Source organism: Streptomyces sp. MUSC 14 (genome assembly GCF_001866675.1).
In the GTDB taxonomy this organism is placed as follows: Bacteria; Actinomycetota; Actinomycetes; order Streptomycetales; family Streptomycetaceae; genus Streptomyces.
On the sequence record NZ_MLYN01000082.1, the window covers coordinates 53,549 to 102,045 of the forward strand.

54 protein-coding genes and 1 pseudogene (1 of these 55 cut by a window edge) are annotated in these 48,497 nt (G+C 71.6%); 36 read left to right on the forward strand and 19 right to left on the reverse strand.

All coding sequences use genetic code 11. The features are described 5' to 3' along the window. Positions 1–803, forward strand: the 3' portion of a protein-coding gene (locus BIV25_RS40965; RefSeq protein WP_071377650.1) for a hypothetical protein. It extends 382 nt beyond the left edge of the window; 803 of the gene's 1,185 nt are visible here — the last part of the coding sequence; its start codon lies beyond the left edge, outside the window; it ends in the stop codon at positions 801–803. A 172-nt stretch (positions 804–975) separates the two neighbouring features. Here BIV25_RS40965 and BIV25_RS40970 read toward each other — a convergent pair whose 3' ends face one another. The 4 genes from BIV25_RS40970 to BIV25_RS40980 all read right to left on the reverse strand — a co-directional run bounded on the left by BIV25_RS40970 (position 976) and on the right by BIV25_RS40980 (position 3,306). Then, positions 976–1,266, reverse strand: coding sequence for a DUF1416 domain-containing protein (locus tag BIV25_RS40970; protein ID WP_069780090.1), 291 nt, complete (start codon positions 1,264–1,266; stop codon positions 976–978). Positions 1,267–1,294: 28 nt separating this feature from the next. Beyond that, positions 1,295–2,140, reverse strand: a complete 846-nt coding sequence (locus tag BIV25_RS40975) for a sulfurtransferase (RefSeq protein ID WP_071377651.1) — start codon at positions 2,138–2,140, stop codon at positions 1,295–1,297. A gap of 134 nt (positions 2,141–2,274) precedes the next feature. Then, a complete protein-coding gene (locus tag BIV25_RS54805) occupies positions 2,275–2,355 on the reverse strand; it encodes an Ms5788A family Cys-rich leader peptide (RefSeq protein ID WP_350751515.1) in 81 nt (26 codons plus the stop codon). 207 nt (positions 2,356–2,562) lie between these two features. Further along, positions 2,563–3,306: a DUF2993 domain-containing protein gene (locus tag BIV25_RS40980; protein ID WP_071377652.1), complete on the reverse strand. Its 744-nt coding sequence runs from the start codon at positions 3,304–3,306 to the stop codon at positions 2,563–2,565. A 145-nt stretch (positions 3,307–3,451) separates the two neighbouring features. Here BIV25_RS40980 and BIV25_RS40985 point away from each other — a divergent pair, with 145 nt between their 5' ends. Further along, entirely contained in the window at positions 3,452–3,715 is a 264-nt protein-coding gene (locus BIV25_RS40985; protein ID WP_071377653.1) for a DUF3099 domain-containing protein, read from the forward strand. Between the two features lie 15 nt (positions 3,716–3,730). On the opposite strand, the gene BIV25_RS40990 is transcribed toward BIV25_RS40985, so the two are convergent. The 3 genes from BIV25_RS40990 to BIV25_RS41000 are packed head-to-tail and all read right to left on the reverse strand — an operon-like array spanning position 3,731 to position 4,499. Then, on the reverse strand, positions 3,731–4,093 hold the full coding sequence (locus BIV25_RS40990) for a DsrE family protein (RefSeq protein WP_071377654.1): 363 nt from the start codon (positions 4,091–4,093) through the stop codon (positions 3,731–3,733). After that, positions 4,090–4,341, reverse strand: a complete 252-nt coding sequence (locus BIV25_RS40995; RefSeq protein ID WP_071377655.1) for a hypothetical protein — start codon at positions 4,339–4,341, stop codon at positions 4,090–4,092. Before BIV25_RS40995 ends, BIV25_RS40990 begins: the two co-directional genes overlap by 4 nt. Continuing rightward, a complete protein-coding gene (locus BIV25_RS41000; RefSeq protein WP_177235603.1) occupies positions 4,338–4,499 on the reverse strand; it encodes a hypothetical protein in 162 nt (53 codons plus the stop codon). Before BIV25_RS41000 ends, BIV25_RS40995 begins: the two co-directional genes overlap by 4 nt. 170 nt (positions 4,500–4,669) lie before the next feature. On the opposite strand from BIV25_RS41000, the pseudogene BIV25_RS41005 reads away from it, so the two are divergent. The 3 genes and pseudogenes from BIV25_RS41005 (at position 4,670) to BIV25_RS41015 (ending at position 6,651) form a co-directional block, all read left to right on the forward strand. Further along, positions 4,670–5,506: pseudogene (locus BIV25_RS41005) on the forward strand (helix-turn-helix domain-containing protein). Continuing rightward, on the forward strand, positions 5,494–5,853 hold the full coding sequence (locus BIV25_RS41010; protein ID WP_071377657.1) for a DUF397 domain-containing protein: 360 nt from the start codon (positions 5,494–5,496) through the stop codon (positions 5,851–5,853). The pseudogene BIV25_RS41005 and the gene BIV25_RS41010 overlap by 13 nt, the downstream one beginning before the upstream one ends. Before the next feature lie 222 nt (positions 5,854–6,075). Beyond that, positions 6,076–6,651: an FABP family protein gene (locus tag BIV25_RS41015; RefSeq protein WP_071377658.1), complete on the forward strand. Its 576-nt coding sequence runs from the start codon at positions 6,076–6,078 to the stop codon at positions 6,649–6,651. Positions 6,652–6,690: 39 nt separating this feature from the next. Here the strand turns inward: BIV25_RS41015 and BIV25_RS41020 are convergent, their stop codons facing one another. Continuing rightward, positions 6,691–6,945 (reverse strand): hypothetical protein, encoded by a 255-nt coding sequence (locus BIV25_RS41020; RefSeq protein WP_071377659.1) that lies wholly within the window; start codon positions 6,943–6,945, stop codon positions 6,691–6,693. Between the two features lie 153 nt (positions 6,946–7,098). Between BIV25_RS41020 and BIV25_RS41025 the strand changes: the two genes are divergently transcribed. Then, positions 7,099–7,536 carry a Fur family transcriptional regulator gene (locus tag BIV25_RS41025; protein ID WP_071377660.1) on the forward strand — a complete coding sequence of 146 codons (438 nt, stop codon included), beginning with the start codon at positions 7,099–7,101 and terminating at the stop codon, positions 7,534–7,536. A 9-nt stretch (positions 7,537–7,545) separates the two neighbouring features. Further along, positions 7,546–8,511 carry a folate-binding protein YgfZ gene (locus tag BIV25_RS41030; protein ID WP_071377661.1) on the forward strand — a complete coding sequence of 322 codons (966 nt, stop codon included), beginning with the start codon at positions 7,546–7,548 and terminating at the stop codon, positions 8,509–8,511. A gap of 18 nt (positions 8,512–8,529) precedes the next feature. On the opposite strand, the gene dtd is transcribed toward BIV25_RS41030, so the two are convergent. Next, the gene (gene dtd / locus BIV25_RS41035) at positions 8,530–8,955 is read right to left on the reverse strand and encodes a D-aminoacyl-tRNA deacylase (RefSeq protein ID WP_071377662.1); all 426 of its coding nucleotides are present in this window, start codon (positions 8,953–8,955) and stop codon (positions 8,530–8,532) included. A 161-nt stretch (positions 8,956–9,116) separates the two neighbouring features. Between dtd and BIV25_RS41040 the strand changes: the two genes are divergently transcribed. The 10 genes from BIV25_RS41040 (at position 9,117) to BIV25_RS41085 (ending at position 21,220) form a co-directional block, all read left to right on the forward strand. After that, entirely contained in the window at positions 9,117–9,776 is a 660-nt protein-coding gene (locus BIV25_RS41040; RefSeq protein WP_071377663.1) for an aerial mycelium formation protein, read from the forward strand. 43 nt (positions 9,777–9,819) lie between these two features. Then, positions 9,820–11,073: a GNAT family N-acetyltransferase gene (locus BIV25_RS41045; protein WP_071377664.1), complete on the forward strand. Its 1,254-nt coding sequence runs from the start codon at positions 9,820–9,822 to the stop codon at positions 11,071–11,073. Positions 11,074–11,396: 323 nt separating this feature from the next. Then, positions 11,397–12,311 (forward strand): GntR family transcriptional regulator, encoded by a 915-nt coding sequence (locus BIV25_RS41050; protein ID WP_071377665.1) that lies wholly within the window; start codon positions 11,397–11,399, stop codon positions 12,309–12,311. 109 nt (positions 12,312–12,420) lie between these two features. Beyond that, complete coding sequence (locus tag BIV25_RS41055) at positions 12,421–13,305, forward strand: FadR/GntR family transcriptional regulator (RefSeq protein ID WP_177235604.1); 885 nt, start codon at positions 12,421–12,423, stop codon at positions 13,303–13,305. Next, entirely contained in the window at positions 13,305–14,030 is a 726-nt protein-coding gene (locus BIV25_RS41060; RefSeq protein WP_256257128.1) for an HAD family hydrolase, read from the forward strand. The genes BIV25_RS41055 and BIV25_RS41060 overlap by 1 nt, the downstream gene beginning before the upstream one ends. A gap of 340 nt (positions 14,031–14,370) precedes the next feature. Further along, a complete protein-coding gene (locus BIV25_RS41065) occupies positions 14,371–15,333 on the forward strand; it encodes a GntR family transcriptional regulator (RefSeq protein ID WP_071377668.1) in 963 nt (320 codons plus the stop codon). Between the two features lie 223 nt (positions 15,334–15,556). After that, positions 15,557–17,863, forward strand: coding sequence for a phosphotransferase family protein (locus BIV25_RS41070; protein WP_071377669.1), 2,307 nt, complete (start codon positions 15,557–15,559; stop codon positions 17,861–17,863). Positions 17,864–17,873: 10 nt separating this feature from the next. Then, positions 17,874–18,476: a TetR family transcriptional regulator gene (locus BIV25_RS41075; protein WP_071377670.1), complete on the forward strand. Its 603-nt coding sequence runs from the start codon at positions 17,874–17,876 to the stop codon at positions 18,474–18,476. Positions 18,477–18,529: 53 nt separating this feature from the next. Next, on the forward strand, positions 18,530–20,584 hold the full coding sequence (locus BIV25_RS41080) for an AAA family ATPase (protein WP_071377671.1): 2,055 nt from the start codon (positions 18,530–18,532) through the stop codon (positions 20,582–20,584). An 18-nt stretch (positions 20,585–20,602) separates the two neighbouring features. Continuing rightward, on the forward strand, positions 20,603–21,220 hold the full coding sequence (locus BIV25_RS41085) for an RraA family protein (RefSeq protein WP_071377672.1): 618 nt from the start codon (positions 20,603–20,605) through the stop codon (positions 21,218–21,220). A 4-nt stretch (positions 21,221–21,224) separates the two neighbouring features. Here BIV25_RS41085 and BIV25_RS41090 read toward each other — a convergent pair whose 3' ends face one another. Beyond that, complete coding sequence (locus BIV25_RS41090; RefSeq protein WP_071377673.1) at positions 21,225–23,600, reverse strand: excinuclease ABC subunit UvrA; 2,376 nt, start codon at positions 23,598–23,600, stop codon at positions 21,225–21,227. Between the two features lie 64 nt (positions 23,601–23,664). Beyond that, entirely contained in the window at positions 23,665–24,303 is a 639-nt protein-coding gene (locus tag BIV25_RS41095; protein WP_071377674.1) for a LysE family translocator, read from the reverse strand. 81 nt (positions 24,304–24,384) lie between these two features. Here BIV25_RS41095 and BIV25_RS41100 point away from each other — a divergent pair, with 81 nt between their 5' ends. The 7 genes from BIV25_RS41100 to BIV25_RS41130 all read left to right on the forward strand — a co-directional run bounded on the left by BIV25_RS41100 (position 24,385) and on the right by BIV25_RS41130 (position 29,582). Beyond that, on the forward strand, positions 24,385–25,722 hold the full coding sequence (locus BIV25_RS41100) for a PLP-dependent aminotransferase family protein (protein ID WP_071377675.1): 1,338 nt from the start codon (positions 24,385–24,387) through the stop codon (positions 25,720–25,722). Between the two features lie 84 nt (positions 25,723–25,806). Then, positions 25,807–26,385 carry a carboxymuconolactone decarboxylase family protein gene (locus BIV25_RS41105; protein WP_071377676.1) on the forward strand — a complete coding sequence of 193 codons (579 nt, stop codon included), beginning with the start codon at positions 25,807–25,809 and terminating at the stop codon, positions 26,383–26,385. Continuing rightward, positions 26,382–27,245 carry an RNA polymerase sigma factor SigJ gene (gene sigJ, locus BIV25_RS41110; RefSeq protein WP_071377677.1) on the forward strand — a complete coding sequence of 288 codons (864 nt, stop codon included), beginning with the start codon at positions 26,382–26,384 and terminating at the stop codon, positions 27,243–27,245. The genes BIV25_RS41105 and sigJ overlap by 4 nt, the downstream gene beginning before the upstream one ends. 176 nt (positions 27,246–27,421) lie before the next feature. Next, positions 27,422–28,000 (forward strand): DUF3291 domain-containing protein, encoded by a 579-nt coding sequence (locus BIV25_RS41115; RefSeq protein WP_071377678.1) that lies wholly within the window; start codon positions 27,422–27,424, stop codon positions 27,998–28,000. Between the two features lie 23 nt (positions 28,001–28,023). Next, entirely contained in the window at positions 28,024–28,449 is a 426-nt protein-coding gene (locus BIV25_RS41120) for a helix-turn-helix domain-containing protein (RefSeq protein WP_071377679.1), read from the forward strand. Between the two features lie 79 nt (positions 28,450–28,528). Next, on the forward strand, positions 28,529–29,125 hold the full coding sequence (locus BIV25_RS41125; RefSeq protein ID WP_071377680.1) for a hypothetical protein: 597 nt from the start codon (positions 28,529–28,531) through the stop codon (positions 29,123–29,125). Positions 29,126–29,255: 130 nt separating this feature from the next. After that, the gene (locus BIV25_RS41130; RefSeq protein WP_071377681.1) at positions 29,256–29,582 is read left to right on the forward strand and encodes a DUF2516 family protein; all 327 of its coding nucleotides are present in this window, start codon (positions 29,256–29,258) and stop codon (positions 29,580–29,582) included. A gap of 81 nt (positions 29,583–29,663) precedes the next feature. On the opposite strand, the gene BIV25_RS41135 is transcribed toward BIV25_RS41130, so the two are convergent. The 3 genes from BIV25_RS41135 to BIV25_RS41145 form a co-directional block, all read right to left on the reverse strand. Further along, positions 29,664–30,962 carry a PP2C family protein-serine/threonine phosphatase gene (locus BIV25_RS41135; RefSeq protein WP_071377682.1) on the reverse strand — a complete coding sequence of 433 codons (1,299 nt, stop codon included), beginning with the start codon at positions 30,960–30,962 and terminating at the stop codon, positions 29,664–29,666. Positions 30,963–31,295: 333 nt separating this feature from the next. Continuing rightward, on the reverse strand, positions 31,296–32,381 hold the full coding sequence (locus tag BIV25_RS41140; protein WP_071377683.1) for a C40 family peptidase: 1,086 nt from the start codon (positions 32,379–32,381) through the stop codon (positions 31,296–31,298). Positions 32,382–32,740: 359 nt separating this feature from the next. Continuing rightward, positions 32,741–33,553 (reverse strand): class I SAM-dependent methyltransferase, encoded by an 813-nt coding sequence (locus tag BIV25_RS41145; protein ID WP_177235606.1) that lies wholly within the window; start codon positions 33,551–33,553, stop codon positions 32,741–32,743. Between the two features lie 225 nt (positions 33,554–33,778). Here BIV25_RS41145 and mshA point away from each other — a divergent pair, with 225 nt between their 5' ends. Further along, positions 33,779–35,116, forward strand: coding sequence for a D-inositol-3-phosphate glycosyltransferase (mshA, locus tag BIV25_RS41150; protein ID WP_071377705.1), 1,338 nt, complete (start codon positions 33,779–33,781; stop codon positions 35,114–35,116). Beyond that, positions 35,109–35,630 carry a YbjN domain-containing protein gene (locus tag BIV25_RS41155; protein WP_071377684.1) on the forward strand — a complete coding sequence of 174 codons (522 nt, stop codon included), beginning with the start codon at positions 35,109–35,111 and terminating at the stop codon, positions 35,628–35,630. Before mshA ends, BIV25_RS41155 begins: the two co-directional genes overlap by 8 nt. 36 nt (positions 35,631–35,666) lie before the next feature. On the opposite strand, the gene BIV25_RS41160 is transcribed toward BIV25_RS41155, so the two are convergent. After that, on the reverse strand, positions 35,667–36,464 hold the full coding sequence (locus BIV25_RS41160) for an AraC family transcriptional regulator (RefSeq protein WP_071377685.1): 798 nt from the start codon (positions 36,462–36,464) through the stop codon (positions 35,667–35,669). Between the two features lie 49 nt (positions 36,465–36,513). On the opposite strand from BIV25_RS41160, the gene BIV25_RS41165 reads away from it, so the two are divergent. After that, on the forward strand, positions 36,514–36,954 hold the full coding sequence (locus tag BIV25_RS41165) for a DUF2000 domain-containing protein (protein ID WP_071377686.1): 441 nt from the start codon (positions 36,514–36,516) through the stop codon (positions 36,952–36,954). 69 nt (positions 36,955–37,023) lie between these two features. Here BIV25_RS41165 and BIV25_RS41170 read toward each other — a convergent pair whose 3' ends face one another. Beyond that, the gene (locus BIV25_RS41170; protein ID WP_071377687.1) at positions 37,024–37,497 is read right to left on the reverse strand and encodes a carboxymuconolactone decarboxylase family protein; all 474 of its coding nucleotides are present in this window, start codon (positions 37,495–37,497) and stop codon (positions 37,024–37,026) included. A gap of 488 nt (positions 37,498–37,985) precedes the next feature. Between BIV25_RS41170 and BIV25_RS41175 the strand changes: the two genes are divergently transcribed. Beyond that, positions 37,986–38,195 (forward strand): hypothetical protein, encoded by a 210-nt coding sequence (locus tag BIV25_RS41175; protein WP_071377688.1) that lies wholly within the window; start codon positions 37,986–37,988, stop codon positions 38,193–38,195. Between the two features lie 426 nt (positions 38,196–38,621). On the opposite strand, the gene BIV25_RS41180 is transcribed toward BIV25_RS41175, so the two are convergent. After that, positions 38,622–39,971 carry an MFS transporter gene (locus BIV25_RS41180; RefSeq protein ID WP_256257129.1) on the reverse strand — a complete coding sequence of 450 codons (1,350 nt, stop codon included), beginning with the start codon at positions 39,969–39,971 and terminating at the stop codon, positions 38,622–38,624. 182 nt (positions 39,972–40,153) lie between these two features. Here BIV25_RS41180 and BIV25_RS41185 point away from each other — a divergent pair, with 182 nt between their 5' ends. Continuing rightward, complete coding sequence (locus BIV25_RS41185) at positions 40,154–40,915, forward strand: phosphoglyceromutase (RefSeq protein WP_071377689.1); 762 nt, start codon at positions 40,154–40,156, stop codon at positions 40,913–40,915. 457 nt (positions 40,916–41,372) lie between these two features. On the opposite strand, the gene phoU is transcribed toward BIV25_RS41185, so the two are convergent. Next, positions 41,373–42,062, reverse strand: coding sequence for a phosphate signaling complex protein PhoU (gene phoU, locus BIV25_RS41190; RefSeq protein ID WP_071377690.1), 690 nt, complete (start codon positions 42,060–42,062; stop codon positions 41,373–41,375). 179 nt (positions 42,063–42,241) lie between these two features. On the opposite strand from phoU, the gene BIV25_RS41195 reads away from it, so the two are divergent. Further along, positions 42,242–43,501: a cell wall metabolism sensor histidine kinase WalK gene (locus BIV25_RS41195; protein ID WP_071377691.1), complete on the forward strand. Its 1,260-nt coding sequence runs from the start codon at positions 42,242–42,244 to the stop codon at positions 43,499–43,501. Next, positions 43,498–44,178 (forward strand): response regulator transcription factor, encoded by a 681-nt coding sequence (locus tag BIV25_RS41200; RefSeq protein ID WP_046419660.1) that lies wholly within the window; start codon positions 43,498–43,500, stop codon positions 44,176–44,178. The genes BIV25_RS41195 and BIV25_RS41200 overlap by 4 nt, the downstream gene beginning before the upstream one ends. A gap of 98 nt (positions 44,179–44,276) precedes the next feature. Here BIV25_RS41200 and BIV25_RS41205 read toward each other — a convergent pair whose 3' ends face one another. Further along, the gene (locus BIV25_RS41205; RefSeq protein WP_071377692.1) at positions 44,277–44,978 is read right to left on the reverse strand and encodes a DUF461 domain-containing protein; all 702 of its coding nucleotides are present in this window, start codon (positions 44,976–44,978) and stop codon (positions 44,277–44,279) included. A gap of 652 nt (positions 44,979–45,630) precedes the next feature. Between BIV25_RS41205 and BIV25_RS41210 the strand changes: the two genes are divergently transcribed. From BIV25_RS41210 to BIV25_RS41225, 5 genes are all read left to right on the forward strand, one after another. After that, positions 45,631–46,113 (forward strand): CarD family transcriptional regulator, encoded by a 483-nt coding sequence (locus BIV25_RS41210; RefSeq protein WP_003953493.1) that lies wholly within the window; start codon positions 45,631–45,633, stop codon positions 46,111–46,113. Between the two features lie 322 nt (positions 46,114–46,435). After that, positions 46,436–47,212: a 2-C-methyl-D-erythritol 4-phosphate cytidylyltransferase gene (gene ispD, locus BIV25_RS41215; protein ID WP_071377693.1), complete on the forward strand. Its 777-nt coding sequence runs from the start codon at positions 46,436–46,438 to the stop codon at positions 47,210–47,212. Beyond that, a complete protein-coding gene (ispF, locus tag BIV25_RS41220; protein ID WP_071377694.1) occupies positions 47,202–47,711 on the forward strand; it encodes a 2-C-methyl-D-erythritol 2,4-cyclodiphosphate synthase in 510 nt (169 codons plus the stop codon). The genes ispD and ispF overlap by 11 nt, the downstream gene beginning before the upstream one ends. Then, on the forward strand, positions 47,708–47,920 hold the full coding sequence (locus BIV25_RS48520) for a 2-C-methyl-D-erythritol 2,4-cyclodiphosphate synthase (RefSeq protein ID WP_371273131.1): 213 nt from the start codon (positions 47,708–47,710) through the stop codon (positions 47,918–47,920). Before ispF ends, BIV25_RS48520 begins: the two co-directional genes overlap by 4 nt. Positions 47,921–48,007: 87 nt before the next feature. Beyond that, positions 48,008–48,412, forward strand: a complete 405-nt coding sequence (locus tag BIV25_RS41225; protein WP_071377695.1) for a PPOX class F420-dependent oxidoreductase — start codon at positions 48,008–48,010, stop codon at positions 48,410–48,412. Positions 48,413–48,497 lie beyond the last annotated feature (85 nt).

A 48,497-nucleotide genomic window follows, 5' to 3' on the forward strand; every position in this document is an offset into this window, starting at 1 on the left:
AGGGGGAGCCGGAGTACGGTCCGGCCACGCTCGGCGGGAACGCCCGGATCACGGACGCCCAGCGGGCGCGCCTGGAGGGCCGTTCGCCGGTCATCGAGCCCGGCATGCAGCCGGCGCTGCTGACCGCCGTCCTCGGCCTGCTCCTGGCCGCGACGGCGCCGATCGCCTCGTACGCCCTGGTCGTCCCGCTGGTCGTGCTCCAGGCCGTGACGGCGGCGGGCTGGTTCCGGCTGAACGGCATGTGGCCCGCCCGGCAGGGCATCGCGCTGGCCTTCGCGGGCGGTCTCACGGCCGACGTGGCGGTCCTGGTCGCGGGCCGGGACAACGCGCCCGCCGCGATCCTCGGCCCCCTCGGCGTCTGGGTCCTGCTGTCCCTGGTCCTGCAGCTGCGCTCGCACGCCTCGCCGGACGAGCGGATGTACGGCCTGATGGCGACGGTCGCCTCGGCGTCGCTGACCGTCCTCGCCACCGGCTACCTGGGCGCCGACACGCACGCGGTGTCGGTCGGCGCGGCGGCGGCGGCGGTCGCGGTCCTGGCGCGGGCGCTGCCCCTGCCGACCCCGGTCTCGGTCGTGGTCTCCCTGCTGGCGGCGGCCGGCGCGGGCATCGCGGTGGGCCAGATGACCCACTTCGGCACGCAGGGCGCCGCCCTGGGCGCGGCGGCAGCGGCCTGTGCCCTGATCGGCCACCGGGTCGCCAGCTACGACTACCCGTCCCGCTTCGTGCACTTCACGGCCGGCGTCGCCCTGCCGCTGTCGGCGGCGGCCCCGGTGGTGTGGGCACTGGGCCGCGCGCTGGGCTAGAGCGCCCCGGAGGGGGGCGGGGAACTGCGCGAGCAACCCGCGACGACCCGCGCCCGGCAACGGCGAGCCACCGCCGACGGCGCAAGACCGAAGGGCCGTACCCCCATGGCGTCCAACCCCAGGGGTACGGCCCTTCGGCCAGTCCGTCACTCAGCCGTCACCGAGCCCTCGCTCAGACCGCGATGGCGACCTCGGCGAGTGCGCCCTTCTCCGCCACGACGACGGTGCGGTCGGCGGAGCCGCCCGGCACCAGCGCCCGCACGGTCCATGTGCCCTCGGCCGCGTAGAACCGGAACTGGCCGGTCGCCGAGGTCGGGACCTCGGCCGTGAACTCGCCGGTCGAGTCCAGCAGACGGACGTAGCCCGTCACCGGCTCGCCGTCGCGGGTCACCTGACCCTGGATCGTGGTCTCACCGGGCTTGATCGTCGAGGCGTCGGGGCCGCCGGCCTTCGCTCCGCACATGTCGTCTCTCCAGAAGAAGGGGGATGTCTTACTTGTTGGCGCCGAGCTCGATCGGCACGCCGACGAGGGAGCCGTACTCGGTCCAGGAACCGTCGTAGTTCTTGACGTGCTGCACGCCGAGCAGCTCGTGCAGCACGAACCAGGTCAGGGCCGAGCGCTCACCGATACGGCAGTACGCGATGGTGTCCTTGGCGAGGTCCACGCTCTCCTCGGCGTAGAGCTCCTTGAGCTCCTCGTCCGACTTGAAGGTGCCGTCGTCGTTGGCGTTCTTCGACCACGGGATGTTGCGCGCGCTCGGCACGTGGCCCGGGCGCTGCGACTGCTCCTGCGGCAGGTGGGCCGGGGCGAGCAGCTTGCCGCTGAACTCGTCGGGCGAACGCACGTCGACCAGGTTCTGCGAGCCGATCGCGGCGACGACGTCGTCACGGAAGGCGCGGATCGAGGTGTCCTGGGCCTTGGCCTTGTAGTCGGTCTTCGCGCGCTCGGGGACCTCGTCGCCGGCGACCAGCTCGCGGGCGTCCAGCTCCCACTTCTTGCGGCCGCCGTCGAGGAGCTTGACGTTCTCGTGGCCGTAGAGCTTGAAGTACCAGTAGGCGTACGACGCGAACCAGTTGTTGTTGCCGCCGTAGAGGATCACCAGGGTGTCGTTGCCGATGCCCTTCTCCGACAGCAGCTTCTCGAAGCCCGCCTGGTCGATGAAGTCGCGGCGGACCGGGTCCTGGAGGTCCTTGGTCCAGTCGATGCGGATCGCGTTCTTGATGTGGTTCTTCTCGTAGGCGGACGTGTCCTCGTCCACCTCCACGAGGGCGATGTTCGGGTTGTCCAGGTTGTCCTGGACCCAGTCGGCGTCTACGAGGACGTCGCTGCGGCTCATGCTCTTTCTCCTCCGGGGCAGTCGCGGCGGGGCGTGCAGAAGTAGAGAGGGCGCGCGCCCGAAAAGGGCCGGGCGGCGCACGGGTGCCCTTACCAGCAGGGCGGCTGAGGGATGCGGAAGTGGGTTACTTCCACTCAGAAGGGGCGACAGAGCATGGCGGCAACGCGGCACAGGTCCACTGCCCGCCGCTTCGTGAGATCCGCCTGTCGCTTCATGGCCCCGATCGTAGGGACGTCCGGGTGCGCGTGTCACCGGTGTGTCGTATGGCGAGACGCGATCGTCCGGATGGTGGGACGAGGAGAGCGCCCGGGGCAGGCTGCGGTGGCCTCCGGGCGCTCGTGTGGGTGACGCATCTACGGTGCGGACGTGGCCGTCTCGCCAGTCGGACGAAGTCTGTCCATCGCGGTGTTCCGCGGGTGCCTCTACCCCGCCAGCCGGACGTCCGAACCCTTCACGCTGATCTGCACACCGTCCGGCGCGGCCTGGACCTTGTCCAGCTTGATGCCGCCGGGCAGCTGGTTGATGGCCTGGTTGAAGTCGGTGACGTCGCGGACGCGGTTGTCGGCGGCGGAAATGGCGGCCAGCTCGGGCAGGGAGTCGGCGTGGACCTCGACCTTGTTGTTCACGACGGCCACGGAGCTGAGCACGGACGTCGTCTGGTCGACCGGGATGGACAGGAACGAGCCGGTGATGTGGATCGCGACCTTGATCTTGCCGTTGCCGCCGTCGGACAGCCCCACGACCTGGGCCTGGACCCCCGGCACGACCTCGGTCGGCTGGGACTTGGCGGTCTTCAGCAGCTCGGCGTAGGAGACGGTCGCGGTGCCGGTGGCGCTGTCCGCGGTGGCGGAGCTGTAGTCGCCGGAGAAGGAGACGCCCTTCATGTCGGCCTTCAGGTCGTCGATCCGGATCGTCTTGCCGTCGGTCCCGGTGGCCGCCTGGTAGTTCTTGATCCCGACCTGGACGTCGTCCAGCGAGCCGCCCGCGAGCTGGGTGAGGAACGGGAACCCCTCGATGCTGACGTCCGGCGTCGAGGCCAGGTTCTGCGTCGACTTCAGCTTGTCGGCGGCCTCCCCCTCGGCGAAGTGCACGGCGACCCGGTCCACGATCACGAACAGCCCGCCCAGGATCACGACGAGGATCAGGAGTATTCGCAGGGCGCGCATCTGGTGGGTCCCCCCGGGGGTCGGTGTCGTTCGTCCGCTTCTGTACGGCCGTACGCCACGGTAACCCTGCGGGGCGGGACCGGGCGGGCTTTGTCGATCACTTGTGACAGGGCCCTGTGGGCGCTCCCGGACCTACCCTGGACGTATGTACGCGCGGCGGCGGCACGTCTACTTCGCGATGATGGGCGTCTGTATCGGGCTTTTCGTGCTGGCCTGGGGAGTCGTCCGGATCTGGTCCGTGCCGGCGGCCGTCGGCATGTGCGTGGTGGCGATGGTCATTCCACCGGTCGCGGCGATGATCGCCAACCGCCGGGGCCCGGAGGACCGTTGGTGGGACGATCCGTCCGGGGACCCGAAGTCCGACGAGTGGTGGGACGAGCTGGACGGCAAGAAGCGCCCCAGGCAGTGAGCCGGCAGTGACCGGTCAGTACACGAGGGCCTGGGTGTCGTCGGCGAGCGCCTCCTGCACGAAGACCTGAGCGCCGGCGATCCGTACGCCCTCGATGACGTCCTTCTCGGTGATCTCCCGCCGGGCCGCACACTGCGTGCACAGCGTGAGGCGTCCCGCGGCGAGGATCGCGTCGATCAGATCCGGCAGCGGCGCGGAGTGCGGCAGCTCGAACTCCGCGGCCCGCCCCGGCAGCGCGAACCAGGCCGACTCGCCGGTCAGCCACAGCGAGACCTCGACGCCGCTGGCCACGGCCACCGCCGCCACGGTGAACGCCTGCGAACAGCGCTCGGGCGCGTCGGCCCCGGCCGTCACCTTGATCACGAGCTTCTTGGTCATACCGGAAGCGTAGCCGCGACGACGACGGTGACGATCAGCGTGGCGACACAGAGCACGGTGAGGACGCCGCTGACGGTGGCGCCGTCCACCGACCGCCTCCGCCTCCGGCGCCGTTGCTCCCGGGCCCGCTCGGCGAAGTACGGATGGAAGGGCGGCAGCGCGTAGGCGGGCGGGACGGACTCCGGGTCCCGGGGCGTACGGCCCTCCTCCCGCCGGCGCCTGCACTCCTCGTACGGCAGTCCCGTCATGCCTGGTGCTCCCTGCGCTGGTGCTGGCGCAGCAGGACGTTGGCGTCCACCTCGGCGCTCCGGTCGTACGTCGCCTGCGCGGCCTCCCGCCGTTCCGCCAGCTCCGCGCAGGCGGCGCAGCCGGGGACGGGGCTCGGTGGCCGGGTGATGTCGATCATAGGTCGGCTCCTTTCTCCGCACGCCTGCGCGCAGCGCGAGGTGAGCACTACGCTGCGTGTTCGGGCGGCGTGATGAGCATGACGCAGAGAAACGGCATCCGGGCTGTTGAGAGGCCCAACTTCCACGCCGTGCGAGCCAAGTTCCACAAATTCCACAGCCGAGGAGCGCGATGCCGCAGCGAAGGGTGGTCACGGGACGCAGCCAGGAGCCGAGGGTGCGCTTCACCGAGGAGTTACGGCTCCTGCGGACCGAGCGGGGCCTGAGCCTGCGGAAGCTGGCGGACGAAGTCGGCTGGGACGCCTCGCAGTTCGGGAAGATGGAGAGCGGGCGGACGCTGGGCAGCCCGGAGGTCGTCCAGGCGCTGGACCAGTTCTACGGGACGCCGGGGCTGCTGGTCACGCTGTGGGAGCTGGCAGTGGCGGACCCCGCGCAGTTCAAGGAGTAGTACCGGCGGTACATGATTCTGGAGTCGGAGGCGGTGAGCCTTTGGCACTACGGCGTGAGCGCCCCACCGGGCCTTCTTCAGACAGAGGGGTACGCGCGCGAGGCACTCGGGGTGGGCTGGATCAAGGGCGCCGAACTGGAGCAACAGATCGAGGCGCGCCTGAGCCGACGACAACTGCTGGAGGGCGACGATCCGCCACCATTCCGCGTCATCCTCTCCGAGGCGGTGCTGCGCACGTCGCTGCGCGATGCGGGTGCGTGGCGGGAGCAGCTGGAGTACTTGGCGGAGGCTGCCGAGCGCCCGAACATCATCCTCCAGGTGCTGCCGTTCAATGCTGGTCTCCATGGCCTGTTGAAGACCGCTGTGATGTTCCTGAGGCTGACGGATGGTCGCACAGTCGCGCACACAGAGAACGACTTGCGTGGCGAACTGGTGGAAGAAAACGACTCAGTTGAGCTGCTGCAGCGTAGGTACGATGCAATGCGCGACCTCGCGCTGTCGCCAGCGGAGTCGCGGAAGTTCATCCTGCGGATGTTGGAGGAAATGCCGTGCGAGCCATAGATCTGAGCGGCGTGACCTGGCGCAAGAGCAGCCACAGCAACACGAGCGGCGGCGAGTGCATCGAAGTCTCCGACGATCTCCTGACCTGCGCGCGCTGGCGCAAGAGCAGCTACAGCAACCCGGACGGTGGCGAGTGCGTCGAAGTCTCCGACGACTTCCTGACCGGTGCGGACTGGCGCAAGAGCAGCTACAGCAACTCGGACGGCGGCGCCTGCCTGGAGGTCGCCGCCATCGCCCCCGCCCAGGGCCTCGTCCCTGTCCGCGACAGCAAGGACACCACCCGCACCCCCCTCCTCCTCGGCGCCCCCGCCTGGAAGGCATTCGTGGACGGGGTCAAGACGGGCTGACGCCCCGGTCGGCGCACCTCGGCAAGAGGGCCGGGCACCGGCCGCGTAAGCTGAGCCCCGGCTCTGTCGTACGCCCACCCTCGCTCAAGGAGCACCCGTGGAGATCTTCTTCGAAACCCTGCTGGTTCTGGTCTGCGTCGGCGTGCTCGCCTTCGCCGCTCTGGCAGTGAAGAAGCTGTACCAGGGCCAGCGCTGAACCTCACCTAGGAAAGCTTTCCGCTCATGATCGAGATCCCGTCCGACCTGCACAAGGACCTCGTCCCGCTCGCCTTCCTGCTCGGCAACTGGGCCGGCGCGGGCGTGCACGACTTCCCGGGCTCACAGAAGTGCAACTTCGGCCAGGAAGTCAGCTTCAGCCACGACGGACGGGACTTCCTGGAGTACCGCTCCCGCACCTGGGTGCTGGACAACGACGGGAACAAGGTCCGCCCGCTGGAGTCGGAGTCGGGCTTCTGGCGGATCGACGCCGACCGCAAGGTCGAGGTGACGATGACCCGCGACGACGGCGTCATCGAGATCTGGTACGGCGAGATGGCCGCCAAGAAGCCGCAGATCGACCTGGTCACGGACGCCGTCGCCCGCACGGCCGCCGCCCGGCCGTACACCGGCGGCAAGCGGCTCTACGGGTATGTGAAGAGCGACCTGATGTGGGTCGGCGAGAAGCAGACGCCCGACGTCGAGCTGCGCCCCTACATGTCGGCCCATCTGAAGAAGGTCGTCACCCCGGAGGACGTCGAGCGCTGGGCCAAGGCCCTGCCGGACGACATGCCGGACGACGGCATCGCGTTCTTCAAGTGACCAAGGCCGTGTGAGGGCCCTTCCTGATCACACGTGGCTTCACACGCGGCCCAGCAGTCCACCCGCGAGACCGCCGACGAGACCGTCCTCCGCGTCCATGTCGTCGTCGGCGGACTTCGGCTTCGGGTCGTGTCCGGGGTGGTTGCGGTGGGGGTCGGGCCGGGACCAGATGTCCGAGGCGGCGGGCTGGTCGTCGGCGGTGGGCCCGGGGCGGGCGGCCGCCGCGGTCACGCCGAGCGTGGCGAGCAGGACAGGAGTGGCGACCGCGAGGGCCAGGATTCTGCGGACGTGCATGGATTCCTCCGTGTTCAGGAGTGTTCGGGGCGGTAAGTCGCCGCGAGGCTACCCACGGAATTCATGCGGAATAACGAATTATCGCGCTAACCACTCATGCGGCCGAAGAGGACCGGCTCCCGGTGTGACGGGCGTGGTTCTAGACTCGTCGGTGTGGTGAGCACCGACTGGAAGAGTGACCTCAGGCAGCGTGGCTACCGGCTGACGCCGCAGCGGCAGCTTGTGCTCGAAGCCGTGGACACCCTTGAGCACGCGACCCCCGACGACATCCTCACGGAAGTGAAGAAGACGGCGTCGGGGGTCAACATCTCCACCGTCTACCGGACGCTGGAGCTGCTGGAGGAGCTGGGCCTGGTCAGCCACGCCCATCTCGGGCACGGGGCGCCCACCTATCACCTCGCCGACCGGCATCACCACCTGCACCTGGTGTGCCGGGACTGCGAGAGCGTGATCGAGGCCGACGTGGCGGTCGCCGCGGAGTTCACCGCCAAGCTGCGGGCGCAGTTCGGGTTCGACACCGACATGAAGCACTTCGCGATCTTCGGCCGGTGCAAGGACTGCTCCCTGAAGAGCTCACCTACCGCGTCGTAGGCTGGCCGCATGAAGAGCCCTCTGCTGTCCCTGCCCGGCGCCGTCCCCGCCGAGGGCGTGGACGAAGGTGTCGCCGCCCACTACGGCGACCTGTTCCGCGAGCAGCGTGCCCTCGCCGAGGGCAACGGCTTCGTGGACCTGTCCCATCGCGGCGTCATCACGGTCACCGGTGAGGACCGGCTGAGCTGGCTGCACCTGCTCCTCACCCAGCACGTCAGCGAGCTGCCGCCCGGCGAGGCCACCGAGGCGCTGATCCTCTCCGCGCACGGGCACATCGAGCACGCCCTGTACCTGGTCGACGACGGTACGACGGTGTGGGCGCACGTGGAGCCCGGGACGCAGGAGTCGCTGCTCGCCTACCTGGAGTCGATGAAGTTCTTCTACCGGGTCGAGGCCGCCGACCGGACGGACGACTTCGCGGTCGTCCACCTGCCCGCCGGGTCCATCGCGGAGGTGCCGGACGGCGTCGTCGTACGGGAGACCGCGTACGGGCGGGACCTGTTCCTGCCGAGGGCCGACCTGGAGTCCTTCGCGGCCTCCCACGGCCCCGCCGCCGGGCTGCTCGCCGACGAGGCGCTCCGTGTCGAGCAGCACCGGCCCCGGCTCGGCTTCGAGACCGACCACCGCACCATTCCGCACGAGCTGGGCTGGATCGGTACGGCGGTGCATCTGCAGAAGGGCTGCTACCGGGGCCAGGAGACCGTGGCCCGGGTGCAGAACCTGGGCAAGCCGCCGCGTCGGCTGGTCTTCCTGCACCTGGACGGGAGCGACGTCCATCTGCCCGGCGCGGGAACCGAGATCCGCCTCGCGGACGACGGGCCCGACGGCCGCAAGATCGGCTTCGTGACGACGTCCGTACGGCATCACGAGCTGGGTCCGGTGGCGCTGGCGCTGGTCAAGCGGAACGTGCCGGTGGACGCGCGGCTGATCGCCGGTGACACCGCCGCCGCGCAGGAGGTCGTGGTCGAGCCGTAGGCCGGCCCTGCGGCGTCGTCACATCTCCAGCAGCACCGTGAACGGCCCGTCGTTCGTCAGGGACACCCGCATCTGTGCCCCGAACCGGCCCGTCGCCACCGTCGCCCCGAGGGCCCGCAGTTGGGACACCACCTCGTCGACCAGGGGCTCGGCGACATCGCCGGGGGCCGCCGCGTTCCACGTGGGGCGGCGGCCCTTGCGGGCGTCGCCGTAGAGGGTGAACTGGCTGATGACCAGCAGCGGGGCAGCGGCGTCGCTGCACGACCGCTCGCCCTGGAGCATGCGGATCGACCACAGCTTGCGGGCCAGCTGGGCCGCCTTCTCCTTGGTGTCCTCGTGGGTCACCCCGACCAGGACGCACAGCCCCTCGCCCTCGATCGCGCCGACCGTCTCGCCGTCCACGACGACGCTCGCGCCGTCCACCCGCTGTACCACCGCTCGCATGCGGACCATCATGCCGGGTGCCCGGTGTGTGGTCACAGGGGGCCCATTATCGATCCCTTACCGCCCATCTGGGGCTGTTCGGGGGCACTCGGTCACATAGCGGTCGGTCGGGGTGGCACGATGCGTACCACAAGCCGGTCGAGGGGACGGTCAGAACCACGATGAGCACACCTAGTACCAGCGGTCGGCTGGAGGTCCACGGGGTCCAAGGGGTCCACGAGGTCCAAGGGGTCCACGAGGTCCAGGGGATGCCGGAGGTGACGTACCGGGCGCCCACGCAGCGCGCCGACAGTCCGTCGAGCCCCGTGCTGCCCGCCGAGCCCCGCGAGCCCGAACTGGCCCGGCTCAGCCTGCCCGAACTGCGCACCCTGCGCCGGGACGCCCAGCGCGACGAGGCGGACCTCAGCTATGTGCGGCGGCTGCTCCAGGGGCGGATCGACATCCTGCGCGCGGAGTTGTGCCGGCGCGGCCGGGCCTCGGTGCCGGCGCCGGCCGACGGCTCGGTGGTGGACCGGCTCCCGGAGATCCTCAAGGACGCCCCGGCCCGGTACCGCTCCTCGGCCCGCCACGTCACGCTCGGCACCCCGCACAACGAGGAGTACCGGCAGCTGGCCACCGAGATGCTCGGCGAGGTCGAGCTGAGCGATCTCGCGGCCCGGACCGATCTCGAACTGAGCAGCGCCATGGGGCGGTTGGTGCGCTACGAGCAGGAGGTCTCGCGGCGCCGGCACCGGCTGCAGCAGACCACCGACGAGTGCAGCGGGGAGATCGCCCGCCGGTACCGGGTCGGCGAGGCCACGGTGGACGATCTGCTGAGCTGAAAAGGGGGCGACGCCCGTCGGGTCGTGTGCCTATCGTGAGGTGATGAGCGACCTGGTGATACGCGCTGTCGGCGCGTCCGAGTACGAGAACTGGCTGCGGGCCGTGAGCACCGGGTTCCTGAGTCCGCCCGTCGTGAGCGCGGACCAGCTGGAGCGCAGCCGCCGCACGGACGCCGAGGCGTCGGCCCGGCGGACCGGCGCCTTCGACGGCGACCGGTGCGTGGCGACGCTCTGCTCCTTCCGGCAGGAACTCACCGCCGTCGGCGGCGCGTTCGTCCCCGCGAACGCCGTCTCGGGCGTCACCGTCAGCCCCACCCACCGGCGCCGGGGCCTGCTCACCCAGATGCTGCGCCGGGACCTCGCGGGGGCGAAGGAGCGCGGTGACGTCGTCGCCACGCTGATCGCCGCCGAGTACCCGATCTACGGCCGCTACGGCTTCGGCCCGGCGGCCTGGTCCGTCAAGTGGACCGTGGAGGCGCTCCGGGCCGGGCTCGACCGGCGCTGGGCCGGGCCCGAGGACGGGGCCCGGATCGACCTGGCCGACGGCGCCGAGGTGCGCACGCTGGGGCCCGCGCTGCACGAGCGGTTCCGGGCCGGCCGGCCCGGCGCGGTCAGCCGTATCCCGGTGTGGTGGGACACGACGACCGGCGTCCTGCGCTCCGGCCCGGACTGGACCGAGCCGTACCACGCGGTGTACCGCTCCGCCTCCGGCGAGGTCGAGGGCCTGGTGTCGTACCGCACGGCGGAGCACGACTGGCCGGGCAACCAGCCGGGGGACACCCTGTCCGTGAACTGGATGCTCGCCACCACCCCGGCCGCCGAGCGCGCCCTGTGGCACTTCCTGTGCTCGATCGACTGGGTGGCGCGGGTGACCAGTGACCGGCGCGCCCCGGACGACCTGCTGCCCCAGTTCCTGCCCGACCCGCGCGCGGCCCGCATCACCGAGCACACGGACTGGCTGTGGCTGCGGATCCTGGACGTCGTACGGGCCCTGGAGGCGCGGACGTACGAGGCGGCGGGGTCGGTGGTCCTGGAGGTCGCCGACCCGGAGGGGCTGACCGGCGGGCGGTTCCGGCTGGAGGCCTCGGCGGACGGGTCGGCCTCGTGCACGGTCACGTCGGCGAGCGCCGATCTCGCGCTCGGCGTGGGCGAGTTGAGCAGTGTGTGGCTCGGCGGGGAGTCGCTGCGGCGGCTCGCGGTGCTCGGCCGGGTGCGGGAAGAACGAGAGGGCGCCGCCCGGAAGGCCGACGCCCTGTTCCGCTCGCCCGGGCTCCCGTGGTGCCCGGACCTCTTCTGACGCTTCCCTTCTCCCGGCTGCCTGGCTGTTCATGGCTGTTCATGGCTGCTATCCGTAGCGAGCTGTTCAGTTGTGGCTGTGCTGTGCGGTGTTCAGTTGTGGCTGTGCCGTCGCGTGTTCAGTTGTGACTGTGCGCTTCGGTGGCCGTCCCCTGCCCGGGCTCCCGGCTCCCCTCCGGAAGGAAGCCCGGTCGGCCAACCACTGGGGAAGCTCGACCAGGTCGTGCAAGTTGGCAGCCAACTTCACTGTACTTATCTCCGCGCGGAAGCGGCTCATAACCAGCTGTCGCCGAACTGCCGGAAGTTGGCGGGAAGTTGTAGTGTTTGTCCGTGGACCCGGAGCACGTCCTGGCCAGTGGACGGACGAGGTCACAGCAGCCCCGCTCGTCCCACCGCGACATCGCCGACGAACTGCGCAGCCGGATCAGGTCCGGCGTGCTGCGGCCGGGTCAGCGCATGCCCACGCAGGCCAAGCTGGCCGACGAGTTCGGCGTCGAGCGCGGGGCCGTACGGGAGGCGCTGCGCATCCTTCAGGCCGAGCAGCTGCTCGTGAACGTGTCCAAAGGCAGTCCGGCGACCGTGGCCCCCGCGCTCCGCCCTGTGCCTTTCGTGTCCGGGCCGGCCGCCGCGCCGCAGCCCACCATGGTCGGGCTCACCCCGCGCATCGCGGCCGCCTTCGCCGCACCGCACGTGCGGATCGACGCGCTCTGCCTGACCTCCGTCTCGCTCACGCTGGCCGTCGGCGAGCCCCTGCGGCAGATCCACGCGGGACGGCTGAAACCGGCCAAGATCGACGTCCGGGTGCTGCTGCCCAGCCGGGACATCGACCTCGCCTTCCCGGCGCCGGTGGCCGCCGACGACGGGGGTCTGCTGCACCGCCGCTGGCTGGCCCAGCGCAACGCCCAGGGGCAGGTGCTGCGGCAGAACCTGCTGGCGTTGCTCACCACGCACGGCATCGACGTCCGCGTCTCCTTCCGGGCGCTGCCGTTCACCCCGCCGGTGAAGCTGTATCTGCTCAACGACGCGGAGGCGCTGTTCGCGTACTACACGCTCAAGCGCCGTGAGCGGGAGATCGAGCACGAGCATCTGGAGCTGTACGACGCCGACGGCACCCGCTCGCTGCTGTTCGCCTTCGAGGGGGACGCCGGGGCGCGGGACGCGGCGTTCGTGGAACAGTCCCGGCGGTGGTTCGACGCGCTGTGGGGGACGATCAGTTCGGAGCTGCGGTTCGGCGCATAGTCGCCGGGCACATGGGTGGCAGCCAACTCCGGCCAAGTTGCCGGTGCTTGGCAGCTATGAGCGAACAACTTCTGGGCAACTCTCCCTGGATGGATCAGAGTTGTAGCGTTTGGTCGTGACCCGGGAGTATGTGGCAGTGAACGGCAGCAGAAGACGCACGCCCCAGGAGATCGCCGACACCCTGCGCGAACGCATCCGCACGGGTGCGCTGCGGCCCGGTGCGCGGCTGCCCACGCAGGCCGTGCTGGCGGGGGAGTTCGGGGTCGAGCGGGGTGCCGTGCGCCAGGCGCTGCGCGTGCTCCAGGAGGACGGGCTGCTCAGCGACGTCAGCAAGGGCAGCCCGCCACGGGTCGCCGAGCGGCGCGACGGCGCGGGCGACGGGCCGCAGCCGACCATGGTGGCGCTGGCACCCCGGCTGACCGAGGCGTTCGCGGCGCCGCACGTGCGCATCGACGCCGTCTGCCTGACCGCGCAGAGCCTGATCCCGGCGCTCGGCGAACCGCTGCGGCTGATCCACGAGGGGCGGTTGCGGCCCGACCGGATAGACGCCCGGATCCTGCTGCCCGGCCGGGACATCAACCTCGCCTTCCCGGTCTCGGTCGACGCCGGCAGCGACGAGGACGACGCCGTGCACCAGCGCTGGCTGGCGATGCGCAACGCCCAGGGCCAGGTGCTCCAGTACAACCTCCAGGCGCTGCGCGGTACCCACGACATCGACGTCCAGGTCACCTTCCGGGCACTGCCGTTCACCCCGCCGGTGAAGCTGTACCTGCTCAACGGGGCGGAGGCGCTGTTCGCGCACTACATGATCAGCCGGCGCGAGGAGCCGACCGACAGCGGAACGCTGCAGATGTGGGACACCCTGGGGTCCGAGTCGCTCCTCTTCTCCTTCGAGCGGAGCTCCGGGCAGCGGGACGCGGCGTTCGTGGAGCAATCGCAGAAGTGGTTCGACGCCCTCTGGGAAACCATCACGTCGGACCTGACACTCTCCTAGTGACTTCTGATGCGACTTCTGATGCAAGCGAGATCGAAAAGCTTCGGGAACTGATCACACCGGCCCGCTTCGTGCTGTGGGACTTCGACGGGCCGATCTGCCGGCTGTTCGCGCGGCACACGGCGGAACGGGTGGCGGCCGAGCTGGTGGACTGGCTGGCCGGACGGGGACTGCACAATCTGCTGAGCGACTCCGAGCGCGGCTCGCTGGATCCGCATGTGGTGCTGCGCGCCGTGGACCGCCGGCGCCCCGGCAGCGACCTCGTGGCCGAGTTGGAGGAACGGCTCAGCCACGAGGAGCTGCGGGCTGCCGGTTCCGCGCTGCCCACCGCCTACGCCGACCCCCTGATACGCACCTGGACCGCGGTCGGCGCCCGGCTGGCCATCACCACCAACAACTCGCCCACGGTGGTGCGCGCCTACCTGAACGGCCGCGGCCTCACCTCCTGCTTCGCCCCCCACATCTACGGCCGTACGACCGACCTGCACCTGCTCAAGCCCGACCCGCACTGCCTCAACCGCGCGCTGTCCGCGATGGGCTCGGCCCCCGGAGCGGCCCTGATGATCGGCGACTCGCCCTCCGACCTCACCGCCGCGCACGACGCCGGCGTGCCGTTTCTCGGCTACGCGCGTAACGAACACAAGAGGAAGCTCCTGCGGGAGGCCGGAGCCGGGTGCGTGGTCGGCTCGCTGGAACCGCTGCTGCGGATGCTGCGCGGCCGGTGACGCCGGGCCGTGCGTCGTCCGTGGCTACGTCCTCCGGGCGACGCCGGGCCCGCTTGCGGAGCCAGGCCGCCAGCGACACCGCCAGGCCCGTGCCCCACATGACGAGGTGACCCACGTCGTCGATCTGTATGTCCAACCCGAGTACACGGACCGTCACTACTGCCACCCCCGTACCGCCCCAGCGATCAGGCAACCTGTCAAGTCGGCCTGTTGACTGGCAAAGTTGACTGCTTATGGCAGGCATTCCCGGTCAACTAGATCCAGTAACCGTGTCGTTGACTTGACTGGTTGCCTGGCCGTCAGGTGTTTGCCGCCGGGGCGCGGGAGGTACGTACCGCGTGTGACGGTGGACCGGAAGGACGAGAGGGACGAGCAGGGCGAGGCCGGTGGTCACGAGTTCCTCCGGGTCGCGGAGGAGCTGCGGGCGCGGATGGCCGATGGCTTCTACCCCGTGGACACCTACCTGCCCTCCCAGGTCGCACTGGCGAAGGAGTTCGGTGTCTCACGGGACACGGTGCAACGGGCCCTGCGGGTGCTGCGCGGCGAGGGCTGGATCCAGTCCCGGCAGGGCAAGGGTTCGCGGGTGGTGCGGAACCAGCGCATCCAGTCCACGACACCCAGGGCGAGCAGGTCCCGGCGCCAGCTGACCCTCGGGCCGCTGATCGCCGAGGCGTTCGAACAGCCCGAAGTCTCCCTGGACATCTACACGTTGACATCGGAGAGCCTCAACACCCACATCCACTTGCAGGCGGAGCGGATCCGCGCCGGGTTCATAGCACCCCGGCGCATCGCGCTGCGTCTGATCGTCCCGTCGGGGATCGACACCTTGCCCTACCCGCGGGGAGTGCACGACGGGAAGGACGACGTACGGCTGCGCACACGGCTGCGGAGCATCGCCGAGACCCACATCGCCTCCCTGGACAAGGTCCTCGGAGAACTGCACACGGAGAAACTCGTTCCGTCGGTGGAGTACGAGTTCCGCCACCTCGCCTCGGCCCCGATGTTCAAGCTCTACATCATCAACCGCTCCGAGGTGCTGCACGGTCCGTACATACCGATCGTCCGGCCGGTGATGCTCGACATGGGCGAGGAGGTCCAGGCGGTGGACGTCCTGGGGCTCGGCGCGACCCTGACCCACCACGTCCACGACGGCCGTACGGACTCGACCGGGTCGACCTTCGTGGGCGACATGACGGCGTGGTTCGAGGCCACTTGGCAGTTGCTGACGGACGAGTCCGCCCGCGCCGGCGGCACGGACGGCACCGAGGGCGGCAAGGCGGGGACAGGGGAGAGTATGCGATAACATCCGGCCAGCCGTCTGAGCGATCGCTCGGGTTTCCGCACACGGGACGGCGACCGGGCCGACCTCGGCCGGACCAGGTGCGGACGATGGGCAGACCACCCGCCTGACTCTTCGTCGCGCCCGAACCTTGTGATGCTCGACCCCGGGAAGACGGGAAGACACGGTTTCCCCGGCCTGACCCGTCCCCCTCCAGTACAGCGCGATCGAACTCCCGGAGCGGCCAGTGGGCGCACCACCCGTCCCCCGCGACACGGCCGGGGAGCGCGGCGGCCGGGCCTCGCGTGAAGCGGTCTGTGCGGCGTTCGCGGCCCAGGCCCCGGCGCGGGGGCGCCCCAGCGGCGGTTTCCACAACCAGAACTATGTGCTGCCGCTCACCGAGCCCATGGCCCGGCTGCTCGGCCTGAGGCCGGGCACGCCGGTGACCGTGCGGCTTCCGCGCGCGGGTGCGCTGCCCGTGGTGATCCGGACCTGGCGGAGCGAGGCGCAGATCCTGCGAGCCATCAAGGGCGTGCTGCCCAACGTGCCCGAGTGTCTGGTCCAGGGCGAGGGCTTCGCCATCCACAGCTATGTGGAAGGCGTGCCGCTCTCCAGCGTCTGCCGGGCCGGCAAACCCGTCGACGGCCTGCTGGTCCGGGCGCTGGCGGACCTGCTCGCGCAGACGGCCCGGGTGCGTCGCTCCGCGCTGCCGGTCCTGCCGTCCCTGTGGCCCCGCAACTACACCGACAGCCAGGGTTTTCTGGAGACCCTGGCCCGGATGGCCGACGTACAGATCCGCAAGCCGAACTGGCGCCGCTTCGGTGGCCTGTTCGCCGCGCTGGGCATCCCCGAGGACGCCCTGGTCCGGCTGGCCGAACGGGTCCCCTCGATGTCCCGCCGCCCCTACAGCCTGCTCCACGCCGACTTGCACCGGGACAACGTGATCATGTCGTACGGGGGTGACTCTCCCCTGATCTGGGTCGACTGGGAACTCGCCAGTTACGGCGACCCGTTGCACGATCTCGCCATCCACCTGGTCCGGACGCGGTATCCGGACCACCAGTGGGACGAGGTCGTCGAGGCGTGGGTGCGTGCCATGGGCGCGGTGCGGCCCGCGGCCGTCAACGGCGTGGGCCGCGATCTGCGGCACTACGTCGCCTTCGAGCGGGCGCAGTCCGTGTACCCCGATGTGATGCGGGCCGCGAAGTCGCTGGAGGAGTCCTTCGACCAGAAGGGTCTGGACGAGGCCACGGCCTGGGTACGCCGGGCCCTGGAGGCGGCGGCGGAGCCGCTGCGGCTGGGCCGGGTGCCGGGGCGGCGGGAGATCGAGCGGATCCTGTTCCGCTGGCTGGCGTCCGTACGGTCCGTCGTCGGGACGACGGCAGGGGCCGGGGTGCCGGGCGGAGGGGGGTCGTGGCCGGGGTCCGGCGCCCGGACGATCGACTGGAAGCCGGACCGGCGGGTGCCGGAGCACCCGGACTTCCCCCATTCCGCCGTCGCCCACGCCCTGACCCTGGAGGGCGCGGCTCAGGCCGACCGGGTGTTCAAGGGCACCGTGCACCTCAATACGGTGCTCCGAGTCCCCGGTACCCGGTTTCCGGTCGTCGTCCGGCGGGAGGTCACGAACGTCACCCGGCGCGAGCGCAGATTCCTCAGCGAGCATGCCGTGCTCCAGGCCATCGAGCGCTCCGGTGCGGCCGTGGCCGCACCACGGGTGCTGGCACTGGGCGAGAGCCATTCGATGGACCCCGTCGGCATCCGCACCTACTCCGGGGACCTCTTCGCCATCCACACCTACGAAGGATCGTCCGACACGGGCCGACGCCCCGAGCACCCGGTGAACGGACTGTTCCCGCACGAGGCGGACGGCCTGGTCGACCAGCTGGCCGGGCTCACCGAGGTCGACTACGGGCAGGTCGATCCGGTGGCCGACCCGCCCGGCTTCTACGGCTGGCTCAGCGACCAGCTCGTGGCGCTGGTGGCCGGACTGCCCAAGGAGTCCCAGCGGCTGGCCCGCTTCCTCGGCCTGCCCGACGCGCCCCGGCTGCGCGAGATCCTCGCCCGGCACCGGGTCACCGACCGCGACCCCGCCCTGCTGCACGGCGACCTCAACCCCTGGAACCTGGTGCGACGCGACGACGCCCTGGCGCTGACCCTCATCGACTGGGAGATGGCCGTGGTCGGCGACCCGCTGTACGAGCTGGTCCGGCACATGCACCTCACCCCGACCCGGCCGGAGATCCGCGACCGTATGTTCCGTCGCTGGGAGAACCGGCTGTCCCAGCGGTTCACCCGCAACTGGCAGGAGGACTGGCGGGTCTACCGTTGGATCGAGATCGTCCGGTCGGCCTATGTCGACCTCGACCGCCTGGTCACCGGCGCAAGCCTGGACGCCCCCAACGTCCGCCGCGCCCTCGACTCGTACGCGATGACCCTGGCGGCGGCCACCGCCTCGCTGGGGCTGTCGTCACGGGGCCTGCCGTCGTGGCGCCGGGCCAACCCGTACCTCACCCGCGTACTGGCCCGGCCCACCCCTCCCGGCGGTCCCGCATAGGCTCGGCCCCATGGGAGAGATGGGCCTGCGCGCGCGCAAGAAGCAGCGGATGTACCAGGACGTGTCGGACACCGCCGTACGGCTGTTCCTGGAGCGGGGCTTCGACGCGGTGTCCGTGGCGGAGGTCGCGGCGGCGGCCGGGATCTCCAAGCCGACCCTCTTCCGGTACTTCCCGGCCAAGGAGGACCTGGTCCTGCACCGGATCGCGGACCACGAGACGGAGGCGGCGCGGGTGGTCGCCGGGGCGGCCGACCCGGTGGACGCGCTGCGCCGGCACTTCCTCGCCGGGCTGGCCGGCCGCGATCCGGTCACCGGACTGAACGGCCACCCGCAGGTGCTCGCCTTCCACACCCTGCTCTACGGCACCCCGTCCCTGGTGGCGCGGGCGTACCGGCACCAGGAGCGGTCGGAGGCGGCGCTCGCGGAGGCGCTCGGCGGCGACCTGGACGCGCGGCTCGCGGCCGGGCAGATCATCGCCGTCCAGCGGATCCTCGCCCAGGACAACTGGCGGCGGATCGCGGCGGGGGAGGCGGTGGAGGACGTCGCGCCGGACGCCGTACGGGCGGCGGAACGGGCCTTCGCGCGGCTGGCGGGGATGCTGCGAGAGGCATGATGAGATGCGGTTAAAAATTTAACTCGGTAACGCTATGGCGGTACGCTGGCGCCATGACGCCACCCGACCCCGCCCTCACGGACACCCTCCACGCCGAGCGCGCCTACCACGACGCCTGTCGTGCCGCCCTCACCGCGATGGTCGAGGGCGCCGCCGAGCAGGTCGTCGTCGGCGAGGACGTGTCCGCCTCCGGCGCCGACGCCGAGGTCCTCGGCTACCGGCTGCGCAGCCAGGCCAAGGCCATGCGCGAACTCCCGCCGGGCCCGCTCTTCTTCGGCCGGCTGGACTTCGCCGGGCGCCACCCCGAGCACGGCGGCATGGCCTACCACGTCGGCCGGCTGCGCATCACCGAGGACCCGGCCGCCCCGCCCCTCGTGGTCGACTGGCGGGCCCCCGTCTCCCGCGCCTTCTACCAGGCGAGCGCCCGCGATCCACAGGGTGTGGAGGTACGGCGCCGGTTCGGCTGGGCGCCCGGCGGCGCGGGCGGCTCCGCCGACCTGACCGGGCTGGAGGACGAGTACCTGGGCCGGGGTGAGTCGAGGGCCAGCGACATCGTCGCCCGCGAGATCGAACGCCCCCGGGTCGGCCCCATGCGGGACATCGCCGCCACCATCCAGCCAGAACAGGACGACCTCGTCCGCGCCGCCCTCACCGACTCGGTCTGCGTCCAGGGCGCCCCCGGCACCGGCAAGACCGCCGTCGGCCTGCACCGCGCCGCCTACCTCCTCTACACCCACCGGGGGCGCCTCCAGCGCGCAGGCCTGCTGATCCTCGGCCCCAACCGCACCTTCCTGCACTACATCGCCGAGGTGCTCCCGGCCCTCGGCGAGAGCGCCCGGCACGGCGCGGCCGACGGGGGCTACCGGCAGTCGACGCTGCCGGAGGAGATCGCCCGCCACCCCGTCACGGGCGCCGACTCCCCGGCCGCCGCCGTGCTCAAGCACGACGCCCGCATGGCCGAGGTGCTGCGCCGGGCGCTGTACGCGCGCGTGAGCACCGACGGCGTCGCCGACCTCGCCGTGCCCGACGGCTCCTATCGCTGGCGGGTCCCCGCCGCCGAGCTGGCCGCGATCGTCGCCGAGGTGCGCGCCGAGGAGCCGCCGTACGCCGTCGGCCGCGAGCGGGTGCGCACCCGGGTGGTACGGCGCCTGCGGGAACGGGCCGAGCGGCGCGTCGGGGTGCTGCCCGCCGCCTGGGTGCGCCGCGTCGAACGGGCCCGGCCGCTCACCGCGTGCCTGGACACGGTGTGGCCGAAGGTCCGCCCGGAGGAGGCGCTCGCCGAACTCCTCACCGATGCCGGTGTGCTGGCGCGGGCGGCGGACGGTCTCCTCGACCCCGGCGAACAGTCGGCACTGCGCTGGCCCCGGCCGCCGCGCTCGTACCGGTCGGCCCGCTGGTCGGCCGCCGACCAGGTGCTGCTGGACGAGCTGTCCGGGCTGATCGAACACCCCGAGGGGTACGGGCACATCGTCGTGGACGAGGCGCAGGACCTGTCGCCCATGGAGTGCCGCGCGATCGCCCGCCGCGCGGTCTTCGGCTCGCTCACCGTCCTCGGCGACCTCGCCCAGGGCACCACCCCGTGGGCCGCCCGCGACTGGTCCGTCCAGCTCCGCCACCTCGGCAAGCCGGAGGCGAGCGTGGTACCCCTGACCACCGGCTTCCGGGTGCCGACGGCCGTCCTGGCCCTGGCCAACCGCCTCCTGTCCCGGCTGGACGTCCCGGTCCCGGCGGCCCGGTCCCTGCGCACGGACGGGGAGTTGCGGCTGCGGCCGACGACGGACGTGCCCGGCACGACGGTGACGGCGGTCCGCGAGGCGCTGGCCCACGAGGGCTCGGTGGGCGTGGTCGCGGCGGACGAGGAGGTGGCCGGCGTGGGGGAGGCGCTGAGCGCGGCCGGCATCGCCACGTCCGGGCCGGACACCCTGGGCGCCCGGGTCACGCTCGTCCCGGCGAGCATGGTGAAGGGCCTGGAGTACGACCATGTCGTGGCCGTGGAACCGGCGTCGGTCACGGCGGCGGAGCCGCGCGGCGCGCACCGCCTGTACGTGGTCCTGACCCGGGCGGTCTCCCGCCTCGACGTCGTACACGCCCGCCCGCTGCCGTTCTGACGGGGGTAGCGTGCGGCCATGACCGACACCGTGATCTGCGCCGCCCTCCGGGACGTCCCGACGACCACCCTCGCCGATCTGCTGGGCCGCGAGCAGGTGACGGACATCGGGATACGGCCGCTGTGGGGTCCCCCGCCGCGCGTCGCCGGACCGGCGTTCACCGTCAGCTGCCCGCCCGGCGACAACCTCATGCTGCACGCGGCCGTTCACCGCGCCGCCCCCGGCTCGGTGATCGTGGTCGAGTCAGGCGACCTCGACCATGCCCTGGCCGGCGGCAACGTGTGCGCGGTCGCGCAGCGGCGCGGCGTCGCCGCGTTCGTCGCCGACGGCCTGATCCGCGACCTCGGCGAGGTCCGCGAGCTGGGCTTCCCCGTCTTCGCCCGGGGGATCATCCCGATCCCGGGCGCGAAGAAGGCCGTACGCCCGCTGGACGAACCCGTGCGGTGCGGCGGTGTACGGGTGGAGCCCGGGGACGTGGTCGTGGCGGACGAGGAGGGTGTCGTCGTGGTCCCGCACGCCCGCGCCGAGGAGATCCTCCCGGCCGCCCGCGCCAAACTCGCGAAGGAGGCCGAGGAGACGCTGGACGACTGGGAGAAGGCACACCGGGCGAAGATCGACGCGCTGCTGAGGGGCTGAGCCGTCACGCCCCCACGTACGTCGCCAGGTGCTCCCCGGTCAACGTCGAGCGCGCGGCGACGAGTTCCGCCGGTGTCCCCTCGAACACCACCCGGCCCCCGTCGTGCCCGGCCCCCGGGCCGAGGTCGATGATCCAGTCGGCGTGGGCCATGACGGCCTGGTGGTGCTCGACCACGATGACGGACTTGCCGGAGTCCACCAACTGGTCGAGCAGACCGAGGAGATGCTCGACGTCGGCGAGGTGGAGACCCGCCGTCGGCTCGTCCAGGACGTAGACGCCGCCCTTGTCGGCCATGTGCGTGGCCAGCTTCAGCCGCTGGCGCTCGCCGCCGGAGAGGGTGGTGAGGGGCTGGCCGAGGGTGAGGTAGCCGAGGCCGACGTCGGCCAGCCGCCGGAGGATCCTGTGGGCCGCCGGGATGTGCGCCTCGCCCGAGGCGAAGAACTCCTCCGCCTCGGTCACCGACATCGCCAGCACCTGAGCGATGTCCCGCCCGCCGAGCGTGTACTCCAGCACCGACGCCTGGAACCGCTTGCCCTCGCACTCCTCGCACGGGGTGGCGACACCGGCCATCATCGCGAGGTCGGTGTAGACGACCCCGGCGCCGTTGCAGGTGGGGCACGCGCCCTCGGAGTTGGCGCTGAACAGGGCCGGCTTCACGCCGTTGGCCTTGGCGAAGGCCTTGCGGACCGGCTCCAGCAGGCCGGTGTACGTCGCCGGGTTGCTGCGCCGGGAGCCGCGGATCGGGGCCTGGTCGACGGAGACCACGTCCGCGCTCTCGGGGCCCTTGGGTACCGAGCCGTGCACGAGCGAGCTCTTGCCGGAGCCCGCGACGCCGGTGACCACGCAGAGCACGCCGAGCGGGATGTCGACGTCCACGTCCCGGAGGTTGTGCGTCGTCGCGCCCCGGACCTGGAGCGCCCCCGTCGACGTGCGCACGGTGTCCTTCACGGCGGCCCGGTCGTCCAGGTGGCGGCCGGTGAGGGTGCCGCTGCCCCGCAGCGCCTCGACGGTGCCCTCGAAGCAGACCGTGCCGCCCGCCGTACCGGCCCCGGGGCCGAGGTCCACGACGTGGTCGGCGATCGCGATGACCTCCGGCTTGTGCTCCACGACGAGGACCGTGTTGCCCTTGTCGCGCAGGCGCAGCAGCAGGTCGTTCATGCGCTGGATGTCGTGCGGGTGCAGACCGGTGGTGGGCTCGTCGAAGACGTACGTCACGTCGGTCAGCGCGGAGCCCAGGTGGCGGATCATCTTCACGCGCTGCGCCTCGCCGCCCGACAGCGTGCCCGCCGGCCGGTCCAGCGAGAGATAGCCGAGGCCGATCTCCACGAACGAGTCCAGGGTGTGGCGCAGGGAGGCGAGCAGCGGCGCCACCGACGGCTCGTCCAACTCCCTTGCCCACCGCGCCAGATCGCTGATCTGCATGGCGCACGCGTCCGCGATGCTCACGCCCGCGATCTTCGAGGAGCGGGCCGCCTCGGTGAGCCGGGTGCCCGCGCACTCGGGGCAGACGGCGAAGGTGACCGCGCGGTCCACGAAGGCCCGGATGTGCGGCTGCATGCCCTCCTTGTCCTTGGCGAGCATCGACTTCTGGATGCGCGGGATCAGACCCTCGTAGGTCATGTTGATGCCCGCGATCTTCATCCGGGTCGGTTCCTTGTGCAGGAAGTCCTGGAGTTCGCGCTTGGTGTACTTCCGGATCGGCTTGTCGGGGTCGACCAGGCCGGACTCGGTGTAGAGCCGGTAGTTCCAGCCGCCGGACTTGTAGCCGGGGATGGTCAGCGCGCCCTCGTTGAGGGACAGCGAGTCGTCGTAGAGCTGGGTCAGGTCGAGGTCGGAGACCGTGCCGCGGCCCTCGCAGCGCGGGCACATGCCGCCGGTGATGCTGAAGCTGCGCCGCTCCTTGATCTGCTGCCCGCCGCGCTCGACGGTGACCGCGCCGGCGCCGCTGATCGAGGCGACGTTGAAGGAGAACGCCTTGGGCGAGCCGATGTGCGGCGTGCCGAGCCGGCTGAAGAGGATGCGCAGCACGGCGTTGGCGTCGGTGGCGGTGCCGACGGTGGAGCGGGGGTCGGCGCCCATCCGCTGCTGGTCGACGGTGATCACGGTGGTCAGTCCGTCGAGGACGTCGACCTCGGGGCGCGCCATGTTCGGCATGAAACCCTGGACGAACGCGGGGTACGTCTCGTTGATCAGCCGCTGCGACTCGGCGGCGATCGTGTCGAACACCAGCGAGCTCTTGCCGGAGCCGGAGACTCCGGTGAAGACCGTCAGCCGGCGCTTGGGCAGCTCGACGTCGACGTCCTTGAGGTTGTTCTCCCGGGCGCCGTGCACCCGGATCAGGTCGTGGCTGTCGGCGGCCTGCGCTGCGGTGAGGTCCATGCCGGCCAACCTAACGCCGCCCCCGCCGCCGGCGCTTCTCGAATCCTGACGGCCTTGAGAGGCCCTAGGCAGGACCCGAGGTGTCGGCGGCCAGCGTGAGGGCGAGCCCGCCGAGCACCGTGCCCATGAGCCGGCGCTGCACCTTGAGCCAGGAGGGGCGGCGGGCGAGGAAGACGGCGATCGTGCCGGCGGCGAGCACGATGGCCAGGTTGACCGCGATGCTCACCACGATCTGGACCGAGCCGAGCAGGAGCCCCTGGAGCAGCACATGGCCCTTGCCCAGGTCGACGAACTGGGGGATCAGGGAGACGTACATGATGGCGATCTTCGGGTTGAGCAGGTTCGTCATCAGGCCCATGGCGAAGAGCCTGCGCGGCGAGTCGTGCGGCACGTCCTGCGGGGCGAAGACCGAGACGCCGCCCGGCTTCAGGGCGTTCCAGGCGAGGTACGCGAGGTAGGCGGCGCCGGCCAGCTTCACCGTGACGTACAGCTCGGGTACGGCGGTGAAGACGGCCGACAGACCGAGGTTCGCGGCGAGCAGGTACACCAGGAAGCCGAGGGCGACCCCGCCGAGGGAGATCATCCCGGCCCGGCGGCCCTGGGTGATGCTGCGCGAGACGAGATAGATCATGTTCGGGCCGGGCGTGAGGACCATGCCGAGCGCCACCACGCTCACGCCGAACACTCCACTTGGTTCGATCATGCGGCGAGCGTAGGTCAGTTCAATAGCTCGGTGCAATTAAAAGATTGCGCTCGGTGCAATGATGTGGTGGGGTGGGATGCCATGAAGGACTACCGGAGCGTCGCCGACGCCGTGGCCGAGGAGATCCGCGCCGGCACCCTGCGCCCCGGCGACCGGCTGCCCCCGCAGCGCGCGTTCGCCAAGCGCCACGGCATCGCCGGCTCCACCGCCACGCGCGTGTACCGGGAACTGGCCCGGCGCGGCCTGACCGTGGGCGAGGTCGGCCGCGGCACGTTCGTGCGCGCGACGGCCGACGGCCCCGCCCCCGCGCTCACGGAACCGGCGCTCGCCCGGATCGACCTGGAGCTCAACCATCCCGTCGTACCCGAGCAGAGCGCCCTGCTCGCCGCGGGGCTCGGCGGACTGCTGCGCCCGGACGCCCTCGCGCACGCGCTGCGGCCGGTCGGCGCGGCCGGACTGCCCGCCGTCCGGGAGTCCGCCGCCGCCCTCCTCACCCGCGGCGGCTGGCGCCCCGACCCCGCCCGGATCCTGTTCGCGGGCAACGGCCGGCAGGCCGTCTCGGCCGCCGTCGCCGCCCTGGTGCCCCCGGGCGGCCGCCTCGGCGTCGAGGAGCTGACCTACCCGGTGATCAAGGCCGTGGCGGCCCGGCTCGGCATCACCCTCGTCCCGCTGGCCATGGACGCGGACGGGCTGGTCCCGCGGGCGCTGGCGCGGGCCCACGCGGCCGCCCCGCTGCACGCCGTCTACGTCCAGCCGCGCGTGCACAACCCGCTCTCGCTCACCCTGCCCGAGCGGCGGGTCGTGGAGCTGGCCGAGACCCTGGAGCGGCTCGCCCTGCCGGCCGTGGAGGACGCGATCTGGGGGTTCCTGCGCGACGAACTCCCGCCGCTCGCCGCGTACGCCCCCGAGCGGACCGTCCTCGTCGACAGCCTGTCCAAGCGGCTCGCCCCCGGCCTGACCGTGGGCTTCGCCGTCGCCCCTGCCGGGCTCACACCGGTGCTCTCCGCCGCCCTGCGCGCGAGCGGCTGCACCCCGATGCGCTTCGCCCTGGAGGCCGCCCACCGCTGGCAACAGGACGGCACGGCCGCGGAGTTGGCGGCCGCCAAGCGGCGCGAGGCGGTGGCGCGGCAGGAGATCGCGGCCCGCCACCTCGCCGGGTTCGACGTGCGTGGCGACGACCGCTCCTTCCACTGCTGGTGGCAGCTGCCCGGCGGCTGGCGCGCGGACACCTTCGTCGCCGCCGCGGCCCGGCTCGGCATCGGGGTCGTGCCCGCGGCCGCCTTCACCGTCGACGACGCCCACGCCCCGGCCGCCGTCCGCGTCGGCCTCGCCACGCCGCCGCGCGACGTCCTCGCCCAGGCGCTCGGCACGCTCGCCGACCTGGCCCGCACGGCCCCCGAGGACGCGGTCGCCGACTGATCCGGGCCGGGGTGTCACATCCCCGGCCCCGCCGGTGTCTTCATGCCGACAAGCCCTTCGTACCGTTCGTACCGGGAGAAGACGATGACACTGCGTGTCCCGAAGGCGGACCTCTCCGCCGAGCTGAGCGAGAGCATGATCGAGCAGTACGGTCTCGTGCCCGAGCCCCTGCAGGCCACCGGCCACCACCCCGATGTCCTCCGGGCCAGCTCGGAGATGGGGGCGCGGGTGACCGCGTGGGACGTGGCCGACGACAGCCTCAAGACGTTCGCGCACATGGCCGTCGCGGCCCAGGTCGGGTGCGGCTGGTGCCTCGACATCAACTACTTCCTCGCGCAGCACAAGAACCTGGACCTGGCCAAGGCGAGCCAGGTGCCGCGCTGGCGCGAGTCGGACGTGTTCACGCCGCTGGAGCGGGACGTGCTGGAGTACGCCGAGGGCATGACGGACACCCCGCCGACCGTCACCGACGAGCTGGCCGCACGCCTGCTGGACCGGCTCGGCCCGGCGGCCCTGGTCGAGCTGACGGCGGCGATCGCCTTCGCCAACTTCTCGACCAGGAACAACGCGGCACTCGGGGTGAAGTCGCAGGGCTTCTCGGACGCCTGCGAGATCCCCCTGGCCGGCCGCCGCGCGACGCCCGGCCCGGCCCCGACGGCATGACGGCACAGGACCCCTTCGTCGCCCACCGCGGCCTGCTCTTCACGGTCGCCTACGAGATCCTCGGCTCGGCCGTCGACGCCGAGGACGTGCTCCAGGAGTCCTGGCTGCGCTGGGCCGACTGCGACCGGGCCGAGGTCCGCGACCCGCGGTCGTACCTCGTGCGGACCGTGACCCGGCAGTCGCTCAACCGGCTGCGCACGCTGGCGCGCAGACGCGAGGAGTACGTCGGCGAGTGGCTGCCCGAACCCCTGCTGACCAGCCCGGACGTGGCGGAGGACGTCGAGCTCGCGGAGAGCGTGTCGATGGCGGTGCTGACCGTCCTCGAAACCCTCGGGCCGGTCGAGCGCGCGGTGTTCGTGCTGCGCGAGGTCTTCGACCTGCCGTACGGCGAGATCGCCGAGGCCGTCGGCAGGCCGGCCGCCACCGTACGGCAGATCGCCCGCCGGGCCCGCGCGCACGTGGCGGCCCGGCGGCCCCGGGTGACGGTGAGCCGCTCCGAGCAGCAGGCCGTCGTGGAGCGCTTCCTGCTGGCGCTGCGCACCGGGCGGCTGCAGGAGCTGCTCGACGTCATGGCGCCGGACGTGGTCATGATCACCGACGGCGGCGGGGTGGTGGCCGCGGGGCTGACGCCGTTCCACGGCGCCGAGCTGGTCGCGGGGCTGCTGGCCCGCGCGAGCGGGATCACGTCGGACTTCGCGCCGGTGTGGCTCAACGGCGCACCGGCGATCCGGATCGGCCTCGACGGGGAGCCGTGCACGGTCAGCGCCACGGTGGCCGACGGACGCATCACCGGCCTCTACGTCGTCCGCAACCCCCACAAGCTGACCCGCCTCGACGAACCCGCGCAGCTGTCCCGGTGAACGGGCCGGTACGGGAGGCCACTTGGGCAGGGAGAACGCAACTTCGACAGCGCCCGCACAGGCAGCTACCTTCACCTGGACCGCGGCGGCCGCCCACGGCCGCACAGGGCTTCCGTGCCCCCGCGTGAGCCGCCGGACCGGGTCCACGCCACGCGCACCCGACCAGGGAGAGACGCATGCCTCATCTTGCTCTGTACACATTCGGCGTCCTGAAGACACCTCTCGCCGATCCCGCCCCTCTCGCACGGGAGTTCTACGACATCGGTGGGGCCGTCTACCGGAAGATCAGCGGGCATCCCGGATACCTCGGGCATGCCGAGGCGGCAGACGGTGACCAGGGCGTGCTCTTCGAGGCGGACTGGGGTGCCTGGGGGGAGTTCGCCGTACCGGCCTGGTACGGCAAGGGCCGTACGCCGGAAACCACCGCCCTGGCCGCGACCCTCTCGCTCTGGACCGGCCTGCGCCCCGCCTTCGACGCCGTCTACACCGGTCTGCACCGTGAGGCGCTGAACAGGCGTTACGACTGGTTCGAGAGGGCAGCGCACCCGAATCACGTGTTCTGGTGGGTCTCCGACGGCGTGATACCCACCTGGCGGGACGGGGTCTCCAGGCTGGAGCACCTCCACGACCACGGCTCCGCGCCGCACGCCTTCACCTTCCGCGACTCGTTCGCCCCGGACGGAAATCCGACCAGGATCAAAGACGTCGGGCCGAGCGCGACACACTTTTGCAAGCAAGGTGCTTGCAATTGTTAGCAGGAGTGGGGCAAGGTGGAGGCATGGCATCGCTGAACGTCGGCAATCTCGGTGAGTACCTGCGCGAACAGCGGCGGAACGCCCAGCTGTCGCTGCGGCAGCTCGCCGACGCCGCCGGGGTGTCCAATCCGTACCTGAGCCAGATCGAGCGCGGGCTGCGCAAGCCCAGCGCGGAGGTGCTCCAGCAGGTCGCCAAGGCCCTGCGCATCTCCGCCGAGACGCTGTACGTGCGCGCCGGCATCCTCGACGCGGAACGGGACGGGGAGGAACGCCTCCGGGAAGGCGCGACGCGCGCCGTCATCCTCGCCGACCCCTCGCTCAACGAGCGGCAGAAGCAGGTGCTGCTCCAGATCTACGAGTCCTTCCGCAAGGAGAACGGATTCGGGGCCGACGAGGCCGACGGAAGCGATGCCGATGTCGATGCCGGTCCGCGGCGGACGGCCGGATAACCGGACCAGGGCGCCGGCCGCCCCACCGCGGACCACACCAACCCTCAGCCGAACGCGAATCCGGGAGGACCAGATCACCATGGCCATCACCGACGACCTGCGCAAGACCTTCAGCGACCCGACTCCGCTCTACTTCGCCGCCGGTACCGCCGACCTCGCCTACCAGCAGGCCAAGAAGGTGCCCGCCCTGGTCGAGCAGCTGCGCGCCGAGGCCCCGGCCCGCATCGAGGCCGTGCGCAACACCGACCCCAAGGCCGTGCAGGAGAAGGCCGCCGCCCGCGCCAAGGTGGCGCAGGAGACCCTGCAGACCAAGGTCAACGAGTTCCTCGGCACCCTCGACGTGGACCTGAAGAAGCTCGGTGAGCAGGCCCAGGACCTCGCCCTGCGCGGCGTCGGCGTCGCCGCCGAGTACGCCGTCAAGGCCCGCGAGACCTACGAGAAGGTCGCCGAGCACGGCGAGCAGACCGTGAAGACCTGGCGCGGCGAAGCCGCCGAGGACATCGAGGACTTCGCGATCGCCGTCGAGGGCAGGCCCGAGCCGGTCGCCGTCAAGGAGGAGGAGCCGAAGCCCGCCGAGGCCGAGGCCGAGCCCGCCGAGAAGAAGCCGGCCGCCAAGAAGACCCCGGCGCCGCGCAGGAACTCCACCGCGAAGAAGACCACGCCGCCCGCGAAGTGAGCGCGCGCGACGAACCGGCACCGGGCCGGGCACCTTCGGGGTGTCCGGCCCGTTGTATGGGTACCGTGGCTGTACGGACGACTCGACTCGGGCGGTGGGTACTGTGCTGACAACGGCAATCGGCGGAGTGATGTGGCTGATCTTCACCGCCATGCTGGCGCTCGCCATCGTGGCGTTCGTGATGGCGGCGGTCTTCCGCGAGGACGCCTACCGCGCCGCGAACAAGAACAACAAGGGCTTCTGGCTGATCATCCTGGGCCTCGCGGTCGCGGTGAACCTCTTCGTCCCCTGGCTCTTCCTCCAGCTCGCGGGCCTGGTCGCCACGATCGTCTTCTTCGTGGACGTCCGCCCGGCCCTCCAGCAGGTCTCGGGCGGCAGGGGCGGCAAGGGCTTCCGGAAGCGGGGACGCGGCAGCAGCAGCGACGGTCCGTACGGGCCGTACAACGGCGGCCGCTGACAAACGGCGCTCCGAGCGGCCGGCAGCCGCCGACGCAGCGGTGCCTCCTACGGCACGTCTCGCGGGGAGGCGCCGCTCAGCTCACGTCGTCCGGTCCAGCAGCACGACCGCCACGTCGTCCGTCAGCTCGCCTCCGTTGAGCTGCCGGACCTCCGCCACCGCGGCCCGCAGCAGCGCCCCGCCCCGCAGCCCCTCGGACAGCTGCCGGCGGATCATCGAGACCATGCCGTCCTGACCCAGCCGCTCCTTGCCGTCGCCGACCCGCCCCTCGATCAGCCCGTCGGTGTAGAGCATCAGGCTCCACTCGGCCCCCAGCTCGACCTGCATCCGCGGCCAGCGTCCGCCGGGCAGCAGTCCGAGCGCGGGGCCGTTGTTGTCGTAGGGCAGCAGCTCCGCGTCCCGCCCGGGACGGGCGAGCAGCGGCGCCGGGTGCCCGGCCAGGCCCAGGCCCGCGCTGCGGCCGTCCGGCGCGATGTCGACCGTGCACAGCGTCGCGAAGATCTCCTCGTCGGCGCGCTCGTGCTCCAGCACCTGCTGCAGCGTGCTCAGCAGCTCGTCCCCGCACAGCCCGGCCAGCGTCAGCGCCCGCCAGGCGATGCGCAGCTCCACGCCGAGCGCGGCCTCGTCCGGGCCGTGGCCGCAGACGTCACCGATCATGGCGTGCACCGTGCCGTCGGGCGTGCGGACGGCGTCGTAGAAGTCGCCGCCGAGCAGCGCCCGGGAGCGGCCGGGGCGGTAGCGGGAGGCGAAGCGCAGCTCGGAGCCGTCCAGCAGGGGCGTGGGCAGCAGCCCGCGCTCCAGCCGGCGGTTCTCCTGGGCGCGCAGCCGGCCCTCCGCGAGCCGCCGCTCGGCGGTGTCGGAACGTTTCCTCTCCACCGCGTACCGGATGGCGCGGCTCAGCAGCCGGCCGTCCAGCTCGTCCCGGAAGAGATAGTCCTGGGCGCCCACGCGCACGGCCTCGGCGCCGCGCTCGGCGTCGGCGGAGGCGGTCAGCGCGAGCACGGCGTGCCGGGGCGCGAGCCGGAGCACGTGCTTGAGCACGGCCAGCTCGTCGTCGGCGTCGTCGCGGCCGGGCGAGGACAGCGCGAGGTCCAGCAGGATGCAGTGGACGTCGTCGGTGAGCAGCCGCTCGGCCTCGGTGAGGTTGCGGGCGGTGCGTACGCGGATCGGCTTGCCGGCCGAGTCCTGCAACTCGTGTGCCAGCGGTGAGCCGGCCGGATCGTCCTCGATCAGCAGCAGTGTGAGAGTGGTGCCGGTGCCGCTGGTGGGCGTGGCGTCGCGGTGGGCCTCTTCCATGAGGGGGCCGCCGGTGGCGGCCTCATGCGCCTGACCACTCTCCACGGCCGGGATCGCTCTCTGCCGCGGTACGGGTACGGGCATCGTGTCGGGTTCCTTCCCTCCCCCCGAGGGCAGACGGCGCCGAGGGTCTCGGGCCATCGACGGGTGACCATAGCGGCATTGCCCGCCCTGATGGAATGGTGTGAGCCGCGTCGCTCCCGCGCAGGCCGCTGTCATATGCCGCGTTCCCTACCGCAGTTGGACAGGGTGCCCCGGCGCGCGGAATGACGAAGCTCACGTCTGCCGGGGTCTGGGCCGGGGTTGGGGTGCGGTGGATCACATGGCGTGGGTCACGCGCAGGGCGTGTGCGGGGTGGTGTACGGGGGCGCGAGGGGTGCGCAGCGTGGTGCGCGGGGTGCGGCCAGGCCGTGCGGGCTACGCGTCCGGCCGTACGACGCCCAGGATCGCCATCGAGCCGGCGCCCGCGATCGTGACGTTCCGGCCCGGGCGCGGGGCCTGGATGATGGCGCCGTCGCCGATGTAGATGGCGACGTGGCTGGCGTCCGTGAAGTAGACGATGAGGTCGCCGGGCCGCATGTCCTTGATGTCGACGTGCTTGAGCTGCTGCCACTGCTCCTGCGAGGTGCGCGGGATGGGCCGGCCGGCCGCCGCCCAGGCCTGGGAGGTCAGGCCCGAGCAGTCGAAGGAGCCGGGGCCCTCGGCACCCCACACGTACGGCTTGCCGAGCTGGGCGGTGGCGAAGGCGACGGCCTTCCTGCCCTGCTCGGTGGCCCTGGTGTTGATCTCCTTGAGGATGCCGGTGTCCAGCCAGGCGGTCTGGGACTTCAGCGCGGCCTGGTTCTCCAGCTGGTCCAGCCGCTCCTGGTCCTTCTTCGCCAGCGCGGACTCCAGCTTCTTGGCGGCGGAGATCTGCTGCTCGATCTTCTTCTTCGCGTCGGCCTTGGTCTTGCGGTCGGCGTCCAGCTTCTGCCACTGCGCGGCGGCGTCGACGGCGTAGGCCTGCAAGTCGTCCTGGGTGCCGGTCAGTTCGCCGATCAGCTTCTTCGTCGCCTGCTGGCCCTGGAGCACCAGGCCCGCACCGTCCAGGAACTGGCCCGGGTCGTCGCTGAGCAGGAACTGCGCGGTGGGCGGCAGACCGCCGGTGCGGTACTGGGCGCGGGCCGCCGCGCCCGCCTGGTCCTTGAGCTTCTCCAGCCGCTGCTGCCCCGTGGCGATCTTCTTCGCCAGCGCGACGATCTCGGCGGACTGCTTCTTCGTCCGCTCCTCGGCGGCGTTGTAGGCGTCGGTCGCGACGGCCGCGTCGTGGTAGAGCTTGTCGAGCTGCTCGCGGACCTTCTCAAGGTCCTTGTCGGGCACGGGAGTCGAGGACGGCGTGGGGGAGGGTGTCGCGCTCGGCGTGGGTGCCGGAGCGGCGAAGGCCGTGCCGGGTGCCGACAGCGCGGACACCGCGCAGACCACGGTCACGGCGGCCATCAGCATGCCGCGCTTGCCCCAGCCCATCACACGTCCCCCAACCTGATTTACCGTCAGTAACTTACGGTGCCCGGGGATCGTGCCACGTCACGGCGCAAAACGACAGAGGCAATGACAGACCCACGGAAACAGCACAGGAAGAAATCCCCCCGCATCCGCCGCCGTATGACGATCTCCCGTCGATGTGACGAACGGCGCACGGAGATCGTTCCCTTCCCTCCGGGCCCGGTGGCCCCACCGGACACCGGGGGCAGGGGGTGTCGTCCGGATCATGCCGGCGTCGCGGGGTCCGGCACGCCCTCCGCCGAGGGGCACCCCCATGACCCTGCTCGGGTCGGCCGGCAGGCGCCGTTCCTCACGGCCGGCCCTGATCCGGACGACACCCTCTAGCCGCGCGGCGCCAACGCCCCCCATGCGACCGTCACTTCGCCCTGCCGCCAGCGGGCCGGGAAGTCCGTCACCGGCCAGTCCGCCGTCAGGTCCCGTACCGCGCGCAGCCAGCGCTGGCGGGCGCCGTAGGAAGCGTAGGGCGCGGCGGCGGCCCAGGCGCGGTCGAAGTCGCGCAGGAAGGCGTGCACCGGCTCGCCGGGGACGTTGCGGTGGATGAGTGCCTTCGGCAGCCGCTCGGCGAGGTGGGACGGCCGCTCCAGCGAGCCCAGCCGCGTCGCGAACGTCACGGTCCTCGGCCCCTCCGGACCGAGCGCGACCCACACGTGCCGCCGCCCGATCTCGTCGCACGTCCCCTCGACCAGCAGCCCGCCGCGCGAGCCGGCGCCCGCCGGGGCGAGCCGCGCGCACAGCCGCTCCCAGACGGCGGCGACCTGGTCCTCGTCGTACTGGCGCAGCACATTGGCGGCCCGGACGAGCAGCGGGCGCCCGGCGACGGGGATCTCGAAGCCGCCGTGCCGGAAGACCAGCCCGTCGCGCTCGTACGGCCTGGCCGCCGCCACCCGCTCCGGTTCGATCTCGACGCCGACCACGCGCGCGCGTGGCGCCACGGTCCGCAGCCGGCCGAGCAGCTCGACGGCGGTCCACGGCGCGGCGCCGTAGCCGAGGTCGATCGCGAGCGGGTCCGCGGCGCGGCGCAGCTCGGCGCCGTGCGTGGCGGCGATCCACCGGTCCATGCGGCGCAGCCGGTTCGGGTTGGTCGTCCCGCGCGTCACCGTGCCGATGACGGGGGCCGCTGCGCGGGCTGTCATGTGTACGAGGGTAAGCGGGAGCCCGGCCGCACCGGCCCGGCCGGAGGGTGTCGGCCCCCGCCCGGCGCCCACTCGCGTCCACCCCGATGGTTGAGCTCCGCAAGGTCATGATTGGGTAAAGCGGTCCGATCGGGAAATGACAGCGGCCCCGTCCGCTGTTGGACCCCCTTGGAGGGCACGGCAGGCCCTCCGGCAGGCATGCCCGCAGCCCAGGAGGAACGCCAGGTGAGCCAGTACGTCAGCAGGCTCGGGCGCCGCTCTCCGGCGACCGCCCCCCGGCTCCGGCTGCACCGTCGGCCGCGCCGGGTCGCCATGCTCTCCGTGCACACGTCCCCGCTCCACCAGCCCGGCACCGGCGACGCCGGCGGCATGAACGTCTACATCGTGGAGCTGGCCCAGCGCCTCGCCGCGCAGGGCATCGAGGTCGAGATCTTCACCCGCGCGACCTCCGGCGGCCTCGACCCCGCCGTCCAGCTGGCCCCCGGCGTCCTCGTCCGGCACGTGGACGCGGGCCCCTACGAGGGCCTGAACAAGGAGGACCTGCCCGCCCAGCTGTGCGCCTTCACGCACGGCGTGATGCAGGCCTGGGCCGGCCACCGCCCCGGCTACTACGACCTCGTCCACTCCCACTACTGGCTCTCCGGCCACGTCGGCTGGCTCGCCGCCCAGCGCTGGGGCGTGCCCCTGGTGCACGCCATGCACACCATGGCCAAGGTCAAGAACGCCAGCCTGGCCGCCGGCGACACCCCCGAGCCCGCCGCCCGCGTCATCGGCGAGACCCAGATCGTGGCCGCCGCCGACCGACTCATCGCCAACACGGCGGAGGAGGCCGACGAGCTGGTCCGGCACTACGACGCCGACCGCGCCAAGGTCGCCGTCGTCCATCCCGGCGTGAACCTCGACCGCTTCCGCCCGGCCGACGGCCGCGCCGCCGCCCGGCTGCGCCTGGGCCTGCCGCAGGACGCCCTGATCCCGCTCTTCGCCGGCCGCATACAGCCCCTGAAGGCCCCCGACGTGCTGCTGCGCGCCGTGGCCGTCCTGCTGGACGAGCGCCCGGAGCTGCGCTCGCGCATCCTCGTGCCGATCGTCGGCGGCCCGAGCGGCAGCGGGCTCGCCAAGCCGGAGGGGCTGCAGAAGCTCGCGGCCCGGCTCGGCGTCGCGGACGTCGTACGGTTCCGCCCGCCGGTCGGCCAGGAGCAGCTCGCGGACTGGTTCCGGGCCGCGTCGCTGCTGGTCATGCCGTCGTACAGCGAGTCCTTCGGGCTGGTCGCGATCGAGGCGCAGGCGGCCGGCACGCCGGTGCTGGCCGCCTCGGTCGGCGGGCTGCCGGTGGCCGTGCGCGACGGCGGGACCGGCTTCCTGGTCCAGGGCCACGACCCGGCCGACTACGCGCGCGTGCTGCGCCGGTTCGCCGACGAGCCCGCCCTCACCGACACCATGGGCCGGGCTGCCGCCCGGCACGCGCGGTCCTTCGGCTGGGACACGTCGGCCGCCGCCACCGCCGAGGTCTACACGGCCGCGACCCAGTCCCACCGCCGTCGCGTACGCTCCCCCCATGGGTGACGTCGCAGGTGGCACGGAGAAGACGGGGAAGACCGCGCAGGTCCTGGAAGGTGTCCTGAAGGACGCCGAGCTGGAGTGGGAGAGCCCCGAGCCCGGGAACTACGTGGTCAAGCTCCCCGGCACCCGCAAGCTGTCCACGACGGTCTCCTTCCTCGTCGGCCGTCACTCCCTCTCCCTGAACGCCTTCGTCGTCCGCCACCCCGACGAGAACGAGGCGGGCGTCCACCGCTGGCTCCTGGAGCGCAACCTCAAGCTGTACGGCGTGAGTTACGCCGTCGACCGCCTCGGCGACGTCTACGTCACCGCCCGCCTCCCTCTCGCCTCGGTCACCCCCGACGAGATCGACCGCCTCCTCGGCCAGGTCCTGGAAGCGGCCGACGGCGCCTTCAACACCCTCCTGGAGCTGGGCTTCGCCTCCTCGATCCGCAAGGAGTACGCCTGGCGGGTGTCCCGGGGCGAGTCCACGCGCAACCTGGACGCGTTCAGGCATCTGGTCGAGCGCCCCGCGGACTGACCTTCCGCCTTCCTTCGTACGCGATCCGTACGACGCTCAGCGCGCGCTGAGCCGGTAGCGGCCGGGGGTGACCCCGACCAGCTTCTTGAAGTGCCGGGTGAGATGGGCCTGGTCGAAGAACCCGGTGACGGCCGCCACCTCGCCCGGTGCGTGCCCCTCCAGCAGCAGCCGCCGGGCCCGCCCGACCCGCCGCGACATGAGGTACTGGTGCGGGGCGATGCCGTACGCCCCGCTGAACGCCCGTACCAGATGGGCGGGATGGGCCTGCAGCAGCCGCGCGGCCTCCTCCAGCCGGACCCCGTCGACGACCCGGGCGTCGAGCAACTCCCGCAGCCGGCGGGCGAGTACCGGATCCGGGCGGTGTGAGGGCACGTCCGTGCGCCGCCGCAGATGGTCCCGCAGCCGCTCCCCGACGAGGGTCAGCCGGCTCTCCGCCTCCAGTTCGTCGCCGGGCCGGGCGAGGGCGGAGTGCAGTCGCCCGACGCGCTGCCGCAGCAGCGGATCCCGTAGATCGGGCGTGTCGACGGCGGCCCCGATCAGGTCCTCGCCCAGCCGGCTGCTGTCGAGGTAGACGACCCGCTTGCGGAAGCCGTCCGGGGTGGCGGGCGAGCCGTTGTGCGCCACGTGCGGCGGCAGCAGCGAGACCGTGTCGAGCGGGGTGCCGTGCTCATGCCGGTCGAGGTCGTACCGTACGGCCCCGTCGTCCACGATGAGCAGCGTCCAGGCGTCGTGGACGTGCATCGGGTAGGCGTACTCGGTGAAGTGGGCGTGGAAGACCTCCACGACACCCGGGACGTGCGGGCGCCAGGCGGAGACTTCCTGCTGGTCGGCCACGTTAAGAACGTACAAGACGGGCGGTCCGGCCGCCGGGCAGTCTCACTGCATGAACACCGAACCGATCAGTCCCGGGCCCGTACGCTTCGACACGAAGATCGCCGTCCTGCTCCGCGAGGACCTGGAGCCCTGGCAGCGCCTCAATGTGACGGCGTTCCTGGTCAGCGGCCTGGGCAGCCAGGTTCCCGAGGTGATCGGCGAGCCGTACGAGGACGCGGACGGGGTCGGGTACCTGCCGATGTTCCGCCAGCCGGTGCTGGTCTTCGAGGGCACGAAGGAGACGTTGAAGGCGGCCCACGCCAAGGCGCTGAGCCGCGCCCTGCCCAGGGCGGTCTTCACCACGGACCTGTTCACGACGGGCAACGACCGCGACAACCGGGCGGCGGTGCGGGCCGTGCCGACGGCGGAGCTGGACCTGGTGGGGCTCGCGGTGTACGGCCCGCGGAGCGGGGTGGACAAGGTGCTGAAGGGGGCGCGCATGCATCCGTGAGATGCGTCCGCTGCATCGGTGAGATGCGACCGCGCGGGCGGGGGCGCCCCCTCCGGGGCCCTCGGGCGACTACTTGAACTGGCCCGGCTGGTAGTCGCCGGCGGGCATCCGGACGATGACGTTCAGCCGGTTGTAGGCGTTGATGAGGGCGATCAGCGTCATCAGGCCGAAGAGCTGGTTCTCGTCGTAGTGCTTGGCGGCGTTCGCCCACACCTCGTCCGGGACACCGCCGGCCGCGTCGGCGATCCGGGTGCCCTCCTCCACCAGCTCCAGGGCGGCCCGCTCGGCCTCGGTGAACACCGTGGCCTCCCGCCAGGCGGCGACCAGGTGCAGCCGCTGTGCGGTCTCGCCGGCGGCGGTCGCGTCCTTGGTGTGCATGTCGGTGCAGTACCCGCAGCCGTTGATCTGGCTGGCCCGGATCTTCACCAGCTCCTGCGTGGCGGCGGGCAGCCCGGACTCCGCGACCACCATGCCCACCGCGTTGAGGTGCTTGATCGCCTTGCCGGCGAGCGGGTTCCCGAAGAGGTTCAGACGCGCTTCCATGATCTGCTCCTGTGTGGTCGTCGATGAGTACACACCTCTGACGGGCGGGCGCACCGAGATGTGACACGACCGAGTGTGACGGCCGTCACCTCCGGCCCGGCTCGGCGCCGAATCTGCACAGCGCGTACGCAACTGCCGGACGGTCGCTCTCGCTTCTTCTCTCCGGGTTCCCCTTGGTGCGGAGTTGCCCTGGTCGTCCCACCGGTGGCAAGAGCTGTGCTGTGCCTGTGTGACGGGAGGTGTGGAGGAACTGCCCCCGACGCGTGACCGAGCCCGCACGGATGAGACGACCGGAGCCATCAACTGGGCAGGTGGGAGCGGTGATTGACTGGCTGCCCGGCGTGCCGCGTGGTTGGATCGCTGGCACCGTCGGGACCGCGCCGAGGTGTCCTGAAAAGGCCGGCGCACGCCCGCGGCCGCGGCCCACCGTCTGTCCCCAGCGGCGCCGCTCCCCCCTGTGGACCATCCATGCGAAGGGTAGTTTCCCCATGAACTCCGCTCACCAGGTTCAGACCGCCGAGCTCTGCGACGCCGACCTCGACACCGTCGCCGGCGGCCTGAGCCCCGAGGCGAGTGTCTCCCTCGGCGCCACCACCGTCACCAGCACCGAGGTGCTGTCCCAGCTCAACGGCGTCACGGGCGAGGCGCAGGGCGTCCTCGGCCAGTACGGCCACGTGGGCATCGACCTCTCCCTCTGATCACCCGGGTCACCGCACCGAGCCCCCTGCCGCACACGACTGCCTGGCAGGGGGCTCGCCGCTGGGCCGCGGGCGACGACCGACTTCCCCACCCGCCGGGACCACCCCAGCGCCTCCGGCTGCCGCACCTCCGGCCCCGACGCCCTTGCCCCCTACGCTCCCGGCGAGACCGAGCTCCAGACGGCGGCCGTTTTCCCCTGTCCACCCGGTCCGCTCAGGGGCCTGGACCTCGGCCGTTGCGCCCTTGGCCCCGGCGGGCGGTGGCTGTCTCCCTCGCCCGTCCGGTCCGCTCAGACGGCTGGGACCGCGACCGTCGGGCCTTCGGCCGTCAGGCCTTTGGGCTGCGTGCCCCCGGTCTCCGCGCTCTCGCTGCCGGGTCCCCGGCCCTGACGGGCGGTGGCCGTTCTCCCTGTCCGTCCGGTCCGCTCAGGCGGTGCGGACCTCGGCTGTCGTTCCTTCGGCCGTCAGGTCCTCGGGCTTCGGGCCCTTGGTCTTCGTGTCCACGCCCTGCGTGTCCACGCTCCCCGCGCCCTCGTCCCTCGCATCCTCGGTCGTCGGTTCGGGCGTTGCCGGTGTCTCCTTCGGCAGAGCCCGCATGAGTACCCCGTATCCCAGGCCCGCGACCGTTCCCACCGCGGCGCACGTCGCCCACAGCCACTGTGCGCCCCAGCGGTCGATGACGGCGCCGGACATCAGCGGGGCGACCAGCGCGGCGACGGACCAGGACAGGGTGTAGACGCCCTGGTAGCGACCGCGCCCGTGGACCGGGGAGAGGCGGACGACGAGGCCGGTCTGGGTCGGCGCGTTGACGATCTCGGCGAGGGTCCACACGCACACGGTGACCATGAAGACGCCGACCGATCCGGCGAACGCGGTGAGTCCGAAGCCGTATCCGGCGAGGAGCGAGGAAGCGATCAGCAGGGTGCGTGGGTCGCGGTGCTCGATGAACCGGGTGACCGGGATCTGGAGGGCGACGATCAGGACGCCGTTGACGGCGATGGCGAGGCCGTAGTCGGCGGGCGAGAACCCGGCCCGGCCCATGGCCACCGGCAGTCCCACGGACCCCTGCTGGAAGATCAGTGCGACGAGGAAGGACAGCCCGACGACGGCCATGTACCGCCCGTCGCGCAGCACGGTCACGAGGCTGACGGCCTCCTCCGCGTCCTCGCTGTCCGCGGCCTCCGGCCGGGACTCGGGCACCTTCAGGAAGACGACGAGCGCGCAGGCCAGGGTCATCCCGGCCTCGATCAGGAACCCGGCGAGATAGCTGAACTCGGCGATGAACCCGGCGGCCGTGGAGGAGACGGCGAACCCGAGGTTGATGGCCCAGTAGTTGAGGGAGAAGGCCCGCACCCGGTCCTCGGGCCGGACGAGGTCGGCCATCATCGCCTGCACGGCCGGCCGGGAGGCGTTGGAGGCCATGCCGACGAGGAAGGCGACGGCCGCGATGGCGACCGGGTCGGTCATGAAGCCGAGCAGCGCGACGGAGGCGGCGGTGGCCGTCTGGGCGATGAGCAGCGTCGGGCGCCGCCCCAGCCGGTCGGCCATGACTCCGCCGCCCAGCGAGGAGACGACCCCGCCGAGCCCGTGGAGCGAGGCGACGAGCCCGGCGTACGAGGCGGAGTAGCCGCGGTCGAGCGTGAGGTAGAGGGCCATGAAGGTGGCCACGAAGGCGCCGAGCCGGTTGACCAGGGTGCTGGTCCACAGCCACCAGAACTCACGGGGGAGCCCGGAGACGGTCTCCCGCGCGGCACGCCTGAGACTGGTTGCGGGCATGACAGTAGAACCCCCGTGAATGGACGACGCCCCGGACGTAAGGGCGATGTAAGCAGCGCAAGCGGTAGGCGCAACTTACAGAGTCGGTCCAGCGGTGGCCACTCGATTAACAAACCCCGTCAACCGTCCATCCACCGGCCGGGCAGGGCGGCGCCCCGAACCCGTGGATTACGCTCTTTCCCATGGCCGACGCACCGTACAAGCTGATCCTCCTCCGCCACGGCGAGAGCGAGTGGAACGCGAAGAACCTGTTCACCGGCTGGGTGGACGTCAACCTCAACGAGAAGGGCGAGAAGGAGGCAGTCCGCGGCGGCGAGCTCCTGAAGGACGCCGACCTGCTCCCCGACGTGGTCCACACGTCCCTCCAGAAGCGGGCGATCCGCACGGCGCAGCTCGCCCTGGAGGCCGCCGACCGCCACTGGATCCCGGTCCACCGCAGCTGGCGCCTGAACGAGCGCCACTACGGCGCCCTCCAGGGCAAGGACAAGGCGGCCACGCTGGCCGAGTTCGGCGAGGAGCAGTTCATGCTCTGGCGCCGCTCGTACGACACCCCGCCCCCGCCGCTGTCGGAGGACTCCGAGTTCTCCCAGGCGCACGACGCCCGCTACGCCTCCATCCCGCCGGAGCTGCGCCCGGACACGGAGTGCCTGAAGGACGTCGTCGTCCGGATGCTCCCCTACTGGTACGACGGGATCGTCCCCGACCTCCTGGCCGGCCGCACGGTCCTGGTCGCGGCCCACGGCAACTCGCTGCGCGCCCTGGTCAAGCACCTGGACGGCATCTCCGACGCCGACATCGCGGGCCTGAACATCCCGACGGGCATCCCGCTGGCCTACGAGCTGGACGAGAACTTCAAGCCGATCACCCCGGGCGGCACCTACCTCGACCCCGAGGCGGCCGCGGCCGCGATCGAGGCGGTCAAGAACCAGGGCAAGAAGAAGTAGGCCGAACCCCCGCATCACAGGGCCGGTGTGAAGTGACTTCGCACCGGCCCCGGGTGTTCGTGCGCTGTTGCGGGTGGTTCGTCAGCCGCACTGGCAGGGGTTGCCCGACTGGCAGCCGCAGCCGCAGCCAGAGCCGCAGCCACACGCACCGAACAGCGGAAGGCTCCTGGTCTCGGCGGGCTGGTCGGTCTCGCGTTCCTGTGTGGGGTCTGGCGTGGTGCTGGGGGATTCGGCCATGGGTACCCTCCTGGACGCTGGGGCAGGGATGCCCTCGCCCATTTCATGCCCGCTTCCCAGGGCGCATCAACGGCGCACAGTGGCGCTCGCGCGCTCCGCGCGGCCACCCCCGCAAGCCCCCGGCCACGCCGCGGGGCCGTACCGCTGCTGCCGGCGAGCGGCGCTGTCGTACGGCCCCGGTCGCAGCCTTCCGCCGCGCGGCGCTTCGGCCCGGCGCCGGTCAGGCGCCCTCGACGCCCGTCACCGGCTGGATGTCCTGCTGGAGCCCGTCCGCGTGCTCGCCCGTGACCAGGTAGACCACGCGCTTGGCGACGGCCACGGCGTGGTCGGCGTAGCGCTCGTAGTAGCGGCCGAGCAGGGTGACGTCCACGGCCGTCTCGATGCCGTGCTTCCAGCGCTCGTCGATCAGGTGCTGGAAGAGCGTGCGGTGCAGCAGGTCCATCTCGTCGTCGTCCTGCTCCAGCTGGAGCGCGAGGTCGACGTCCTTCGTGATGATCACCTCGGCCGCCTTCGCCATCAGGCGCTGCGCGAGCTGGCCCATCTCCAGGATCGTGGCGTGCAGGTCGCGCGGCACCGCGCGCTCGGGGAAGCGCAGCCGGGCCAGCTTCGCCACGTGCTGGGCGAGGTCGCCGGAGCGCTCCAGGTCAGCGGACATGCGGAGCGACGTGACGACGATGCGCAGGTCGGTCGCCACCGGCTGCTGCCGCGCCAGCAGGGCTATCGCCCGGGCCTCCAGGTCGTGCTGGAGCTCGTCGACCTTCTGGTCCGCCTCGATGACGCTCTCGGCGAGCTTCAGGTCGGCGTCCAGCATGGCGGTCGTGGCGCGCCCGATCGCCGACCCGACCAGCCGGGCCATCTCCACCAGACCATCGCCGATCGAGTCAAGTTCCTCGTGGTACGCGTCCCGCATCAGGGTTCCCTCTCATAGGTGTGCTTGGTCCCACGCTCCCACGTTCCGGTCCGCACGCGTCCGTTTCTGCCACCTCAAGTGAACCAGCACTGGCTCCAAGGTGAACTCTGGGCGACGAGTGTCCGAGGTCGCCCTTGGACGGCTGTGGCTATGTCGTACGCCCTGCTTAACCTGGATGCATGGACGTGAACGCGGCGGTCGCCGCAGCGGCAGCGATCGCCGGGGTGCTCACCGGTGTCATCGCCATGCTGGCGTTCCGCTGGAGCGAACGCGACCAGAAGCGACCGACCAGGACTTCCTTGCACACCGATCCCGTACTTCCGCCCGGCGTGGACACCGTGCTGTCCGTGCTCCGCTCCTCGGCCGTCGTCCTCGACGAGGCCGACGCCGTCGTCAAGGCCAGCTCCGCCGCCTACGCCCTCGGGCTGGTGCGCGGCGGCAAGCTGGCCGTGGAGCCCATGCTCCAGATGGCGAGGGACACGAGACGCGACGGCGAGATACGCCAGGTCGAGCTGGACCTGCCCCGGCGGGGCACCGGACGCGGCGAGGCCCTCGCCGTCTCCGCGCGCGTGGCCCCGCTCGGCTCCCGCCTGGTCCTGCTGCTGGTCGAGGATCTGACCGAGGCCCGCCGGATCGAGGCGGTACGACGCGACTTCGTGGCGAACGTCAGCCATGAGCTGAAGACGCCCGTCGGCGCGCTGTCCCTCCTCTCGGAGGCGGTCATGGACGCCTCCGACGACCCCGAGGCCGTGCAGCGCTTCGCGGGCCGCATGCAGATCGAGGCGACCCGGCTCACCAACCTGGTCCAGGAGCTCATCGACCTGTCCCGCGTGCAGAACGACGATCCGCTGGAGGACGCCGAGCCCGTCCGCGTGGACGAACTCGTCGCCGAGGCCGTCGACCGCTGCCGCCACCAGGCCGGTACGAAGCAGATCACCATGGCCGCGGGCGGCACCGCCGACCTGCACGTCTGGGGCAACCGCGGCCAGCTGGCCGCCGCCCTCGGCAACCTCGTCGAGAACGCCGTGAACTACTCCCCGGCCCGCACCCGCGTCGGCATAGCCGCCCGCCGGGTCTCCGCACCCGGTGGCGACATGATCGAACTCGCCGTCACGGACCAGGGCATCGGCATCTCCGACAAGGACAAGGACCGCATCTTCGAGCGCTTCTACCGCGTCGACCCCGCCCGCTCCCGGGCGACCGGAGGCACCGGCCTGGGTCTCGCGATCGTCAAGCACGTGGCCGCCTCGCACGGCGGGGAGGTCACGGTCTGGAGCGCCGAAGGCCAGGGCTCCACGTTCACCCTGAGACTGCCGGAGGCGGGCCTGGCTCGCGATCGTGCCGGTCAGCACCCGGACCCCGGCCTCGACGACGAGGCCGGCGGCTCCACCGAATCATCCCCGTACGAACCGCTTCCCGCCCCGGAGGTCCTTCCGTGACCCGAGTGCTCGTCGTCGAGGACGAGGAGTCCTTCTCCGACGCCCTGTCGTACATGCTCCGCAAGGAGGGCTTCGAGGTCGCCGTGGCGGCCACGGGCCCCGACGGACTCGACGAGTTCGAGCGCAACGGCGCCGACCTCGTCCTCCTCGACCTGATGCTGCCGGGCCTGCCCGGTACGGAGGTGTGCCGTCAGCTGCGCGGCCGCTCCAACGTCCCGGTGATCATGGTGACCGCCAAGGACAGCGAGATCGACAAGGTCGTGGGCCTCGAAATAGGAGCCGACGACTACGTCACCAAGCCCTTCTCGTCCCGCGAGCTGGTGGCCCGCATCCGCGCCGTCCTGCGCCGCCGCGGCGAGCCGGAGGAGGTCACCCCGGCCGCGCTGGAGGCGGGCCCGGTCCGCATGGACGTCGACCGCCACGTGGTGACGGTGGCCGGCGCCAAGGTCGACCTTCCGCTCAAGGAGTTCGACCTCCTGGAGATGCTGCTCCGCAACGCCGGCCGCGTCCTGACCCGCATGCAGCTGATCGACCGTGTCTGGGGCGCCGACTACGTGGGCGACACCAAGACCCTCGACGTTCACGTCAAGCGCCTGCGCGCCAAGATCGAGCCGGACCCGGGCGCCCCGCGCTACCTGGTGACGGTCCGCGGTCTGGGCTACAAGTTCGAGCCGTAAACCGCCGGCCCGGCCCCATCGGCCGTACGGGCCTTCCCCGTGTACGACGAAGGGCGGCACCCCGGCAGGGGTGCCGCCCTTCGTGCGTGGCGCGGTGCTCAGTGGCCGGCGACCGACTGGGACGCGGAGTCGCTCGGGGTGGCGTTGGTGCCCGTGGCGGACGACGCGGAGGACGACGCGGACGACGACGGGGTCGCCTTGCCGCCCTTGCCCTTGCCCTTCTCCGGCTTGCCGCTGGTGGAGGACGAGGCGCCCGGGGCGCCCGTGGGCACCGCCGGGGCGGACGGGATCGTGCTCGGGCCCCACTTGTCGAAGTAGCTGGTGGCCGGGACCACGAAGGCGCTGAGGCTCACGTCACCGGTCTTGCTGAAGGTGAAGGTGACCTTCTGGACGTTGCCGTCCTGGACCGCCGTACGGCCGCTGGGCACCTCCGCGGAGGCGTTGCCCTGGCCACCGATGATCAGGGAGCCGTGCGCCGGGACGGTGAGGCTCTGGCCCTTGGCGGCGGTCAGCTTGACCGCGCCGCTGGTGCCCGGGATGGCGACCGACTGGAGGGTCTCGTCCGAGGCGCCCTGGTTGAAGAGGGTCGCGGAGACGACGGCCGGCCCGGTCGACTGCAGGTCCGGCTGGGTGATGATCAGCGCGTTCTGGACCTTGATGTCGCCGACCTTGGTGGCAGCGTTGTCCGGCTTGACCTCCAGGGTCTGCGAGCCGTTGCCGGCGCCGCATGCAGCGAGCGAGGCGATCGAGAAGACGATGGCGGAGGCGGCGAGGGCGCCGCGTCGAAGGCTGCTGCTCACGGCGGCGGCAACTCCTTGAACGCGCGGGCGGCTCCCCTTATAAAGCCACCCTAAGTGTCTGTCAGCGGCCTTAGGCTACCGAGCCGTTCCGGCGCCGCCGCACCCGACCCTCCCCAAGCGTCCTGCTTGCCTCCGGCTGGGGGTACCGCGTGCGGCCTCGTCACTCCGGGCGCAAGCGCCTCTTCCGTAACTTTGCCGAGTACTCGTCCGCCATTCACATAACCGCGCGCAAAAATTGCGTGAAGGAATGCGTGCCCTCTCGGCGACCGTCCCCGATATTGATCATCGAGCACCCCTCGGGAGGCCGTTGATCAATTCCGGATTCTCGTCGCGGCCGCCTCCGGATCGCCCTCCGGATCGCCCTCCGGATCCGCCCGCACACACCGAACGGAGTAGCGGAAGTCGTACGCTTGGAACAGGACAAATCGGGACGTTAAGCCACCCGGAGCGGGTGCCCGGAGTGTGTGACGCAGGTGTTTCGCCCCGCCCGAAGAGCCCCTCCGACCTGCGAATACCCGCTTGCGCGGGCCCCTCGAAGCACGTTCCTGTTGCTGTTGTCAAGCCCCGAGATATGCCCTGACCTGCGAAAACGCCATTCAGAAGACGCCGTATCCGTGTTACCCTGGATAGCCACGGAAGGGGTACCTGTCACATGACGTTCAAGGTTGGCGACACCGTGGTCTATCCCCATCACGGGGCCGCGCTGATCGAGGCCATCGAAACTCGCCAGATCAAAGGCGTGGACAAGACCTACTTGGTGCTGAAGGTCGCCCAGGGTGACCTTACGGTGCGTGTGCCAGCGGACAATGCTGAGTTCGTGGGCGTGCGTGATGTGGTCGGTCAGGACGGGCTGGACCGGGTCTTCGAGGTGCTGCGCGCGCCGTACGCCGAGGAGCCCACCAACTGGTCCCGTCGCTACAAGGCAAACCTGGAGAAGCTCGCCTCCGGCGATGTCATCAAGGTCGCGGAAGTCGTGCGTGACCTGTGGCGTCGTGAGCGCGAGCGCGGACTGTCCGCCGGTGAGAAGCGCATGCTCGCCAAGGCCCGCCAGATCCTGGTGAGTGAGCTGGCCCTCGCGGAGAACACGAACGAGGACAAGGCCGAGGCCCTGCTTGACGAGGTGCTCGCCTCCTGATGCGCCACGGCGGCGAACTCTCGCTGCCGGCTCGCGCAGCACGCTCTGCACAGTGAAATGCGCACAGTGAAATGCCGCGGTGCCCGATGACACGGATTCGACACTGACCCTGTCGGATCCCGTCGCCGGGCGCTGCGGCATCTTCGTATCCACGCGCCGATCGGGCGACTTTCTGACAGGAAAGACCCCCGATATTTTGATGTGCCGGGCCCGGGCAGTCGGCCTCGACCAGGGTCACGGAAGGGTCCGGTCAAGGCAGCGCGCCCGGCACTCCTCCAGGCCATACCCACCTAGGTCGAGCACACAAACCTGACAGGAACCGATGTCTGACGAATCGCGCCCCTCACCTGCGCAGACCCCCGTCGCAGCCGTGATTCCCGCCGCCGGCCGGGGCGTACGCCTCGGTCCGGGCGCCCCCAAGGCGCTGCGCGCGCTGAACGGCACGCCCATGCTCATCCACGCGGTCCGCGCGCTCGCCGCGTCCCGCCATGTCTCCCTCGTGATCGTCGTCGCCCCGTCCGACGGCACCGAAGAGGTCAAGTCCCTGCTCGACGCGCACGCGCTGCCTGGGGGCACCCCCAGCGGTAGCCGGGGGAGGACCGACTTCCTGGTGGTCCCCGGCGGTGACACCCGCCAGGAATCGGTCAAGCGGGGCCTGGACGCCCTGCCCCCCGAGTACGGCGTCGTCCTCGTGCACGACGCGGCCCGCCCGCTCGTCCCCGTCGACACCGTCGACGCGGTCATCGAGGCCGTCGGCGCGGGCGCACCCGCCGTCGTGCCCGCGCTGCCGCTGGCCGACACCGTCAAGGAGGTCGAGCCCGCCGCCGAGGCAGGAGCCCCCGAACCGGTCGTCGCCACCCCGGAGCGCGCCCGCCTGCGCGCGGTCCAGACGCCACAGGGCTTCGACCGTACGACCCTGGTCCGTGCGCACGAGACCGTCACCGGCGACGTGACGGACGACGCGAGCATGGTCGAGCAGCTCGGGCTGCGGGTCGTGACCGTCCCCGGTCACGAGGAGGCCTTCAAGGTCACCCGTCCCCTCGACCTGGTACTCGCCGAGGCGGTCCTGGCCCGCAGGAGGCTGAACGATGGCTTCTGAGCAGCCCCCGCAGCCCCCGGTCCTGCTTCCCCAGGTCGGCATCGGCACCGACATCCATGCCTTCGAGGAGGGCCGCGAGCTGTGGTGCGCGGGCCTGAAGTGGGAGGGCGAGGGGCCGGGGCTGGCCGGCCACTCCGACGCGGACGTCGTCGCGCACGCCGCCTGCAACGCCCTCTTCTCCGCCGCCGGCCTCGGTGACCTGGGGCAGCACTTCGGCACCGGGCGCCCCGAGTGGTCGGGCGCCCCCGGGGTGACCCTGCTCGCGGAGGCCGCGAGGATCGTCCGCGCGGCGGGTTTCACGATCGGCAACGTCGCCGTACAGGTCGTCGGCCCCCGTCCGAAGATCGGCAAGCGTCGTGACGAGGCTCAGAAGGTTCTTTCGGAGGCGGCTGGCGCGCCCGTCTCTGTCTCCGGTGCGACGACGGACGGCCTCGGCTTTCCCGGCCGTGGTGAGGGGCTGATGGCGATCGCGACGGCGCTGGTGGTCCGTACGGGCTGAGGTGGGCGGCGGCCGTCGCCCGTGGTGCGGCGGTCGTCGGCCCCCGTCCGAAGATCGGCAAGCGTCGTGACGAGGCTCAGAAGGTTCTTTCGGAGGCGGCTGGCGCGCCCGTCTCTGTCTCCGGTGCGACGACGGACGGCCTCGGCTTTCCCGGCCGTGGTGAGGGGCTGATGGCGATCGCGACGGCGCTGGTGGTCCGTACGGGCTGAGGCGGGCGGCGGCCGTCGCCCGTGGTGCGGGTGAGCGGAGAGCGTGCGAGGGTGACCGGAGAGTCACCGTCGACTTAAGGAGCCCTCATGCCCGCCACCCTGCCCGACCGGCTCAAGTCCCTGCTCGACGGTCCCGTCTTCATCGTGGTCGGCACGGTCCAGCCGGACGGCCGGCCGCAGCTGTCCCCGGTGTGGGTGAAGCGGGACGGCGACCAGATCCTGTTCTCCACGACCGTCGACCGCCGCAAGAAGAAGAACCTCGACCGCGACCCCCGGGTGAGCGTCGTCGTCCAGGATCCCGGGATGCCGTACGTCTACGCCGAGATCCGCGGCACCGCGGAGTTCGCCGCGCAGGGCGCCGAGGAACTGATCGACGAACTGTCACTGAAGTACACCGGCAAGAAATACGCGGAGTTCAATCCCGCCTCCGTCGACGACGCCGACCGTGTGATCGTCAGGATCACCCCGGAGAAGGTCGTCGGGATGTTCTGAGCCGTGCGGCACCGGGCACCACCCCGCGCCTACTACCCTGGAGTGGTGACCATTCGCCTGTACGACACCAGCGCCCGGCAGATCC

Coding starts and splice junctions, on each gene's coding strand:
- BIV25_RS40985 (WP_071377653.1), top strand. CDS start 3,452: ATGTACGCGCGGCGGCGGCACGTCTACTTCGCGATGATGGGCGTCTGT.
- BIV25_RS41000 (WP_177235603.1), bottom strand. CDS start 4,499: ATGATCGACATCACCCGGCCACCGAGCCCCGTCCCCGGCTGCGCCGCC.
- BIV25_RS41020 (WP_071377659.1), bottom strand. CDS start 6,945: ATGCACGTCCGCAGAATCCTGGCCCTCGCGGTCGCCACTCCTGTCCTG.
- sigJ (WP_071377677.1), top strand. CDS start 26,382: ATGACGGCACAGGACCCCTTCGTCGCCCACCGCGGCCTGCTCTTCACG.
- dtd (WP_071377662.1), bottom strand. CDS start 8,955: ATGCGAGCGGTGGTACAGCGGGTGGACGGCGCGAGCGTCGTCGTGGAC.
- BIV25_RS41030 (WP_071377661.1), top strand. CDS start 7,546: ATGAAGAGCCCTCTGCTGTCCCTGCCCGGCGCCGTCCCCGCCGAGGGC.
- BIV25_RS41210 (WP_003953493.1), top strand. CDS start 45,631: ATGACGTTCAAGGTTGGCGACACCGTGGTCTATCCCCATCACGGGGCC.
- BIV25_RS41130 (WP_071377681.1), top strand. CDS start 29,256: ATGTGGCTGATCTTCACCGCCATGCTGGCGCTCGCCATCGTGGCGTTC.
- BIV25_RS41185 (WP_071377689.1), top strand. CDS start 40,154: ATGGCCGACGCACCGTACAAGCTGATCCTCCTCCGCCACGGCGAGAGC.
- BIV25_RS41080 (WP_071377671.1), top strand. CDS start 18,530: ATGACGCCACCCGACCCCGCCCTCACGGACACCCTCCACGCCGAGCGC.
- BIV25_RS41115 (WP_071377678.1), top strand. CDS start 27,422: ATGCCTCATCTTGCTCTGTACACATTCGGCGTCCTGAAGACACCTCTC.
- BIV25_RS41180 (WP_256257129.1), bottom strand. CDS start 39,971: ATGCCCGCAACCAGTCTCAGGCGTGCCGCGCGGGAGACCGTCTCCGGG.
- BIV25_RS41155 (WP_071377684.1), top strand. CDS start 35,109: ATGGGTGACGTCGCAGGTGGCACGGAGAAGACGGGGAAGACCGCGCAG.
- BIV25_RS41015 (WP_071377658.1), top strand. CDS start 6,076: ATGATCGAGATCCCGTCCGACCTGCACAAGGACCTCGTCCCGCTCGCC.
- BIV25_RS54805 (WP_350751515.1), bottom strand. CDS start 2,355: ATGAAGCGACAGGCGGATCTCACGAAGCGGCGGGCAGTGGACCTGTGC.
- phoU (WP_071377690.1), bottom strand. CDS start 42,062: ATGCGGGACGCGTACCACGAGGAACTTGACTCGATCGGCGATGGTCTG.
- BIV25_RS40990 (WP_071377654.1), bottom strand. CDS start 4,093: ATGACCAAGAAGCTCGTGATCAAGGTGACGGCCGGGGCCGACGCGCCC.
- BIV25_RS41175 (WP_071377688.1), top strand. CDS start 37,986: ATGAACTCCGCTCACCAGGTTCAGACCGCCGAGCTCTGCGACGCCGAC.
- BIV25_RS40975 (WP_071377651.1), bottom strand. CDS start 2,140: ATGAGCCGCAGCGACGTCCTCGTAGACGCCGACTGGGTCCAGGACAAC.
- BIV25_RS41165 (WP_071377686.1), top strand. CDS start 36,514: ATGAACACCGAACCGATCAGTCCCGGGCCCGTACGCTTCGACACGAAG.
- BIV25_RS41040 (WP_071377663.1), top strand. CDS start 9,117: ATGAGCACACCTAGTACCAGCGGTCGGCTGGAGGTCCACGGGGTCCAA.
- ispD (WP_071377693.1), top strand. CDS start 46,436: ATGTCTGACGAATCGCGCCCCTCACCTGCGCAGACCCCCGTCGCAGCC.
- BIV25_RS41135 (WP_071377682.1), bottom strand. CDS start 30,962: ATGCCCGTACCCGTACCGCGGCAGAGAGCGATCCCGGCCGTGGAGAGT.
- BIV25_RS41145 (WP_177235606.1), bottom strand. CDS start 33,553: ATGACAGCCCGCGCAGCGGCCCCCGTCATCGGCACGGTGACGCGCGGG.
- BIV25_RS41075 (WP_071377670.1), top strand. CDS start 17,874: ATGGGAGAGATGGGCCTGCGCGCGCGCAAGAAGCAGCGGATGTACCAG.
- BIV25_RS40995 (WP_071377655.1), bottom strand. CDS start 4,341: ATGACGGGACTGCCGTACGAGGAGTGCAGGCGCCGGCGGGAGGAGGGC.
- BIV25_RS41120 (WP_071377679.1), top strand. CDS start 28,024: ATGGCATCGCTGAACGTCGGCAATCTCGGTGAGTACCTGCGCGAACAG.
- BIV25_RS40980 (WP_071377652.1), bottom strand. CDS start 3,306: ATGCGCGCCCTGCGAATACTCCTGATCCTCGTCGTGATCCTGGGCGGG.
- BIV25_RS41095 (WP_071377674.1), bottom strand. CDS start 24,303: ATGATCGAACCAAGTGGAGTGTTCGGCGTGAGCGTGGTGGCGCTCGGC.
- BIV25_RS41170 (WP_071377687.1), bottom strand. CDS start 37,497: ATGGAAGCGCGTCTGAACCTCTTCGGGAACCCGCTCGCCGGCAAGGCG.
- BIV25_RS41085 (WP_071377672.1), top strand. CDS start 20,603: ATGACCGACACCGTGATCTGCGCCGCCCTCCGGGACGTCCCGACGACC.
- BIV25_RS41195 (WP_071377691.1), top strand. CDS start 42,242: ATGGACGTGAACGCGGCGGTCGCCGCAGCGGCAGCGATCGCCGGGGTG.
- BIV25_RS41140 (WP_071377683.1), bottom strand. CDS start 32,381: ATGGGCTGGGGCAAGCGCGGCATGCTGATGGCCGCCGTGACCGTGGTC.
- BIV25_RS41090 (WP_071377673.1), bottom strand. CDS start 23,600: ATGGACCTCACCGCAGCGCAGGCCGCCGACAGCCACGACCTGATCCGG.
- BIV25_RS40970 (WP_069780090.1), bottom strand. CDS start 1,266: ATGTGCGGAGCGAAGGCCGGCGGCCCCGACGCCTCGACGATCAAGCCC.
- BIV25_RS41100 (WP_071377675.1), top strand. CDS start 24,385: ATGAAGGACTACCGGAGCGTCGCCGACGCCGTGGCCGAGGAGATCCGC.
- ispF (WP_071377694.1), top strand. CDS start 47,202: ATGGCTTCTGAGCAGCCCCCGCAGCCCCCGGTCCTGCTTCCCCAGGTC.
- BIV25_RS41045 (WP_071377664.1), top strand. CDS start 9,820: ATGAGCGACCTGGTGATACGCGCTGTCGGCGCGTCCGAGTACGAGAAC.
- BIV25_RS41225 (WP_071377695.1), top strand. CDS start 48,008: ATGCCCGCCACCCTGCCCGACCGGCTCAAGTCCCTGCTCGACGGTCCC.
- BIV25_RS41105 (WP_071377676.1), top strand. CDS start 25,807: ATGACACTGCGTGTCCCGAAGGCGGACCTCTCCGCCGAGCTGAGCGAG.
- BIV25_RS41125 (WP_071377680.1), top strand. CDS start 28,529: ATGGCCATCACCGACGACCTGCGCAAGACCTTCAGCGACCCGACTCCG.